The 57,671-nt window shown below is 59.9% G+C and carries 49 protein-coding genes and 1 other RNA gene (1 of these 50 cut by a window edge); 35 read left to right on the top strand and 15 right to left on the bottom strand.

Going from position 1 to position 57,671, the window contains the following annotated elements; all coding sequences use genetic code 11:
* Positions 1-272 precede the first annotated feature (272 nt).
* On the top strand, positions 273-3,011 hold the full coding sequence (locus ACA057_RS26260; protein WP_497343550.1) for a winged helix-turn-helix domain-containing protein: 2,739 nt from the start codon (positions 273-275) through the stop codon (positions 3,009-3,011).
* A gap of 71 nt (positions 3,012-3,082) precedes the next feature.
* Here the strand turns inward: ACA057_RS26260 and ACA057_RS26255 are convergent, their stop codons facing one another.
* Positions 3,083-9,217, bottom strand: coding sequence for a M10 family metallopeptidase C-terminal domain-containing protein (locus ACA057_RS26255; RefSeq protein WP_497343548.1), 6,135 nt, complete (start codon positions 9,215-9,217; stop codon positions 3,083-3,085).
* 218 nt (positions 9,218-9,435) lie between these two features.
* On the opposite strand from ACA057_RS26255, the gene ACA057_RS26250 reads away from it, so the two are divergent.
* The gene (locus tag ACA057_RS26250) at positions 9,436-10,080 is read left to right on the top strand and encodes an MBL fold metallo-hydrolase (protein ID WP_497343546.1); all 645 of its coding nucleotides are present in this window, start codon (positions 9,436-9,438) and stop codon (positions 10,078-10,080) included.
* 101 nt (positions 10,081-10,181) lie between these two features.
* Positions 10,182-10,913 (top strand): YiaD family glycine zipper/OmpA-like lipoprotein, encoded by a 732-nt coding sequence (locus ACA057_RS26245; RefSeq protein ID WP_401360544.1) that lies wholly within the window; start codon positions 10,182-10,184, stop codon positions 10,911-10,913.
* A 122-nt stretch (positions 10,914-11,035) separates the two neighbouring features.
* Here ACA057_RS26245 and ehuA read toward each other — a convergent pair whose 3' ends face one another.
* The 4 genes from ehuA to ehuB form a co-directional block, all read right to left on the bottom strand.
* Entirely contained in the window at positions 11,036-11,830 is a 795-nt protein-coding gene (gene ehuA / locus ACA057_RS26240; protein ID WP_497350024.1) for an ectoine/hydroxyectoine ABC transporter ATP-binding protein EhuA, read from the bottom strand.
* A gap of 80 nt (positions 11,831-11,910) precedes the next feature.
* The gene (gene ehuD / locus ACA057_RS26235; protein WP_497343543.1) at positions 11,911-12,567 is read right to left on the bottom strand and encodes an ectoine/hydroxyectoine ABC transporter permease subunit EhuD; all 657 of its coding nucleotides are present in this window, start codon (positions 12,565-12,567) and stop codon (positions 11,911-11,913) included.
* Complete coding sequence (gene ehuC, locus ACA057_RS26230) at positions 12,564-13,223, bottom strand: ectoine/hydroxyectoine ABC transporter permease subunit EhuC (protein ID WP_401360541.1); 660 nt, start codon at positions 13,221-13,223, stop codon at positions 12,564-12,566. The genes ehuD and ehuC overlap by 4 nt, the downstream gene beginning before the upstream one ends.
* Positions 13,224-13,290: 67 nt before the next feature.
* Complete coding sequence (gene ehuB, locus ACA057_RS26225) at positions 13,291-14,148, bottom strand: ectoine/hydroxyectoine ABC transporter substrate-binding protein EhuB (RefSeq protein WP_497343541.1); 858 nt, start codon at positions 14,146-14,148, stop codon at positions 13,291-13,293.
* A gap of 281 nt (positions 14,149-14,429) precedes the next feature.
* On the opposite strand from ehuB, the gene ehuR reads away from it, so the two are divergent.
* The 8 genes from ehuR (at position 14,430) to ACA057_RS26185 (ending at position 23,808) form a co-directional block, all read left to right on the top strand.
* On the top strand, positions 14,430-15,824 hold the full coding sequence (gene ehuR, locus ACA057_RS26220; RefSeq protein ID WP_497350022.1) for a MocR-like ectoine utilization transcription factor EhuR: 1,395 nt from the start codon (positions 14,430-14,432) through the stop codon (positions 15,822-15,824).
* Positions 15,825-15,931: 107 nt separating this feature from the next.
* On the top strand, positions 15,932-16,903 hold the full coding sequence (gene eutB / locus ACA057_RS26215; RefSeq protein WP_497343539.1) for a hydroxyectoine utilization dehydratase EutB: 972 nt from the start codon (positions 15,932-15,934) through the stop codon (positions 16,901-16,903).
* A gap of 37 nt (positions 16,904-16,940) precedes the next feature.
* Positions 16,941-17,933: an ectoine utilization protein EutC gene (eutC, locus tag ACA057_RS26210; protein ID WP_497343537.1), complete on the top strand. Its 993-nt coding sequence runs from the start codon at positions 16,941-16,943 to the stop codon at positions 17,931-17,933.
* Between the two features lie 42 nt (positions 17,934-17,975).
* The gene (gene doeA, locus ACA057_RS26205; RefSeq protein WP_497343535.1) at positions 17,976-19,166 is read left to right on the top strand and encodes an ectoine hydrolase DoeA; all 1,191 of its coding nucleotides are present in this window, start codon (positions 17,976-17,978) and stop codon (positions 19,164-19,166) included.
* Positions 19,167-19,169: 3 nt separating this feature from the next.
* Entirely contained in the window at positions 19,170-20,171 is a 1,002-nt protein-coding gene (doeB, locus tag ACA057_RS26200) for a N(2)-acetyl-L-2,4-diaminobutanoate deacetylase DoeB (protein WP_497343533.1), read from the top strand.
* 43 nt (positions 20,172-20,214) lie between these two features.
* Positions 20,215-20,694, top strand: a complete 480-nt coding sequence (locus tag ACA057_RS26195) for an Lrp/AsnC family transcriptional regulator (RefSeq protein WP_497343531.1) — start codon at positions 20,215-20,217, stop codon at positions 20,692-20,694.
* Between the two features lie 244 nt (positions 20,695-20,938).
* Complete coding sequence (locus tag ACA057_RS26190) at positions 20,939-22,411, top strand: NAD-dependent succinate-semialdehyde dehydrogenase (RefSeq protein WP_497343529.1); 1,473 nt, start codon at positions 20,939-20,941, stop codon at positions 22,409-22,411.
* Between the two features lie 11 nt (positions 22,412-22,422).
* Positions 22,423-23,808, top strand: coding sequence for an aspartate aminotransferase family protein (locus ACA057_RS26185; protein WP_497343527.1), 1,386 nt, complete (start codon positions 22,423-22,425; stop codon positions 23,806-23,808).
* A 248-nt stretch (positions 23,809-24,056) separates the two neighbouring features.
* Here ACA057_RS26185 and ACA057_RS26180 read toward each other — a convergent pair whose 3' ends face one another.
* Positions 24,057-24,491 carry a Z-ring associated ZapG family protein gene (locus ACA057_RS26180; RefSeq protein ID WP_059406189.1) on the bottom strand — a complete coding sequence of 145 codons (435 nt, stop codon included), beginning with the start codon at positions 24,489-24,491 and terminating at the stop codon, positions 24,057-24,059.
* Positions 24,492-24,635: 144 nt separating this feature from the next.
* Here ACA057_RS26180 and ACA057_RS26175 point away from each other — a divergent pair, with 144 nt between their 5' ends.
* From ACA057_RS26175 to zapE, 3 genes are all read left to right on the top strand, one after another.
* Complete coding sequence (locus tag ACA057_RS26175; RefSeq protein WP_497343525.1) at positions 24,636-25,265, top strand: alpha/beta hydrolase; 630 nt, start codon at positions 24,636-24,638, stop codon at positions 25,263-25,265.
* A 24-nt stretch (positions 25,266-25,289) separates the two neighbouring features.
* Positions 25,290-26,645: a tryptophan--tRNA ligase gene (locus ACA057_RS26170; protein WP_497343523.1), complete on the top strand. Its 1,356-nt coding sequence runs from the start codon at positions 25,290-25,292 to the stop codon at positions 26,643-26,645.
* Positions 26,646-26,736: 91 nt separating this feature from the next.
* The gene (gene zapE, locus ACA057_RS26165; RefSeq protein ID WP_046053405.1) at positions 26,737-27,831 is read left to right on the top strand and encodes a cell division protein ZapE; all 1,095 of its coding nucleotides are present in this window, start codon (positions 26,737-26,739) and stop codon (positions 27,829-27,831) included.
* Between the two features lie 202 nt (positions 27,832-28,033).
* Here the strand turns inward: zapE and ACA057_RS26160 are convergent, their stop codons facing one another.
* The 4 genes from ACA057_RS26160 to ACA057_RS26145 form a co-directional block, all read right to left on the bottom strand.
* Positions 28,034-29,236 carry a hypothetical protein gene (locus ACA057_RS26160; RefSeq protein WP_497343521.1) on the bottom strand — a complete coding sequence of 401 codons (1,203 nt, stop codon included), beginning with the start codon at positions 29,234-29,236 and terminating at the stop codon, positions 28,034-28,036.
* Positions 29,237-29,252: 16 nt separating this feature from the next.
* Positions 29,253-30,140 carry a nitrilase family protein gene (locus ACA057_RS26155; RefSeq protein WP_497343519.1) on the bottom strand — a complete coding sequence of 296 codons (888 nt, stop codon included), beginning with the start codon at positions 30,138-30,140 and terminating at the stop codon, positions 29,253-29,255.
* A 236-nt stretch (positions 30,141-30,376) separates the two neighbouring features.
* On the bottom strand, positions 30,377-32,314 hold the full coding sequence (locus tag ACA057_RS26150; RefSeq protein WP_497343517.1) for a flavin monoamine oxidase family protein: 1,938 nt from the start codon (positions 32,312-32,314) through the stop codon (positions 30,377-30,379).
* A gap of 223 nt (positions 32,315-32,537) precedes the next feature.
* Positions 32,538-33,434, bottom strand: coding sequence for a GlxA family transcriptional regulator (locus ACA057_RS26145; RefSeq protein WP_177333677.1), 897 nt, complete (start codon positions 33,432-33,434; stop codon positions 32,538-32,540).
* Between the two features lie 243 nt (positions 33,435-33,677).
* Between ACA057_RS26145 and ACA057_RS26140 the strand changes: the two genes are divergently transcribed.
* Positions 33,678-34,814: an acyl-CoA dehydrogenase family protein gene (locus ACA057_RS26140; protein ID WP_401360507.1), complete on the top strand. Its 1,137-nt coding sequence runs from the start codon at positions 33,678-33,680 to the stop codon at positions 34,812-34,814.
* Between the two features lie 104 nt (positions 34,815-34,918).
* Here ACA057_RS26140 and ACA057_RS26135 read toward each other — a convergent pair whose 3' ends face one another.
* On the bottom strand, positions 34,919-35,959 hold the full coding sequence (locus ACA057_RS26135; protein ID WP_497343515.1) for an NADP(H)-dependent aldo-keto reductase: 1,041 nt from the start codon (positions 35,957-35,959) through the stop codon (positions 34,919-34,921).
* Positions 35,960-36,204: 245 nt separating this feature from the next.
* Here ACA057_RS26135 and rplM point away from each other — a divergent pair, with 245 nt between their 5' ends.
* From rplM to ACA057_RS26100, 7 genes are all read left to right on the top strand, one after another.
* Positions 36,205-36,633: a 50S ribosomal protein L13 gene (gene rplM, locus ACA057_RS26130; RefSeq protein WP_007905295.1), complete on the top strand. Its 429-nt coding sequence runs from the start codon at positions 36,205-36,207 to the stop codon at positions 36,631-36,633.
* A gap of 14 nt (positions 36,634-36,647) precedes the next feature.
* Complete coding sequence (rpsI, locus tag ACA057_RS26125; RefSeq protein ID WP_002555064.1) at positions 36,648-37,040, top strand: 30S ribosomal protein S9; 393 nt, start codon at positions 36,648-36,650, stop codon at positions 37,038-37,040.
* A gap of 267 nt (positions 37,041-37,307) precedes the next feature.
* Complete coding sequence (gene petA, locus ACA057_RS26120; protein ID WP_033061319.1) at positions 37,308-37,901, top strand: ubiquinol-cytochrome c reductase iron-sulfur subunit; 594 nt, start codon at positions 37,308-37,310, stop codon at positions 37,899-37,901.
* Positions 37,901-39,112 carry a cytochrome b gene (locus tag ACA057_RS26115; RefSeq protein ID WP_489376388.1) on the top strand — a complete coding sequence of 404 codons (1,212 nt, stop codon included), beginning with the start codon at positions 37,901-37,903 and terminating at the stop codon, positions 39,110-39,112. Before petA ends, ACA057_RS26115 begins: the two co-directional genes overlap by 1 nt.
* Positions 39,112-39,894 (top strand): cytochrome c1, encoded by a 783-nt coding sequence (locus ACA057_RS26110; RefSeq protein WP_401365054.1) that lies wholly within the window; start codon positions 39,112-39,114, stop codon positions 39,892-39,894. Before ACA057_RS26115 ends, ACA057_RS26110 begins: the two co-directional genes overlap by 1 nt.
* Positions 39,895-40,044: 150 nt before the next feature.
* Entirely contained in the window at positions 40,045-40,662 is a 618-nt protein-coding gene (locus ACA057_RS26105) for a glutathione S-transferase N-terminal domain-containing protein (protein WP_008155978.1), read from the top strand.
* A gap of 16 nt (positions 40,663-40,678) precedes the next feature.
* Positions 40,679-41,092 carry a ClpXP protease specificity-enhancing factor gene (locus ACA057_RS26100; RefSeq protein WP_059406200.1) on the top strand — a complete coding sequence of 138 codons (414 nt, stop codon included), beginning with the start codon at positions 40,679-40,681 and terminating at the stop codon, positions 41,090-41,092.
* 149 nt (positions 41,093-41,241) lie between these two features.
* Here ACA057_RS26100 and ACA057_RS26095 read toward each other — a convergent pair whose 3' ends face one another.
* From ACA057_RS26095 to ACA057_RS26080, 4 genes are all read right to left on the bottom strand, one after another.
* Positions 41,242-41,823, bottom strand: coding sequence for a BON domain-containing protein (locus ACA057_RS26095; RefSeq protein ID WP_059406201.1), 582 nt, complete (start codon positions 41,821-41,823; stop codon positions 41,242-41,244).
* Positions 41,820-42,413 (bottom strand): phosphoheptose isomerase, encoded by a 594-nt coding sequence (locus ACA057_RS26090; protein ID WP_007972584.1) that lies wholly within the window; start codon positions 42,411-42,413, stop codon positions 41,820-41,822. Before ACA057_RS26090 ends, ACA057_RS26095 begins: the two co-directional genes overlap by 4 nt.
* A 104-nt stretch (positions 42,414-42,517) precedes the next feature.
* Positions 42,518-42,880, bottom strand: a complete 363-nt coding sequence (locus tag ACA057_RS26085; RefSeq protein WP_019582357.1) for a YraN family protein — start codon at positions 42,878-42,880, stop codon at positions 42,518-42,520.
* Positions 42,880-44,691: a penicillin-binding protein activator gene (locus tag ACA057_RS26080; RefSeq protein ID WP_497343510.1), complete on the bottom strand. Its 1,812-nt coding sequence runs from the start codon at positions 44,689-44,691 to the stop codon at positions 42,880-42,882. Before ACA057_RS26080 ends, ACA057_RS26085 begins: the two co-directional genes overlap by 1 nt.
* Positions 44,692-44,867: 176 nt before the next feature.
* Here ACA057_RS26080 and rsmI point away from each other — a divergent pair, with 176 nt between their 5' ends.
* The 13 genes from rsmI to murC all read left to right on the top strand — a co-directional run.
* Positions 44,868-45,773, top strand: coding sequence for a 16S rRNA (cytidine(1402)-2'-O)-methyltransferase (gene rsmI / locus ACA057_RS26075; RefSeq protein WP_497343508.1), 906 nt, complete (start codon positions 44,868-44,870; stop codon positions 45,771-45,773).
* A gap of 75 nt (positions 45,774-45,848) precedes the next feature.
* Positions 45,849-46,202, top strand: an RNA gene (gene rnpB, locus ACA057_RS26070) — RNase P RNA component class A.
* A 446-nt stretch (positions 46,203-46,648) separates the two neighbouring features.
* The gene (mraZ, locus tag ACA057_RS26065) at positions 46,649-47,104 is read left to right on the top strand and encodes a division/cell wall cluster transcriptional repressor MraZ (protein WP_008147486.1); all 456 of its coding nucleotides are present in this window, start codon (positions 46,649-46,651) and stop codon (positions 47,102-47,104) included.
* Complete coding sequence (rsmH, locus tag ACA057_RS26060) at positions 47,101-48,048, top strand: 16S rRNA (cytosine(1402)-N(4))-methyltransferase RsmH (protein ID WP_401365042.1); 948 nt, start codon at positions 47,101-47,103, stop codon at positions 48,046-48,048. Before mraZ ends, rsmH begins: the two co-directional genes overlap by 4 nt.
* A complete protein-coding gene (gene ftsL / locus ACA057_RS26055; RefSeq protein ID WP_401365039.1) occupies positions 48,045-48,338 on the top strand; it encodes a cell division protein FtsL in 294 nt (97 codons plus the stop codon). The genes rsmH and ftsL overlap by 4 nt, the downstream gene beginning before the upstream one ends.
* The gene (locus ACA057_RS26050) at positions 48,338-50,077 is read left to right on the top strand and encodes a peptidoglycan D,D-transpeptidase FtsI family protein (RefSeq protein ID WP_497350020.1); all 1,740 of its coding nucleotides are present in this window, start codon (positions 48,338-48,340) and stop codon (positions 50,075-50,077) included. The genes ftsL and ACA057_RS26050 overlap by 1 nt, the downstream gene beginning before the upstream one ends.
* Positions 50,077-51,540 (top strand): UDP-N-acetylmuramoyl-L-alanyl-D-glutamate--2,6-diaminopimelate ligase, encoded by a 1,464-nt coding sequence (locus ACA057_RS26045; RefSeq protein ID WP_497343505.1) that lies wholly within the window; start codon positions 50,077-50,079, stop codon positions 51,538-51,540. The genes ACA057_RS26050 and ACA057_RS26045 overlap by 1 nt, the downstream gene beginning before the upstream one ends.
* Positions 51,533-52,900 carry a UDP-N-acetylmuramoyl-tripeptide--D-alanyl-D-alanine ligase gene (locus ACA057_RS26040; protein WP_497343503.1) on the top strand — a complete coding sequence of 456 codons (1,368 nt, stop codon included), beginning with the start codon at positions 51,533-51,535 and terminating at the stop codon, positions 52,898-52,900. Before ACA057_RS26045 ends, ACA057_RS26040 begins: the two co-directional genes overlap by 8 nt.
* Positions 52,900-53,982 carry a phospho-N-acetylmuramoyl-pentapeptide-transferase gene (gene mraY, locus ACA057_RS26035; protein ID WP_007904350.1) on the top strand — a complete coding sequence of 361 codons (1,083 nt, stop codon included), beginning with the start codon at positions 52,900-52,902 and terminating at the stop codon, positions 53,980-53,982. The genes ACA057_RS26040 and mraY overlap by 1 nt, the downstream gene beginning before the upstream one ends.
* Positions 53,983-53,987: 5 nt before the next feature.
* On the top strand, positions 53,988-55,334 hold the full coding sequence (murD, locus tag ACA057_RS26030; RefSeq protein WP_497343501.1) for a UDP-N-acetylmuramoyl-L-alanine--D-glutamate ligase: 1,347 nt from the start codon (positions 53,988-53,990) through the stop codon (positions 55,332-55,334).
* Positions 55,331-56,548: a putative lipid II flippase FtsW gene (gene ftsW / locus ACA057_RS26025; RefSeq protein ID WP_401361820.1), complete on the top strand. Its 1,218-nt coding sequence runs from the start codon at positions 55,331-55,333 to the stop codon at positions 56,546-56,548. Before murD ends, ftsW begins: the two co-directional genes overlap by 4 nt.
* Positions 56,538-57,608, top strand: coding sequence for an undecaprenyldiphospho-muramoylpentapeptide beta-N-acetylglucosaminyltransferase (gene murG, locus ACA057_RS26020; RefSeq protein ID WP_497343499.1), 1,071 nt, complete (start codon positions 56,538-56,540; stop codon positions 57,606-57,608). The genes ftsW and murG overlap by 11 nt, the downstream gene beginning before the upstream one ends.
* Positions 57,601-57,671: the 5' portion of a UDP-N-acetylmuramate--L-alanine ligase gene (murC, locus tag ACA057_RS26015; protein WP_497343497.1), read on the top strand. Its footprint extends 1,390 nt past the window's final position; only the first 71 of its 1,461 coding nucleotides appear in the window; its start codon is at positions 57,601-57,603; its stop codon lies off the right edge, out of view. Before murG ends, murC begins: the two co-directional genes overlap by 8 nt.

Here is a 57,671-nt window from a genome sequence, read left to right as displayed (position 1 = left end):
GGCGTTTTTTTGCCCGAAGATCTTCGGCGTCTGCGATGGCCTCTTCGCGAGCAGGCTCGCTCCCACAAGGGGAACGCGATCCACTGTGGGAGCGAGCCTGCTCGCGAAGGGGACGACACGGTCTGTCAGGAAAACTTCATCTGCGGGCCGACGCCTTCTGCTTGTATTCTTTTTGTAGCCATTTGTAGCAATAACCTTCATTCCCTCTTCGTTTACCGCTAGTCTGCGGACATCTGCAACGCCGCCAACAGCATTTCAAACAAGAGCCGGCCATGACTGATCTGTCTCCACTCCCAGGCCCTGCAAGCGTTGCCGTCGCCGCACTGGACGGGCGCTTTTTCCGACCGCCATTGCCCGACGGCCATGTGCTGCGGCCTCGTCTGTGCGAGCGCCTGAGTGCTGGGCTCGGTGGCAGGCTGTTGCTGGTCAGTGCGCCTGCCGGGTTCGGCAAGAGTTCGTTGGCGGTGGAGTTCTGTCAGGGCCTGCCGGCGCACTGGCGAAGTCTTTGGCTGGGGTTGAGTCCGCGAGACAGCGACCCAGGCCGTTTTCTTGAGCGGCTGCTCGAAGGCCTTCAGGATTATTTTCCGCAAATTGGCAGTCAGTCATTGGGCCTGCTGAAAATGCGTCAGCGGCATCAGCCGTTTGCCTTTGAAGAATGGCTGGACGGCTTGCTCGATGAGTTGGCCGTGCACCTGTCGACCAGTACGCCCTTGCTGCTGGTGCTCGATGACTACCATCTGGCCCAGGGCCCGGTGCTTGATCGCTGCCTGCAATTTTTCCTCAATCATCTGCCTGACGGCTTGCTGGTGATGGTCACCAGTCGGCAGCGGCCGGACTGGCATCTGGCGCGTCTGCGGCTGTCGCGGCAACTGCTCGAACTGCATGAGCAGGACTTGCGCCTGACCCACGATGAAGCCTTGACCTTGCTCGATCGGCACAGCAGCTCCTTGCGCGGCGAAGCGCTGGAGAACCTGATCCAGCGTAGCGAAGGCTGGGTTGCCGGCCTGCGCTTCTGGCTGCTGGCAGCTTCCGAAGCGGGCTCCGATGGCGCGTTACCCCAGTCTTTGCACGGTGGGGAAGGGCTGATCCGCGATTACCTGCTTGAAGAAGTCATTGATTGCCTGCCCGCCGAGGTGCAGTCATTTCTGTACGACACGGCGCCCCAGGAGCGCTTTTGCAGCGAGCTGTGCGACGCCGTCCGCGACGCCCATGACAGCGCCGAGATCCTGCGGTTTTTGCTGGCCCATCAAGTGTTCCTGGTGCCGCTGGACGAAAACGGTCACTGGTATCGCTATCACCATTTGTTTTCCGACTTGCTGCGCACCCGGCCGACCACGCCGGCGATGGTGCCGGCCGCCAGCCTGCACTTGCGCGCCTGTCGCTGGTTCAATGCCCAAGGGCTGCTTGACGAGGCGGTGGAGCAGGCGCTGCGTGCCGGGCACCTGGATGTCGCGGCGAACCTGGTGCAGAACCTCTCTGAAGAACAGCTACTCGCCGAACAAAACGTCGGCATGTTGCTGCGCTGGAAAATGGACTTGCCCGACAGCCTGCTGATCAGCACGCCACGGCTGATCGTGCTCTACAGCTGGGCCTTGGGACTCGCCTGTCAGCTCGACGCCGCCGAAGAGCTGGCCAGTCACTTGAGCCGCTTCCTGCCGGCACCGTCGGCCACCGCGCAGAAATCCATGCTGGCGCAATGGCTGGCCTTGAGCGGAATCATCGCCCGCGGGCGCGGCAATCGGGAGTTGACGCTGCTCTATTGCGCCGAAGCGCTGGAGAGCCTTCCGTGCAAGCGTTACGGCCAGCGACTGATGTGCCTCTCGACCCTGTCCAACCTGGCCATTGCCGACGGCGACTTGTGGCGTGCACGTGGCTTGAACCGTGAATCCCTGGAGTTGGCGCAACGGGTCGGCAACCCGTTGTTCGAAGCGCTGGCTCACTACGACCGCGCTCGTGTGTTGCAGGCACGAGGGGAAATTCTTCGTTCGCTGGATGAAGTGCGTCAAGGGCTTCAGCGCCTGCAAGGGCTATCGCCGCAACGGCTGTACGCCGTGCGCGCCCGGCTGACCTTGTACGAGGGCTTTTTGCTGGCCCTGCGTTTGCAGCCACACGCCGCGCGGGTGCGGTTGCAGGCGGGTTTGAGCGAGGCGCGGGCCTGTCGCGATATCAGCGTATTGATCGGCCACTGCGTGATCGCCCGGCTTGAAGGCAGCAGCGGCGAGTTTGCCAAAGCGTTTGCCGAGCTCGCCGAAGCCGAACGGCTGATGCATATCTGGGACGTACCGCCGATCTACTACTTGGCGATGATCACCCTGGTCAAATGCGAACTCTGGCTGACCCAGGGTCGCATCGACCTGGCCGAAGCCTGGCTGGCTCGTCTGGGCCAGACCTACAACGGCGAACACGCGGCAGCGCCTCCGGAATTTCACCCACAACTGCCACTGCATATTGAATTGCAACAAGCCTTGCTGGAGGTTATCCAGGGGCAACCAATGCTGGCGGAAGGACGGCTGAACGTGTTGCTGGAGAACGGACAGCAAACCGGCAGGCAGCTGCTCAGCGTGATGGCGCTGACACAGAAAGTGACGTTGTTGCTGGCTGGCGGACGTGAAGCTGAGGCACGCAAGGCCCTGGGCCAGGCACTGGAAGCGGCGGCCGGGGGCGTGTTGCAGCCGTTTGACGGCTTGTTGACCGAGCATCCGGACTGGCTGCGCGGGCAACTTCAACTCGGTGCGCCAACGCCCGTTTCCCTGAGCCTTGCAGAAAAACTTCCGGCATTGGTTGCTCGCCCGGTGCTGGATTCAAGCCCGGCGGCGGAACAACTCAGCACACGGGAAATGGCGGTCCTGAGATTGATCGCTCAAGGTTGCTCGAACCAGGAAATCAGCGATCAGCTGTTTATCTCCCTGCACACGGTTAAAACCCATGCCAGCCATATCAACAGCAAGCTGGGGGTTGAACGGCGCACGCAGGCAGTGGCGCGAGCCAAGGAATTAGGGGTGCTGGGTTAGTTGATCCTGGCGCACTCACCAAAGTAAAACGCCCCGAACCAGTCGGGGCGTTTTTCATTGTGTTGCCGGTGTTATGCGGTCAAATCGTTGGCACTGAAGGTGTTGACGCCTACCAACTGGATTTCGAAGTCCGCGCCCAGGTCGCCATTGACGTTGCCATAGAGCACATGGTCGACAAAACGCAGTTGGCCTGCACCGGTAAAGTCACCGGCGCCAATGAAGCTGAAGCCATTGAAACCACCGCTCAGCAAGTTGGCGTCGAACTTCGTCAGATCGATTTTATCGCCCTGCAGACTGCTGAAGTCGGTGATGATATCGCGATTGACGCCTGTGCCCATGTCGCTCACAGCACTGAAAACGAACTTGTCGGCACCCGCGCCGCCGGTGAGGATGTCGGCACCAGCGCCACCGTCCAGGGTGTCGGAATTGAAGTTGCCGGTCAGGGTGTTGTTCAGGCTATTGCCCAGGGCCGTGAAAGCCCCGTTGCCGAGCAACATCACGTTTTCGACGTTGTGCAGATTGCTCAGGTTCAGGTCGACGGTGGTCTGTGCCCAAGCGTTGAAGACGACGTTCAGGGTGTCGGTGCCTTCATTTACGTTTTCCTGGACCAGAGCCAGTTCGCCAGCCTGATCAAGGTAATAATTGTCGTGGCCCTTGCCACCAATCAGGGTGTCCACACCGGCGTCGCCATTGAGCCGGTTGTCGCCGTCGTTGCCGGTGATCACGTTGTTTGAGGCGTTGCCAAAGCCCTCGAGGTCGGCTGTGCCGGTCAGCGTGAGGTTCTCCAGATTGGCGCCCAGGACGTAGCTCACCGAAGAGCGCACGGTGTCGATCCCACCGGCCGGGGCACTGGTCTCGACGACCACGTCACCAAAGTTGTCGACGATGTAGGTGTCGTTGCCATCGCCGCCGCTCATGATGTCCTCACCGAGGCCACCGTCCAGGACGTTGTCGCCGATGTAGCCGTTGATTACGTTATTCAGGGCGTTACCGGTGCCGTGGAGGTTGCCACTGCCCCCCAGCATCAGATTCTCGAGGTTAGCGCCCAGGGTGTAATCGACGGTGGAATAAACGGTGTCGATTTCGCTGGCCAAGGTACTGGTTTCGATGACCACATCGCCGACGTTGTCGACGTCGTAACTGTCATTGCCGGCGCCGCCGATCAGGGTGTCCGCACCGCCGCCGCCAACGAGGACGTTGTCAGCACTGTTGCCGGTCAGGGTGTTGTTCAGGTTGTTGCCTATGACGGTAAACTCACCGGCGCCGAGCAACAGCACGTTCTCGATGTTCTGCAGCTTGGTCTGGTTCAGGTCGACCATGCTCGGCGAGCCCGTGGGCTGGATCACGGAGTTGTAGGCGATGATTAGGGTATCGATGCCTTCGTTGGCATTTTCCTGGAGCATGTACAGTTCTTCGGCCTGATCAAGCACGTAGTCGTCGTTGCCCTTGCCACCGATCAGGGTGTCAACACCAGCGCCACCATTGAGCTGGTTATTGCCATCGTTGCCGATGATCACGTTGCCCTGGGAGTTGCCGATGCCATTGAGGTCGGCTGTGCCGGTCAGCGTGAGGTTCTCGACGTTGGCGCTCAGGGTGTAGCTCACCGAAGAGCGCACGGTGTCGATCCCACCGCCCAGGGCGTTGCTCTCGACGATCACATCAGCGGTGTTGTCGACGATATAGGTGTCGTTGCCGAGGTCGCCGCTCATGACGTCGGCACCGATACCGCCGTCCAGGAGGTTGTCGCCAAAACTGCCGGTGATCGTGTTGTTCAGGGCGTTGCCGGTGCCGTTGAGGTGGGTGCTGCCCACCAGTGCCAGGTTCTCGACATTACTGCCCAGGGTGTAGTCGATGTAGGAATAGACGGTGTCGAGTTCTGTGAGCGAAGCGCCGAGTTCGATGACCACATCACCGATGTTGTCGACGATGTAAAGATCATTGCCGGCACCGCCATCCATGGTGTCCGCGCCCGCCATGCCGTTGAGCAGGTTACCCTGAGCGTTGCCGGTGATCACGTTGTCCAGGGCGTTGCCGGTGCCACTGATGCTGGCCCCGCCGGTCAGCGTGAGGTTTTCCACGTTGGCGCTCAGGGTGTACGTCACTGAAGAGCGCACGGTGTCGATTTCGTTGATCAGGGTGCTGGTCTCGCTGACCACATCGCCGATGTTGTCGACGATGTAGGTGTCGTTACCGAGGTCGCCGATCATGATGTCCGTACCGATACCGCCGTCCAGGATGTTGTCGCCGAAGTTGCCGGTGATCACATTGTTCAGGGTATTGCCGGTGCCGTTGAGGTGGGTGCTGCCCACCAGTGCCAGGGCCTCGACATTGTTGGTCAACGTGTAGTCGATGTAGGAGTAGACCGTGTCGATTTCTGCGGGCGAAGTGCCACGCTCGATGACCACATCACCGATGTTATCGACGATGTAAAGGTCATTGCCGGCGCCGCCATCCAAGGTGTCCGCGCCCGCCATGCCGTTGAGCAGGTTACCCTGAGCGTTGCCGGTGATCACGTTGTCCAGGGCGTTGCCGGTGCCACTGATGCTGGCCCCTCCGGTCAGCGTGAGGTTTTCCACGTTGGCGCTCAGGGTGTACGTCACCGAAGAGCGCACGGTGTCGATTTCGTTGATCAGGGTGCTGGTCTCGCTGACCACATCGCCGATGTTGTCGACGATGTAGGTGTCGTTACCGAGGTCGCCGATCATGACGTCCGCACCGACCCCGCCGTCCAGGAGGTTGTTGCCGACGTTGCCGGTGATGATGTTGTTCAGCACGTTGCCGGTGCCGTTGAGGTTGGCTGTGCCGGTCAGCGTGAGGTTTTCCAGGTTGGCGCCCAAGGCGAAGGTCACCGAGGAACGCACGGTGTCGATTTCACCGGCCAGGGTGCTGGTCTCGCTGACCACATCACCGATGTTGTCGACGATGTAGGTGTCGTTGCCGAGGTCGCCGCTCATGACGTCAGCACCGATACCGCCGTCCAGGAGGTTGTTGCCGAAGTTGCCGGTGATGGTGTTGTTCAGGGCGTTGCCAGTGCCGTTGAGGTTGGCGCCACCTACCAGTGCCAGGGCCTCGACATTGTTGGTCAACGTGTAGTCGATGTAGGAGTAGACCGTGTCGATTTCTGCGGGCGATGTGCCGAGTTCGATGACCACATCGCCGATGTTGTCGACAATGTAAAGATCATTGCCGGCACCGCCATCCAGGGTGTCCGCGCCCGCCATGCCGTTGAGCAGGTTACCCTGAGCGTTGCCGGTGATCACGTTGTCCAGGGCGTTGCCGGTGCCACTGATGCTGGCCCCGCCAGTCAGCGTGAGGTTTTCCACGTTGGCGCTCAGGGTGTACGTCACCGAAGAGCGCACGGTGTCGATTTCGTTGATCAGGGTGCTGGTCTCGCTGACCACATCGCCGATGTTGTCGACGATGTAGGTGTCGTTACCGAGGTCGCCGATCATGATGTCCGTACCGATACCACCGTCCAGGATGTTGTCGCCGACGTTGCCGGTGATCACGTTGTTCAGGGTATTGCCGGTGCCGTTGAGGTTGGCACCACCTGCCAGTACCAGGGCCTCGACATTGCTGGTCAATGTGTAGTCGATGTAGGAATAGACGGTGTCGATTTCCGCGAGCGAAGTACCACGTTCGCTGACCACATCACCGATGTTGTCGACGATGTAGGTGTCGTTGCCGAGGTCGCCGCTCATGACGTCAGCACCGATACCGCCGTCCAGGAGGTTGTTGCCGAAGTTGCCGGTGATGGTGTTGTTCAGGGCGTTGCCAGTGCCGTTGAGGTGGGCGCTGCCCACCAGTGCCAGGTTCTCGACATTACTGCCCAGCGTGTAGTCGATGTAGGAATAGACGGTGTCGAGTTCCGTGAGCGATGTGCCGAGTTCGATGACCACATCGCCGATGTTGTCCACGATGTAGGCGTCACTGCCGGCACCGCCATCCAGGGTGTCCGCACCCGCCATGCCGTTGAGCAGGTTACCCTGAGCGTTGCCGGTGATCACGTTGTCCAGGGCGTTGCCGGTGCCACTGATGCTGGCCCCGCCGGTCAGCGTGAGGTTTTCCACGTTGGCGCTCAGGGTGTACGTCACCGAAGAGCGCACGGTGTCGATTTCGCTGATCAGGGTGCTGGTCTCGCTGACCACATCACCGATGTTGTCGACGATGTAGGTGTCGTTACCGAGGTCGCCGATCATGATGTCCGTACCGATACCGCCGTCCAGGATGTTGTCGCCGAAGTTGCCGGTGATCACATTGTTCAGGGTATTGCCGGTGCCGTTGAGGTTGGCGCCACCTACCAGTGCCAGGGCCTCGACATTGTTGGTCAACGTGTAGTCGATGTAGGAGTAGACCGTGTCGATTTCTGCGGGCGAAGTGCCACGCTCGATGACCACATCACCGATGTTGTCGACGATGTAAAGGTCATTGCCGGCGCCGCCATCCAGGGTGTCCGCGCCCGCCATGCCATTGAGCAGGTTGCCCTGAGCATTGCCGGTCAAGTTGTTGTTCAGGTTGTTGCCCAGTGCGGTAAAGGCCCCGCTGCCGAGCAGTAGCACATTTTCGACGTTCTGCAGATTGCTCAGGTTCAGGTCGACAGTGCTGGTCTGTGCCGTGGCGTTATAGAAGATGTAAAGGGTATCGGTGCCTTCGTTGGCATTTTCCTGGACCAGAGCCAACTCGCCTGCCTGATCAATGCCATAATCATCGTTGCCCTTGCCGCCAATCATTGTATCCAGGCCGGCGCCGCCATTGAGCTGGTTGTTGCCATCGTTACCGGTGATCACGTTGTTCAGGGCGTTGCCGATGCCATTGATATTGGCAGCGCCGGTCAGCGTGAGGTTCTCCAGGTTGTTGCTCAGGGTGTAGCTCACCGACGACAGTACGGTGTCGATTTCACCGGCCAGTGTGCTGGCCTCGAAGATCGAGTCGCCGATGTTGTCTACGATGTAGGTGTCGTTACCGACATCGCCGATCATGAGGTCAGCACCGATGCCGCCGTTCAGGATGTTGTTGCCGAAGTTGCCGGTGATCACGTTGTTCAGGGCGTTGCCGGTACCGTTGAGGTTGGCGCCACCTACCAGTGACAGGGCCTCGACATTGCTGGTCAACGTGTAGTCGATGTAGGAGTAGACCGTGTCGATTTCCGCGAGCGAAGTGCCACGTTCGATGACCACATCGCCGATGTTGTCGACGAAGTAAAGGTCATTGCCAGCCCCACCATCCAGGGTATCCGCACCCGCCATGCCATTCAGCAAGTTGCCCATCGCGTTACCTATCAGCGAGTCGTTAAACGCCGAGCCATAGGCGTTTTCAATCTTCGCGCCAAAGGCAATCGCCAGCCCTTCATTGAAAGCATCGCCATTCTGGTCGGTGAACGCTTTGCCGATCTGGCTGAATTGACCTTCGTTAAGGTTGATGCGCACCGAGGCCAACTGATTGCTGCCGTCGATACTATCGTTACCGCCGGCATCCCAGATGGTTTCGAACACCGATTGGGTCGGTGCCCAGGAATAAACGTTGTTGCCCGTCATCCAATTATTATTGGCGCCATAGAGGCTCTGGATCGCCAGAATGTCGAGCAGCATCGGGGTGGTAGGCAAGTAAGAGTAATTGTTGTTGTAGCTCATGACGGTCAGTGCAACGTCATCCAGCGACGGATCGAGCGTGGTCCAGTTTGCCCCGCCCGGCGCGAACGAGTGCTTGAGGCCGATGGCATGACCGGTTTCATGGATGAACGTCATGAAATCATAACTGCCTTTATCAGGCGTCAGGTCGTTGGTATTCGGTCCGATCCAGACGTCGCCACCATTAGGGGTATCGGCCGGGTAATAAGCCCAGGCAGCCGCGTCGTCGTCGAGCTGCGCATAACCACCGAAGCGTATATCGCCCACATTGAACGAAGTTTCGGAGGTTTGCTGGAAGGTGATGTTGGCGACGGCACTCCATGCCGCGAGTGCACCGGTGGCCGCCGTCTGCTGCGCCGCCGTCAATGCGTACATGTCTTTGTACTCATTGTCGGCACTGTAGCTGTAGGCGAACTTGGAGGTGGAGGGTGATATAAAACTATACGTCAGGCTGGTCACAGCCCCAGGCACGTTCCACTTGGTGCTTTCCCATTGGAAACCGGAGATAAGACTGTCAATCGGTCCAAATCCGGTCAGTGAAGAAGTCGTGCTATAGCTGTAACCAGTGGGGCGTGGCATGTGAAATTCCTGAGTTAGGCTGCGGCCCTTCCTGGATGCGGCCGCTACAATCTGCAATTTTGCATGAGAAACAGCGCCATTGACATCATATGGCCACTATTTTTTTGATGAGCGCCGACGTATGGCAGCTCCGGACTTTTATATCGGCCGCGCCCGTATAATCCTTAGGCCTTCAATTGTCTGCGCACACGTCTGCCTTGCCCTTCCCAGGACTCTTTATGGATACCGCAAAACCCACACTCATCCGCGAAACCTTCCCCGTCGGCCCGTTGCAGTGCAACTGCACGATCATCGGCGATCCGATCACCAAAAAGGCGATCGTGGTCGACCCGGGCGGCAATCATGAATTGATCCTGGCGCGGCTCGACGCGCTGGGCCTGAAGGTGGTCAGCATCATTCACACCCACGCACACCTCGATCACTTCCTGGCTTCCGGTCAGTTGAAGGAGAAAACCGGCGCGACCCTGCATTTGCACAAGGAAGATCAATTCCTCTGGGACAATCTGGAGATGCAGTGCCAGATGTTCGGCGTTCCCTACACCCCGGTGCCATCGCCGGATCGCTGGTTGGCCGATGATGAGGAATTGGCCTGCGGCTGTGGCGTGGCGTTGCACACGCCGGGTCATACGCCGGGTTCCATGAGCTTTTGGTTTTCAGAAGCTAAGCTGCTGATTGCCGGTGATACGTTGTTTCGGCGCGGGGTAGGGCGCACAGATTTGTGGGGTGGCGATCAGGCGACCATCGTGCGTTCGATCAAGCAGCGGCTGTATACCCTCGATGAAGAGGCGACCGTGGTGACCGGGCATGGTCCGGACACGCGGCTGGGCGATGAAATGCGTGAGAATCCTTTTGTCCGGGCTTAATTGTTACAGACGGAATTTTTGTTCCTCAAAACGATCCAACGCCCGCAAAGGCTGATGCCTTGTCCGTTGCACCACAGAATGCAAAAACGTAGGAGCTCTACATGTTCACCACGCGTCGTTTGATTATTGTCGCTACCGCTGTGGCCTTGTTGTCTGGCTGCGCCTCGCCTAACCCTTACGACAACCAGGGTCAGGCGGATGGTGGCTCCACGGGCATGAGCAAAACCGCCAAGTACGGTGGCCTCGGCGCTCTCGCCGGCGCACTGGCGGGTGCCGCCATCGACCACAATAACCGTGGCAAGGGCGCGCTGATTGGCGCCGCAGTGGTCGGTGCTTCCGCCGCCGGTTACGGTTACTACGCCGACCAGCAAGAGAAGAAGCTGCGTGCCAGCATGGCCAACACTGGCGTTGAAGTGCAGCGTCAAGGCGATCAGATCAAGCTGATCATGCCGGGCAACATTACGTTCGCCACCGATTCGGCGAACATCGCCTCAAGCTTCTATCAGCCGCTGAACAACCTGGCGGGCTCGCTCAAGGAGTTCAACCAGAACCAGATCGAAATCGTCGGCTACACCGACAGCACCGGCAGCCGCCAGCACAACATGGACCTGTCCCAGCGTCGCGCCCAAAGCGTGGCGACTTACCTGACCTCGCAAGGTGTGAGCGGCACCAACTTGAGCGCCCGTGGCGCAGGCCCGGATAACCCGGTTGCCAGCAACGGCGACGTCAATGGCCGGGCGCAAAACCGTCGCGTCGAAGTCAACCTGAAGGCGATTCCGGGCCAGCAGTATGGTGGTGCCCAGCAACCAGGCACTGTTCAACAATATCCGTAACACCTACGCATAAAAACTGTGGGAGCGGGCTTGCTCGCGAAGAGGGAGTGTCAGCCAACATCATTGTTGGCTGACACGCCGCCTTCGCGAGCAAGCCCGCTCCCACATTGCTATCTGCGTACTTAGTTGGCTTCTTTCACCGCACTGAGAAACGCACACGTACGCTCCTGCTGTGGATGCTCGAAGATCTGCGCCGGCGTGCCCTGTTCATGAATCTGGCCCTTGTAGAAGAAGCACACGCGATCGGCAAACTCCCGGGCGAAGCCCATCTGGTGCGTGACCATCAACATGGTCAGGTTGTGTTCGGCGCCCAGCTTGCGGATGACGTTAAGCACTTCACCGCACAGTTCCGGGTCGAGCGCCGAGGTCACTTCGTCGAACAGCATCACTTTGGGCCGCATCGCCAGCGCCCGGGCAATCGCCACCCGCTGTTGCTGCCCGCCGGACAGTTGCGAAGGGTAATGCCCCAGCTTGCTACCCAACCCGACCAATTCCAGCAAATCCGCCGCACGCTCGCGCGCCTCGGCCGGTTTCATGCCGAGCACCTGCACCGGCGCCTCAATCACATTTTGCAGTGCCGTCATGTGCGGAAACAGGTTGAAACTCTGGAACACCATGCCGATCTTGCCGCGCACGCGGCGGATGTGCCGATCGTTGGCCGGCACCAGCACGCCGTTGCGATTGGGCATGTGGGTCAGCAGGTCGTCCTCGATGCGGATCACGCCGTCATCGATGCCTTCGAGCGTCATCAGCACCCGCAGCAGCGTGGACTTGCCCGAACCGCTGGGGCCGATGATCGCGACTTTTTCACCCGGCGTGACGTCCAGGTTCAAATGATCGAGCACGGTGAAGTTGCCGTAGCTCTTGGTGACGTCCTGGAAGCTGACAATCGGCTTGGCCGGGTTGGGTGTGTGCATGGCCGTGGCCTCCTGCGGATGCAGCGGGGTCGGGTTGCTGCGCCGGGAAAGGTCGCTGGATGTCGAGAGTGGAGAAGTCATTAGCGTAGCTCCAGGCGCACTTCAAGGCGCCGTACCAGATAAGCCAAAGCGATGCTCAGGGCGAGGAAAAACAGGCCGACCATGGTGATCGGTTCCAGGTAGCGGAAGTTCTCGGAGCCGATATTCTTGGCCTGCTGCATGATTTCCACCACGGTAATCGCCGACAGCACCGGCGTGTCCTTGAGCATCGCCACCAGGTAGTTGCCCAATGGCGGCAGGATCGGCCGCAAGGCCTGGGGCAGGATGATGTTGCGATAGGCGCTGTACGGCGCGATGTTCAGCGCCGTGACCGCCTCCCATTGCGCTCGCGGCACGGCGTCGAGGCCGCCGCGATAGACCTCGGCGATGTAGCAGGCGTAATGCAGGCCGATGCCGAGAATCCCCACTTGCATGGCGCTCATGCTGACGCCGTAGTTGGGCAGCACGTAGTAGAGGAAATACACCTGGATCAGCAGCGGCGTGCTGCGAATGAACTCGATCACTGCGGTGGCGGGCCACGCCAGCCAGGCGCGGCGGCTGCGGCGGCCAATGGCCAGGAACAGCCCCAGGACAATGGCGATCAGGAAGCCGATCAGGGTAATGCCGACGGTGTTGAGCGAGGCGCGCAGCAAATCGGGCAGAATCTGCCAGGCATAGGTCCAGTCGAACAGGGTCATGACAGACCTCCACGCATCCGCCCGCGAGCCAGATGCCGTTCAATGCGGCGCATGCCGATGTTGATCGCTTGCGCCAGGACGAAGTACATCACCAGCGCCAGGCTGAAGATTTCCAGGGTCTGGAAAGTCGCCTGATCCAGTTGCCGGGCCCGAAAGCTCAGGTCGGACAAAGTGATCAGCGACACCAGCGAAGTGTTTTTCAGCAATTCGATCAGCAGGTTGGTGCCCGGCGGGATCGCCGCCAGCAATGCCTGCGGAAGAATGATTCGGCGAAAGCGTTTGTAACCGCTGAAGTTCAGCGCCGTGGACGCTTCGTACTGACCCTTGGCGACCGAGCTGATTGCACCGCGCATGACCTCGGCACCGTAAGCACCGATGTGCAGGCCGAGGCCGACGATCGCCACGCTGTAAGGGCTCAGTTCAAGGTTGAACGGCGGCAGCGGCAGCACGAAAAACAGCCAGAACAATTGCACCAGCAGCGACGTGCCGCGGAACACCTCAATGTAGGCAATGGAAAACCAGCGCAGTGGCCGCCAGGGCGACATGCGTCCGAGCGCCGCCAGAATGGCCGCGACAATCGCCAGTATCGAGCCGAAGAATGTCACCTGGAGCGTTACCCAGGCGCCTTGTATCAATAGCGGAAGTAATTCACCCATGATTCAACCTGGCCATCCGGATTAAGCAGGGAATAGGCATCGCACCGAGGCGCCATGCCTGTCTCGACTATTGAGCGCAGAGCTCGGCAGCCGTTTTGCTGGTCACGTTGGATTTGTCGAAGCCGAAAGGGGCGACCGCCTTGAGGTGCTCTTCGGAGCCCAGCCACTTTTTCAGTTCGGCATTGACCGCATCACGCAGGTCCTTGTCTTCCGGGCGGAAGGCGAGGGCGCCGTAGCCGATGTGCGACGGGTCGTCCTTGAATTCGGTGACGGCTTCGACTTTCTCGCCACCCTTGGACGCCAGGCCTTTCATGGTCAGCTGTGTGCCCACAGCCGCATCGGCACGACCGGCGCGCACGGCTTGCAATTGCGCGGTGGTGTCCGGCACCTGGAGGATTTGCGCATCTTTCACACCTGAATCCCGCGCGTACGCCAGGTTCACCGTGCCGGCCATGATCGCCAGTTTCACCTCAGGGTTCTTGGCGATGTCTTCATAGCTGTGCAGGTTCTTCGGGTTGCCTTTGGCGGTAAGCAGCGCATCCGGCAATTGATACTGCGGATCGGTGAACAGCACCTGCTTGCAGCGAGCCGGGGTGATGTACATGCCGGCGGCAATCACGTCGAAGCGCCCGGCGCGCAGACCGGGGATCAACGAACCCCACTCGGTCAACACACCGTCGACTTTCTTGATGCCCATTTTTTCGAAGATGGCCTTGGCGATTTCCGGTGATTCACCGGTGACCCTGCCGTCGGTTTCGGTAAAGGCGAACGGGGTTTCGTTGGCGTAACCGATGCGGATGCTGCTGTTCTGTTTAACGGTTTCCAGCGTATTGGCGGCGTGGGCGCTGGCGGCCAGGCCGAACATCGCACAAGCCACGAACAGGCGACGCAAAACATGGGTGCTGCGGGAAGGGGAATTGCTCATCGATAAAATCTCCTGTTTCTTGTGGACCCGTCGTTGACGGCTCTGTGGTAGGAGGCAGTGTGACAAGAGCAAAGCGTATAAGGACTGATCCCTTGGATCGGGACACAGTTCCGATACAGGTCGATTGGTTTTGTTTTGGGGCTTGAATGACAGCCTGGGCATCGACCCTGGCCCGAGCATACAAAAGCCCTGTGCGTGATTGCATTGCACTAGGACAATTGCTTTGCATGGATTCTCGCGGGATGCTGTCCCGACGAGCACCGACGCGGGTTTTAGCGCTGATGGACAAGTGGAAAGCAGCATTGGAAATGGCCCGCAGTGGCGAGTCGAAATACAAGATCCTGGTGCAGGCGATCGCCGATGACATCGAGCAAGGTGTGTTGGCCAACGATCAGCGCCTGCCACCCCAGCGCCACGTGGCCGACGCCATGGGCATCAGCGTGCAGACGGTCACCAATGCCTATAAGGAACTGGAGCGTCAGGGCCTGGTGCGGTGCGAAGTCGGGCGCGGCAGCTTTGTCTCGCGGCGCATGAGCGATCGGGTGGCCACGTACATTCTCGACAGTCCGGAGCGGGCGCTGGTGGATTTTTCCATTACGCGGATCATGCACACCCGCGAGCATGACCAGATCTGGCGCGAGACCTGTCGCGAACTCAGCACCGAAGAAGACCAGCCGTGGATTCATGCGTTTCGTCCCATCGCCGGTTTCGAATCGCACCGCGAAGCGGCCATGCACTGGATCGCACGCCAGGGCCTGCGGGTCGAGCGCGATGACATTCTGATCACCAACGGCGCGGCCCACGGGATCTTCCTGGCGTTGGCGTCGCTGGCCGGCCCGGATGATGTGGTGCTGTGTGAGGGCGTCACTGACCACGGCGTGATCGGCAATTCCCAGGTGCTGGGGTTTACCCTCAAAGGCCTGGAGATGGACCGCTATGGCATCGACCCGGAACACTTCGAAGACATGTGCAGCAATGAGCGGATCACCGCGCTGGTCTGCACCCCGAACCTGAACAACCCGACCACCAGCCTGATGCCCGACAGCCGCCGACGCGAGATCGCCGACATCGCCCGGCGCTTTGGCGTGCATATCATCGAAGACGATGTGTACGGCCCGCTGCTGGACGAGCGCCGCGCGCCGCCGATCAGCCATTACCTGCCGGAGCTGTCGTTCTATTGCACCAGCATGACCAAGTCAGTGCTGACTGGTTTGCGCATCGGTTATCTGGTGGTGCCCAAGCGCCTGGCGCTGCGCACCGAGAGCATCTTGCGGGTCAACAGCTGGATGGCCACGCCGATGGTGTCCGAGATCGCGGCCCGCTGGATTCGTGACGGTCGCGCCGACACGCTGGTGGGCATCCAGCGCAAACTGCTGAGCGGACGTCAGGCGATGGTCACTGAATACCTCGATGAATACCTGCTCGCCCAGCATCCCCATGCCTTGAACGCCTGGATCGGTATTCCGGCGCATTGGGAGCTCGACAGCCTGGTGCGAGCGTTGCGCCACAAGCACATCGCGGTGACTTCGCCTGACCCGTTTACCGTACGCGGCACCCCCCGGCCACGGGCGGTGCGGGTGTGTGTCGGTGCCGAATGCAGTGATGAAGAGATGCGCGATGCGCTGATCGGCATGCGCGAGATCTTCGGTCAGTACCCGCAAATCCACGACTTTTGATCGGGGAGAAATCCCCGAAAAAGTTTATCGGCTAAATTGCCCTAGTACATTCATCGCGACAATCGAGCCCTCTTAGACTGCGCCCAACACCCACGTGGGAAGCGATCATGTCAGCGCTGCAGCTAAACGATATTTACCTCGCTCGCCAACGAATCGAATCGCTGGTCCGGCGCACGCCCATGGAATATTCGCCGAGCCTCTCGCAGCGCTTGGGCGTAGCGGTCTACCTCAAACTCGAATCCCAGCAACTCACCGGCAGTTTCAAATTGCGCGGCGCGAGCAATGCCGTGGCGCAGCTCAGCGCCGAGCAAAAGGCTCGCGGCGTGGTGGCGGCGTCGACGGGCAATCACGGTCGTGCACTGGCATATGCCGCGTCCCGGCAAGGGGTGAAGGCGACGATTTGCCTGTCGCATCTAGTGCCGGCGAATAAGGTCCAGGCGATTCGTGATCTGGGCGCCGAGGTGTGCATCGTTGGCCAGTCCCAGGACGATGCCCAGCGCGAAGCCGAACGAATGGCCAGCGAGCAGGGCGCGACATTGCTGCCGCCGTTCGATCATCCGGCAATCATCGCCGGGCAGGGCACGCTGGGGCTGGAAATCCTCGAACAGCAACCGGACATGGCGCAGATTCTTGTGCCGTTATCCGGCGGCGGCCTGTTCGCCGGCGTGGCGCTGGCAATCAAAAGCGCCAACCCGAACATCATCACCCACGGCATCAGCATGCAACGCGGCGCGGCCATGCACGCCAGCCTCGCGGCCGGTTATCCGGTGGAAGTCGAAGAGCTGCCGACCCTCGCCGACTCGCTCGGTGGCGGCATCGGCCTGGACAACCGTTACACCTTCAGCATGACCCGCGACCTCTGTGATCACTTGCACCTGCTCAGCGAAACCTCCATCGCCAATGCCCTCCGCCATGCCTACCGCGAAGAGCGACTGGTGCTGGAAGGCGCGGCGGCGGTGGGGATTGCCGCGTTGCTCGATGGCTTGATCGCGCCGCGCGGGCCGATTGTCGTGGTGGTGAGCGGGCGCAACGTCGACATCGATCAGCACCTGCGCGTCCTCGCCGGCGCGGATGCATGAACCCGAACCCTAACCGTCTGACTGGAGCGCAACGTAGATGAGTGCAATCACCTTATTGAGCGAAGCGGACCTGCGCGCCTGCGTGGCGCTGGACCTGCCGAGCATCGAAGCCATCGAACAGGCCTTTGTGCTGCTGGCCACCGCCGCCGTGGCCATGCCGCCGATCCTGCGTCTGGACATTCCGGAACACAACGGCGAAGTGGACGTGAAGACCGCGTACCTGCCAGGTCTGGATCGCTTTGCGATCAAGGTCAGTCCGGGTTTTTTCGACAACCCGAAGCTTGGTCTGCCGAGCCTCAACGGCATGATGATGTTGCTCTCGGCGCGCACCGGTTTGCTCGATGCCTTGTTGCTCGATAACGGTTACCTGACCGCCGTGCGCACAGCGGCGGCCGGCGCGGTGGCGGCGCGTGCGCTTTCGCGGGCCGACAGCCGCAGCGTCGCACTGATCGGTGCCGGTGAGCAGGCGGCATTGCAGCTTCAGGCGTTGCGCCTGGTGCGGCCGATTGAAAGCGTTCGGGTCTGGGCACGTGACAGCACCAAGGCCAAAGACTTCTGCGCTGAACTGGCGCGCAATACCGGTCTGGCGATCCAGCCGTGTGCGACGGTCGATGAAGCGATGGCCGACGTCGACATCGCGATTACCTGCACGCCGAGCCGCGAACCGCTGATCGACGCGCGTCACTTGCACCCCGGCCTGCACATCACCGCCATGGGCTCGGACGCCGAACACAAAAACGAAATTTCTCCCCAGGCCTTGGCCAGGGTCGACCGCTACGTGGCGGATCGCTTGAGCCAGACCCGCCTCCTCGGCGAGTTGCATCACGCCCTGGCGGCCGGCGTCATCAGCGACGAATCGAGCCTGGCGGAACTGGGCCAGGTGCTGGCGGGCCAGCGTCCTGGCCGCACCAATGAAGCGCAAATCACCTTGTGCGACCTCACTGGCACCGGCGCGCAGGACACGGCCATGGCCAACCTGGCGTTCGAGCGTGCGCGTTCGGCCGGCAAGGGGTTTCAGTTCGGCAGCTAATCCGTTTTTTCATCCGTGCGTCATTTATCAGAGGGCCTGTGCATGTCTCAGATAGTCGTCAATCTCCCGTTCCAACGGGAAGAGTACGCCCAGCGTCTGGCCAAGGTTCGAGCGGCCATGCAGGTGCAGGGCATCGAGCTGTTGCTGGTCACCGATCCGTCAAACATGGCCTGGCTGACCGGCTACGACGGCTGGTCGTTCTACGTCCACCAATGCGTGCTGCTGGCGCTCGACGGCGAGCCGGTGTGGTTTGGTCGCGGCCAGGACGCCAACGGCGCCAAGCGCACGGTGTTCATGCAGCACGAGAACATCGTCGGCTACCCGGACATCTACGTGCAGTCCCGCGAGCGGCATCCGATGGATTACCTGTCGCGGGAAGTCATCAGTGCTCGGGGTTGGGACGCGCTGACCATCGGCGTGGAAATGGATAACTATTACTTCAGCGCCGCCGCTTACCTGTCGCTGAAAAAACACCTGCCGAAAGCCAATCTGATCGATGCGGTCGGGCTGGTGAACTGGCAACGGGCGATCAAGTCACCGCAGGAAATCGCCTACATGCGCATCGCCGCGCGCATCGTCGAAAACATGCACGGGCGGATCCTTGAACGGATCGAACCGGGCATGCGCAAAAACGAATTGGTCGCCGACATCTACAGCAGCGGCATCCTTGGTGCCGATGGGCACGGCGGCGATTACCCGGCCATTGTGCCGTTGTTGCCCACTGGTGCCGACGCGAGCGCGCCGCACCTGACCTGGGACGACACACCGTTCGAAAAGGGCGCCGGCACATTCTTCGAAATTGCCGGTTGCTACAAACGCTATCACTGCCCGTTGTCGCGCACGATCTACCTGGGCAAGCCGCCGCAACACTTTCTCGATGGCGAAAAAGCCGTGGTCGAAGGCATCGCCGCCGGGCTCGATGCGGCCAAACCGGGCAACACCACCGGTGACATCGCCGTGGCGTTTTTCAAGGTGCTGGAGAAGTTCGGCATCCACAAGGACAGCCGTTGCGGTTACCCGATCGGGATCAGTTATCCGCCAGACTGGGGCGAGCGCACCATGAGCCTGCGTCCCGGCGACACCAGCGTGTTGCAACCGGGCATGACCTTCCACTTCATGCCAGGCCTGTGGATGGACGATTGGGGGCTGGAAATCACCGAAAGCATTTTGATCACCGATACCGGTGTCGAGACGCTGTGCAATGTGCCACGCCAACTGTTCGTGAAGGATTGAGCCATGAGCGAATTGCCTGATAACCCGATCAGCGCCACGGTGGATTTCGCCCGTGAAGGTGTGCAGCACGGCTTCCTCAAACTGCCGTACTCCCGGGACGATTCGGCCTGGGGCGCGGTGATGATTCCGGTCACGGTGATCGCGCGCGGTCAGGGGCCGACCGCGCTGCTCACCGGCGGTAATCACGGTGACGAATACGAAGGTCCGGTGGCGTTGAGCAAACTGGCGCAGGGCCTGACGGCCGCCGAGGTCACGGGGCGGGTGATTATCGTGCCGTTCATGAACACCCCGGCGTTTCATGCCGGTCGGCGTACGTCGCCGATCGACAAGGGCAATCTGAATCGCAGTTTCCCCGGTAAGCCGGACGGCACGGTGACCGAGAAAATCGCCGATTACTTCACCCGCACCTTGTTGCCGCTGGCGGACATCGTGCTGGACATCCATTCCGGCGGCCGCACTCTGGATTTTCTGCCATTCGCCGCTTGCCATGTGCTGCCGGACAAACAGCAGCAGGCGCAATGCGAGGCGGGTATGCGCGCGTTCAATGCGCCGTACAGCATGCGCATGCTGGAGCTGGATGCCGGGGCGATGTACGACACCGCCGCTGAACGCCAGGGCAAAGTGTTCGTCACCACTGAGTTGGGTGGCGGTGGCTCGTCCAGTGCGCGCAGTGTGGCGATTGCCGAGCGCGGGGTGCGTAATCTGCTGGTGCATGCGGGGATTGTTGAGGGTGAGGTGCAGACCACTCCGTCGATCATGCTCGACATGCCCGATGGCGATTGCTTCATTGCCAGCGAGCACGACGGCTTGCTGGAAATGTGTCGCGATCTGGGGGACAACGTGAGCCAAGGCGAAGTGATCGCCCGGGTTTACGACGCCACCCGCACGGGGGTGGCACCGGTGGAATACCGCGCCGCCCGCAGTGGCTTGTTGGCAGCGCGACACTTCCCGGGTCTGGTGCGCTGCGGCGATACCGTCGCCGTCATCGCCGACGTACTGACCTGACCCGCTCCCACAGGTTCCTTATCGCACTGGAGATCTTCGGCCCATGCACAAACTCGATCGCTACGACCTGAAAATCCTGCGGATCCTCGCCGACGACGGGCGTATCACCAAGTCGAGCCTGGCCGAGGCGATCAACCTGTCGGTGACGCCGGCGTGGGAACGCGTGCGCAAACTCGAAGCCCTGGGCCTGATCAAGGGTTACCGGGCGCAGATCGACTGGAACGCGGTGTTCAAAAGTCAGCAAGTGCTGGTGGAAATCACCCTGGCCCGGCACACCGCCCAGGAAATGCGGCGTTTCGAGATGCGGATGAACGAGGCCGCCGAAGTGGCGTTCTGTTACGCCACCGGTGGCGGCGTCGATTACATGGCCATGATCCAGGCCCCGGACATCGACCATTACCAGCGGTTTATCGACCAGCTGCTGCTCGACGACCTGGGCATCGAACGCTACTTCACCTACATCGTCACCAAAACCATCAAGACCGCCGGTGCACTGCCAACCGAATTAACGCAAGAACCCTAGCCACAACAGTTCCCTGTGGGAGCGGGCTTGCCCGCGATAGCTGACTCACATCCGACATGGATGTCGACTGGCCCACTGCTATCGCGGGCAGCCCGCTCCCACAGGGATATCTCTTCACCGCAAAAATGTTCTGTTTACCGGCAATCAATCAGAAAAAACCGCCTGCCAAACCCCGCCAAACGCCAATTCCCCCAGCCGACGCAGCCCTAACATGGCTTCACGCACACGGATTGGAGTGAACGCCATGACCTACAAACATCCACTGCTGTTCAAAGCACTCTGCTACGTCGATGGCCATTGGGTCCACAGCGACAGCGGCCACAGCATCGCCGTGCACAACCCGGCGGACCAGACGTTGATCGGCCATGTGCCGATGCTCGATCAGCCGCAAATCGTCGCCGCCGTCGACGCCGCGCACCGAGCCTTTACCGATTGGCGCAAGCAAAGCCTTGATGCGCGCGGTGCGATTCTGCGGCGCTGGGCGGCGTTGATGTTTGAGCATCAAGAAGACCTCGCGCGAATTCTCAGCCAGGAACAAGGCAAACCGCTGGCCGAGTCCCGTGGCGAAATCGCCTACGCCGCGAGTTTCATTCCGTGGTTCGCCGAAGAAGCACGACGCCTGTATGGGCAGAACATCCCCAGCCACATTCCCGGCGCACAACTGGGCACGATCAAGGAACCGGTCGGTGTCTGTGCGCTACTGACGCCGTGGAATTTCCCGTCGGCCATGATCACCCGCAAAGCCGCCGCAGCACTGGCCGCCGGTTGCACCGTGGTGATCAAGCCGGCCCATGAAACACCGTTTTCGGCATTGGCCCTGGCGCAACTGGCGGAGGAGGCGGGTTTCCCGGCCGGCGTGTTCAACGTGGTGCTCGGCGAACCGCAAATGGCCATGCAAACCCTGGTGCAGGACAGCCGCGTGCGTTCGGTCAGTTTCACCGGCTCGACCCGCGTCGGTAAGTTGGTCCTGCAAGCGGCGGCTCAGGATGTGAAGAAGGTCGCGCTGGAGCTGGGCGGCAATGCACCGTTCATTGTCTGCGCCGACGCCGATCTGCGGCTGGCGGTGAACGTCGCGGTGCAGGCCAAGTTCCAGACCTCCGGCCAGGATTGCTGTGCGGCCAATCGGATTATGGTCGAGCGTTCGATTTACCCGGCATTTCTCCAGCAGTTTGCTGCGGCAGTGCGCGAGCTGCGGGTCGGCCCGGCGCTGGTGGGCGGTCAGGAGCAAAACGTCGACATCGGCCCGTTGATGCATCAGGCCGCGTTCGATGTCACGGCCGAACGGGTTGCCGATGCCATTGCGCTCGGAGCGCAACGCCTGGTCGGCGGCGAGGCCCATGCGCTCGGCGGGTTGTTCTACCAGCCGACGGTGCTGGCCGATGTCACGCCGCAGATGCGCATTTATCGCGAGGAGAATTTCGCACCGATCGCCGGGGTCATGCCGTTCGACACGATTGAGCAGGCGATCGAAATGGCCAATGACACCGAATACGGTTTGGCCGCCTACATTTGTTCCAATCGCCTGGACCTGATTTACCCACTGATTCGCCGCCTCGACCACGCGATGGTCGCGGTCAACGGCGTCAAATTCACCGGCCACCCGATCCCGTTCGGTGGCATGAAAGCCTCGGGGCTGGGCCGCGAAGGCGGCACCGAGGGCTTCGAAGCTTTTGTCGAAACCAAATACTTTTGCCTGCACCATCAAGGCCAGTTCTAAGGAGACATGCCATGAACCAAGAACTCGATACGCTGTTCGAACAAGACCGTGCGCACTTCATGCACCCCTCGACCCACGCCCATGACCACGCCAGCGGGGCGCTCAAGGGGCGCATCATCAAGAGCGCGTCGGGCATCCGTATTCGCGACCACGAGGGCCGCGATTTCATCGATGCGTTCGCCGGGCTGTACTGCGTGAACATTGGTTACGGCCGCACCGAAGTCGCCGATGCGATCTACAAGCAGGCCAAGGAACTGGCCTATTACCACACCTACGTGGGGCACTCGACCGAAGCGATCATCGAGCTCTCCAGCCGCATCATGGACTGGGCGCCCGAGGGCATGAAAAAGGTCTATTACGGCCTGTCCGGTTCCGACGCCAACGAAACCCAGATCAAACTGGTGCGTTACTACAACAACGTGCTGGGCCGTCCGCAGAAGAAAAAAATCATCTCCCGCGACCGCGGATATCACGGCTCGGGGATCATGACCGGCAGCCTGACCGGCCTGCCAACGTTCCATCAGCATTTCGACCTGCCGTCCGAAGGCGTCAAGCACACCGTATGCCCGCACTGGTACCGCAAGGCCCCGGCCGGCATGGATGAAGCGGCGTTCGTGCGCTATTGCGCCGACGAACTTGAGAAGATGATCCTGGCTGAAGGTCCGGACACTGTTGCGGCGTTCATTGGCGAGCCTTTGATGGGCACCGGCGGCATCATTGTGCCGCCGGCCGGTTACTGGGCGGCGATTCAAGCGGTACTGAATAAATACGATGTGTTGCTGATCGCCGACGAAGTCGTCTGCGCCTTTGGTCGCCTGGGTTCGAAGATGGGCAGCCAGCGTTACGGCATGCGTCCGGACCTGATCACCACGGCCAAAGGGCTGACCAGTGCTTATGCGCCGTTGTCGGCGGTGATCGTCGGCGAAAAGGTCTGGGATGTGATCGAAAAGGCCTCCGAATCCCAAGGCGCGATGGGCCATGGCTGGACCTATTCCGGGCATCCGATTTGTGCGGCGGCGGCGTTGGCCAACCTCGATATCCTTGAAAGGGAAAACCTGACAGCCAACGCCGAGAAGGTCGGCAGCTACCTCAACCGTCGGTTGCGCGAAACCCTGGAAGGCCATCCGCTGGTGGGCGAAGTGCGTGGCGATGGCATGTTGGCTGCCGTCGAATTCATGGCGGATCGTGAGCAGCGCACCCCGTTCGATGCGGCGCTGAAGGTCGGCCCGAAAGTCTCGGCAGCCTGCCTGGAACGCGGCATGATCGCCCGGGCGATGCCGCATGGCGACATTCTTGGTTTTGCACCGCCGTTGATCCTGACCGAGGAAGAAGCCGACTTGATCGTCGACATCACCAAGAGCGCGGTTGATCAGGTGGCTAGTGAGGTGTTGGGCTGAGTCCGTCTGGCTTGCCAGAAGCCCCTCTGATCCTGATTTAGATCAGGCGGGCTTTTTTCTGTGCCTGTCTGGGCCTCATCGCGAGCAGGCTCGCTCCCACATTGGACCGAGTTGCTGGACGGTACGCGGTCACCTGTGGGAGCGAGCCTGCTCGCGATGAGGCCCGTGCAGACAAAGAAGACTTCAGAAACAAAAAAGCCCCCGGACAATCGCTTGTCCGGGGGCTTTTTGTATCGCGCGAAACCTGATTACTTCTTCAGGCCGTAATGCTCATCAAGCATGCCCGGCGCGTTCGGGGCTTTTGGGGCGTAGTCGCGAGGCGGCTCCTGATTGCGCGGTGGCGTCAGGCGTTCCCGTGGGGCCTGCGCCGCATCGGCGTGCAGGGAGGCCAGCAGGCGTTGACGGGTCTGCTCGTCCAGGGCCAGGCGGTTGGCACCCTCGGCGAGATGATCCTGCACTTCCTGATAGCTCTGAGTCAGTTTCTTGACCAGGTTTGCAGTGCTGTTGAAGTGGGTGACCACCTCGTTCTGATAACTGTCAAAACGTTCCTGAACGTCATCCAGCTGACGTTGCGTGCTGCTCGGCGCAGCATTCGGCACCAGGCGAGCGATCAGGAAACCAATGGCGACACCCACAACCAGGGCAAGAGTCGGCAACAACCAAACTAAGAGCGAGTGTTCCACGAGTCCTTCCTCTATAAACGGCTTTGCTTTACGTTAACGGCTCGAACCTGCGCTGTATACCGCGATTCACTCGCAATAGATTGGCACAGACAATTTGCTAGACGAGTCGACCCGATTCGGGGTCACGGAGTTCCTTCCTTGCTTATGCGCGAAACCCCTGTAGTGATTGATGGCCCCGTCGGTCAACTGGAAAGTTTGTACCTGGATAACGAGCAGCCACGTGGCATTGCGCTGATCTGCCATCCGAACCCGGTGCAGGGCGGCACCATGCTCAACAAAGTGGTCTCGACCCTGCAGCGCACCGCGCGCGACGCCGGTTTGATTACGTTGCGTTTCAATTACCGTGGCGTCGGCGCCAGCGAAGGCTCGCACGACATGGGCACTGGCGAAGTCGATGATGCTCAGGCGGTGGCGGACTGGCTGCGGGCCAAACACCCGGACTTGCCGCTGACCCTGTTCGGTTTCTCCTTCGGCGGTTTTGTGGCCGCCAGTCTCGGCGGACGCCTGGAAGCCAAGGGTGAACAACTGAAACATTTGTTCATGGTCGCGCCAGCCGTCATGCGTCTGGGCGATCAGGATCAACTGCCGCAACACGGCGAGTTGACCCTGATCCAGCCGGAAACCGACGAAGTCATCGATCCGCAGCTTGTCTACGACTGGTCTGAAAAACTCCAGCGTCCCCATGAGCTGCTGAAAGTGGCAGAATGCGGACACTTTTTTCATGGCAAGCTGACCGATCTCAAAGATCTTATCCTGCCGCGTCTTTCGAATTGATTGCAGTCTGACAAGCGATTACCCATGACGACTCGTACCCGTATCCTCACCGGCATCACCACCACCGGCACGCCGCACCTGGGCAACTACGCTGGCGCCATCCGTCCGGCGATCCTGGCCAGCCGTGACAGCAATGCCGATTCGTTCTACTTCCTGGCCGACTACCACGCCCTGATCAAATGCGATGACCCGCTGCGCATCCAGCGCTCGCGTCTGGAAATCGCCGCGACCTGGCTGGCCGGTGGCCTCGACGTGGACCGCGTGACCTTCTACCGTCAGTCCGACATCCCGGAAATCCCCGAGCTGACCTGGCTGCTGACCTGCGTTGCCGCCAAGGGCCTGCTCAACCGCGCCCACGCCTACAAGGCCTCGGTGGACAAGAACGTCGAGACCGGCGAAGACCCGGATGCCGGCATCACCATGGGTTTGTACAGCTACCCGGTGCTGATGGCCGCGGACATCCTGATGTTCAACGCGCACAAGGTGCCGGTCGGTCGTGACCAGATCCAGCACGTGGAAATGGCCCGCGACATCGGCCAGCGGTTCAACCACCTGTTCGGCCAGGGCAAAGAATTCTTCACCATGCCCGAGGCGCTGATCGAAGAAAGCGTCGCCACGCTGCCAGGCCTCGACGGTCGCAAGATGTCGAAGAGCTACGACAACACCATTCCGTTGTTCAGCAGCGCCAAAGAGATGAAAGACGCGATTTCGCGGATCGTCACCGACTCCCGCGCGCCGGGCGAAGCCAAAGATCCAGACAATTCGCACCTGTTCACCCTGTTTCAGGCCTTTGCCACCCCGGCGCAGTCGGACGAGTTCCGCAGCGAGCTGTTGCAGGGTCTGGGTTGGGGCGAGGCGAAAAATCGCCTGTTCCAATTGCTCGACAGCGAGCTGGGCGAGTCCCGCGAGCGCTATCACCAGCTGATCGAACGCCCGGCAGACCTGGAAGACATCCTGCAGACCGGCGCCAAAAAGGCTCGCTCGGTGGCCACACCGTTCCTTCACGAATTGCGTGAAGCGGTGGGCCTGCGCTCTTTCGTCGCTCAGACCCAAGTCGCTGCCACCACCAAGAAGAAAGCCGCGAAAGCAGCGCGTTTCGTCAGTTTCCGCGAAGAGGACAGCAGCTTCCGTTTCCGTCTCTTGGCGGCCGATGGCGAGCAGCTACTGTTGTCGCGCAACTTCGCCGACGGCAAAACCGCAGGTCAAGTGACCAAGCAGTTGCAATCGGGTCAGCCGTTGGATGTGCGTAGTGAAGACCGGAGTTTCAGTGTCTGGCTGGAAGGCGAGTGCGTGGCCGACAGCCCGACTTTTACTGACAACGCCGCTCGCGACGTTGCCATCGAGACCCTGCGGGTTGCTCTGACGCCGGTTCAGGAATAAATCAACGGCTCAGTCCGACCAAGGGCTGATTGCCATTCCCACGGGCCGTCGCTACAGTGACGGCCCGTTTTTGTTGCCTTGCTAACGAATTATGACGCCCCTAGAACGATATCAAGCTGATCTGAAACGCCCGGAATTCTTCCATGACGCCGCGCAGGAAACTGCGGTGCGCCATTTGCAGCGCCTGTACGACGATCTGGTCGCGGCCTCGCACAGCAAACCGGGCCTGTTCGGCAAACTGTTTGGCAAGAAAGACGCGGCACCGGTCAAGGGCCTGTACTTCTGGGGCGGCGTCGGCCGTGGCAAAACCTACCTGGTCGACACCTTCTTTGAAGCGCTGCCGTTCAAGGAAAAGGTCCGGACGCACTTCCACCGCTTCATGAAGCGCGTGCACGAAGAGATGAAGACCCTCGGCGGCGAGAAGAACCCGCTGACCATCATCGCCAAGCGCTTCTCCGACGAAGCCCGGGTGATCTGTTTCGATGAATTCTTCGTGTCTGACATCACCGACGCGATGATCCTCGGCACGCTGATGGAAGAGTTGTTCAAGAACGGCGTGACCCTGGTCGCGACCTCGAACATCGTTCCGGACGGTCTGTACAAGGACGGCTTGCAACGTGCGCGCTTCTTGCCCGCTATTGCGCTGATCAAGCAGAACACCGAGATCGTCAACGTCGACAGCGGCGTCGATTATCGTCTGCGTCACCTTGAACAAGCGGAGTTGTTCCACTTCCCGCTCGACGAGGCGTCTCACGAAAGCCTGCGCAAGAGCTTCCGCGCCCTGACCCCGGAATGCACGGCAGCCATCGAAAACGATGTGCTGATGATCGAGAACCGCGAAATCCGTGCCTTGCGCACCTGCGACGACGTGGCCTGGTTCGACTTCCGCGAACTCTGCGACGGCCCGCGCAGCCAGAACGATTACATCGAGCTGGGCAAGATCTTCCACGCCGTGTTGCTCAGCGGTGTCGAGCAGATGAGCGTCACCACCGACGACATCGCCCGACGCTTTATCAACATGGTCGACGAGTTCTACGACCGTAACGTGAAGCTGATCATTTCTGCCGAAGTCGAGCTCAAAGACCTCTACACCGGCGGTCGCTTGAACTTCGAGTTCCAGCGCACCCTTAGCCGCCTGCTGGAAATGCAGTCCCACGAATTCCTGTCCCGGGCACATAAGCCGTAGGGTTTCGGAAATGGAAAAGGCCTGCATTGCAGGCCTTTTTTTATGTGCGCTGTAGATTCCTGCTGGTTGCTGTACCCCTGTGGGAGCGAGCCTGCTCGCGATAGCGCTGGTTCAGGCAACTTCAATGTTGAATGTCAGTTCGCCTTCGCGAGCAGGCTCGCTCCCACAGGTGGCTGTGTCAGTTTGCTAAGTGGCTGCACCCTTAGTTGGCGATCAGGAGTCCGATAACCGGAATGATCAGCAAGGTGCTGATGGCCATGGACAGGACATTACCGATGTAGGCATGCATGTAGGCCGGCACCCGCTGGGCAATGGCGCAGGCCAGGGGTGGCGCAATCAGTGCGCCCAGCAATGCGCTCGCGGTGATCACCTGCCAACTGCCGCCATACGTCAGAACGGCCGCCGGCACCACGGACACCAATGGCACGTAGGTGGGATACCAGCCACGCAACATCCATTGCCGACGCCAGATCACCACCCCCAGCGCTGAGGTCAACGCTTGGGCGCCGATCAGTTGGGGCAACAGGCCCGAGCCGTAAGCCGGGCTCATCGGGTTCCAGGTGTAGGCCAGCAACGCACCGAGTAACAGGCCGAGGCTGGCCAGCTCATTGCCGAAGAACGGCGCTTCGGAAAAGTCGGCCAGCACCCGGCGCAAGCTCCAGACGACGCCATAGTCGGGTGTCTGGGTGATGACGGCGTCGGGCGGCGCTTCGGAGGGCTTTTCGCAGGGCTCGGACTTCACCAGGCTCGGCAGGTAACGGCAAAGCACGAAGGCGAAGACGCTGGCGACCGCCATGCCCGAGACATTGCCGATCACCACGGGTAAGCCCAGTGGATTGCACAGGTAGTTGACGAACAGCAGGCACATTGGCGTGACAAGCACCGCGCCCATGATTGCGCCGTTGATCGTGACCTTCCAGCCTTTGCCGAACATCAGCACCATCGCCGCCGGCAGCGACACAAACGCCGCAAACGTCGGTTGCCAACTGGTAGCCGTGACCGTCCAGCTCCACAGCAGGTTGCTCAGCAACAGCCCAAGCAACGAACTGGTGACCAGCCACGGCCATAATCCCGTCCCGTAGGAAATGGCAAAGCCTTGCCAGAATTTTCCCGTTCTGTTCGCCCAGTAAGCCAGGTAGGCACCGGCCAACAGCCCGATAGAGGCGAACTCGTGTTTGTAGAACGCCACCTCGCTGATGTCGCCCAGTACCCAGCGCAACCAGGCATTCGGGTCGGGAAGGCTCGAGACCATGTCACTGTAGCTTGGCCAATGCGCTTCCCAGGTGGAACGGTAGGTGAATGAAAGCCAGACAATCAGCAATGTCGTGACGAGCATTAGCAGGATGATCACACGATCCATCGGCGATCTGCCGGCAAGCCTGTTTCTTTCGGTTATGGTTTCCATCAGTCATGCCCCCTTATCAGCGCGGCAGACAAGGGTGCTGGGTGTAACCGAGCATTTGATCGTAGAGATCGGAGCGACGATCGCGATGCAGATCGTTCAAGTTGTTCCAGATCGGCGCGCTGCGGGAGCTGGTCAGGTCGATGTCGGCAAACAGGATTTCTTCCTTGTCCGCTGACGCCACTGCGCCAATCGGCCAGCCATGGGTGCCGGCAATCAGTGAACAACCCAGGTAACGAGCCCCTCGCTCTTCGCCGATGCGGCTGGCGGCGGCGATAAACACGTTGTTAACGTGCGCAGCCGTCATGGTCAGGTACGACGCCATGCACTTGCCGGCGTCATCGAACAGCGGCGGAGGCGTCCACACCCAGTTGTTCAGGCTGCAAATGATGTCCGCGCCTTGCTGACTGAGGATTCGCGGCACTTCCGGGAACCAGATATCCCAGCAGATCAACAAACCGATACGGCCAATCGGCGTATCGAACACCGGGAAACCCAGATCGCCCGGCGTGAACCACAGCTTCTCCAGGTTCCACAAATGGGCTTTGCGATACTTGCCGATAAAGCCGTCAGGCCCGACCAGAACGCCGGTGTTGAACAGCCGCATGCCGTCACGCTCAGTCAAGCCGGCCACCAGGTAAACCTTGTGCTTGCGGGCAAAGTCCACCCAGATTTGCACACTCGGCCCGTCGGGAATCACCTCCGAATGGTCAAACGCGTCTTGCCGATTGCTGAAGAAATAACCTGTGCTGCAAAGCTCGGGCAGCACGACGAGATTGGCACCGCCGTTGACCGCCTCCAGAGCCAGCTCCAGACCATGACGCAGATTACCGGCACGTTTCTCTTTGCCGACTTGTGGGTCGAATTGCACGACGGCTACACGCACAGGACTTGTTGGCTCGCTCATTCTCGATGACCTCTTTTTATTGTTATTCACGCTGTTTAGTTGCGTGTTTATAAGAGTGGAAATGGCGTTTTTACGTAAGTCAGCGGCTTCCGTGTGAGCTGTAGTCCATGTCCGAAGATCGCGCAGGGCAGAGCTGCCGACTTTCTCTGTCGGGGCGCGAGATGGCGTAATAGAGCGGTTGCGCAGCGCAGAACCAATGCACAGGGCGCATTGGTTCTGGGCGATGGAGCAGGGCGTCAGTTGCGGAGGCGGTAGTGCGGGTAGTCGCTCATGCAGAATCCGCCGTTGAATACCGCTGCGGTTTTATTGCAGATATGAATCACCGCATCCACGGCGCCACGAAAGCAGGGCTCTGTCCAGCCGGCATCAACTGAAAACGATTCGCCGGAAAAATACAGGCCGGACACGTGCGAGAAATCCCGGTTGTACTTCATCAAGCTCACTGCGTCGTAGTAAGTGCCGGGTCTGTACAACTTTGCGCAGCCCAAGGCGTTTCTGTCCGTCATCCAGCGTTGGACCAAGGCCTGTTCAGTTTGAATGTAGGGCGAAATTCTCTCCTGGATATTGGCGGAGTTCATCAGTATTCGGTCGAGTTCCTCTACGCACTTCGCCACCAGTTCCTGATCGTTAAACAGCGCCAGTTTGGTGGCGTCATCCTCCCACGTGTAACTTAATAAGATGCAGTCGTAGGGATAATGATCGTTGTAGCGATAGCTATAAACGTCATGAATGAAACTGTCGGTGACAATGGCTTGCGGGATCCTGGTGTTACTTGAAAGGAAGGATTTATTTAAGGGCGCGTAGACTTTGCAACTGGTTTCCCAGTGCGCTGTTTTGTAAGCGTTGATCATCGCGAACGGCAACATCTGCTGATTGAAGTTTTCGAGTTGGATACCTGTTTCGATCAGCCATGAAGGCAGGGTCATAATGACAGCGTCAAAGTCGTCGAACAGTTCCTGCGATTGACAGGGCTGGCTGAATTTCCACCTGTAGTAGACACGTATTTTTTGATCGTTCAGCTTCGTTAGTTTGCTGACGGATGAGTCGGTGTAGAAACCGTCGCCTCTTTCCAAGCAATGTTCGTAGAACGATTTATGCGCGCTGTCGGTGTTCATGAACAGCAGGCATTCGTCCAGCGCCGCCAGGCCGATGTAGCGCGGACTGTCGAAAGGCAGGCCCTTCGCGTCGAGAACAGTGTTGCTGTGCAAGTAAGGCGCGGGAAGCGGTTCGCCGCACGCATCGACCCGGCCGTGAATCAGTTGCAGGCGGCTGCTGAACCCGAAAATGGCGGTGCGCAGCGGGTAAAGCGAACACACGTCATAAAAAGCGCCCCAGCTACCGTCGCCAATGCCGATCGAATAGAACAGGGTTGATTCGTGCGAGGTCATGCCGACTCCACCGAAATCCCCAGGTGTATCTTTGTCCCAGGTTTGCAGCACCGACATGCAGACCAGGTCGCGAAACGAAACACGCTCGTACCGTTCGACGATAGCCGCCCAGACAGCTTCCCATTCCTGCGTGGCGTATATCGGCGCAATCTGGCGGGTCATCCTCGCGGCAAAGGCTTTCCACTTGGCATAAACCGTTTGCAGTGCCTCGTCGGGTGGAGGCGTCAAGCCGTCTGCATTCGTCCAGATCAACATGTGCGGATCCGCGCGACCGCCGAGGTTGCCTTCCTGAAGATAAATCCCTGTCGAACTCACCCACCGGCTTCCCGGATTGGGGAAGTCCGATAGCGCCAGGTCAAATGCCTTGGCGTAGTAAGCCATCAGCGATCGACCCTCTTTGGGTGGCTCGTTTTCCCTGTTGAAGAAGGGCAGGCGCATGGCACCCATCTCGAAAGGCGTATGACTTTCTTTAATGGGATGGCGGCCATGGACGGTCAGGTGTCTGCCGCCGATACGGGTCGATTGTTCGATCAGTGTCACGTTGGTAAAACCGCAACGATACAGTTCCCGGGCGGCAGTGAGTCCGGTAACGCCTGCGCCAATGATGCATATCTTATGCGTTGGATTAGTTGCCTTTGCTATACCGTGTTCTTGCTCAATCAATGCCCGGTAGTCAAAGCATAAGTCCGGCGGATTTGGGAATCGGCCTGCCCATTTATTTTTGGCCTGGAGACTTTCGGCTTTGTCGTTGCAGGAGAGAGGCGGGGGATTTATTTCTGTTGTCATTGTTGATCTTCCCTGAAGTACAGTCAGCTGGCGGGAAGAATAGAGTGTGCTTTTCAGTCAGCGGCTCACAATCGTCCAAAGGACTTATTGGGTGCTCTGTGTTCCGTTTTTCATGTAAGGGAAGTAATCACTTTGTCGTTAACTTTAAACACCATTGGCCTGTGCAGTTTAGTTCTGAAGCAGGCACCGCCAGGCCAATGCGGGGCGGCGCCTGTATCAACCGTTATGCGGCTTGTTGAAACTGCTGCCGATACTGGTTCGGCGAGAGCTCGGTGTGTTGGCGGAACAGGCGCGCAAAGAAACTCGCATCGTCATAACCGACTTCATAACTGATGGTTTTGATGCTCTTGCGGCTGCCGGACAGCAAACCCTTGGCGGTCTCGATGCGCAGTCGTTGCAGGTAATGCAGTGGCTTGTCGCCGGTGGCGGTCTGGAAGCGGCGCATGAAGTTGCGGATGCTCATGCCGTGTTCGCGAGCGACGTCTTCGAAGCGGAATTTGTCGGCGAAGTGTTCTTCGAGCCAGTGCTGGATCTGCAGGATGATCACGTCCTGGTGCAGTTTCTGCCCGCCGAAACCGATTCGGCCCGGCGAATAGCTGCGCTGCACTTCATACAGAATGTCGCGGGCCACGGCCTGGGACACGTTGGCGCCACAGAAGCGTTCGATCAGGTAGATATAAAGGTCGCAGGCCGACGTGGTGCCGCCCGCGCAATACAGGTTGTCGGCGTCGGTCAGGTGCTTGTCCTGATTGAGCTGAACCTTCGGGAAGCGCTCGGCAAACGCATTGAAAAAGCGCCAGTAAGTGGTCGCCTCCTTGCCATCGAGCAAGCCCGCCTCGGCGAGCCAGAACACCCCCGTGGCCTCGCCGCAGAGCACCGCGCCGCGCGCATGTTGCTGACGCAGCCACGGCAGGACTTGTGGATAACGTTGGCACAGGGTTTCGAAATCGTCCCAGAAAGCCGGGAGGATGATGATGTCGGCGTTTTCCAGGCCGCCGTCCACCGGCATGATCACATCGCTGAAGCTGTTCACCGGTTTGCCGTCGGGGCTGACCAACCGGGTTTCGAACGCCGGAGTCAGGCCGTGGCCCAGTTGTTTGCCGTAACGCAGGCTGGCCAAGTGGAAAAAATCCTTGGCTTGCATGAGGGTGGAAGCGAAAACCCGGTCGATAGCCAGGATGCTGACGCGCCGCAGGGGCGTGGAGACTTGCTTAGACATAATTCAACTTTATTTTTATAAGGGATAGTGGTCACCAGACGGCTGGATCGTCTTATTTTTTGTCTGATGTGTCCAGTGTCCTGTATCGAATGCGGGGCTTAGTCTCTGAAGGTCAATCCTTCTAACAATAACGACAGGTGCCGCATGATCCCCAGAACCTTGTTCAGTTCCGAGCACGAACTTTTTCGCGACAGCGTGCGAACGTTCCTCGAAAAAGAGGCGGTGCCGTTTCATGGGCAATGGGAAAAACAGGGCTACATCGACCGTAAACTCTGGAACAAGGCAGGGGAGGCGGGGATGTTGTGTTCGCACCTGCCGGAAGCATACGGCGGGCTTGGGGCGGACTTTCTTTACAGCGCGGTGGTGATCGAAGAGGTCGGTCGTCTTGGCCTGACCGGCATCGGTTTTTCCCTGCATTCGGACATTGTTGCGCCTTACATCCTGCATTACGGCAGTGAAGCGCTGAAACACAAATACCTGCCAAAACTGGTCTCCGGCGAAATGGTCACCGCGATTGCCATGACCGAACCAGGCGCCGGGTCCGACCTGCAAGGGGTGAAAACCACTGCGGTGCTGGATGGCGACGAGTACGTGATCAACGGTTCGAAGACCTTCATCACCAATGGTTTTCTGGCTGACCTGGTGATCGTCGTGGCCAAGACTGATCCGAAAGCGGGCGCGAAGGGCACCAGCCTGTTTCTGGTGGAGGCCGACACCCCAGGCTTCGCCAAGGGCAAGCGTCTGGAAAAAGTCGGCATGAAAGCCCAGGACACCTCGGAGCTGTTCTTCCAGGACGTGCGGGTGCCCAAGGAAAACCTGCTGGGCCAGGCCGGGATGGGCTTTGCTTATCTGATGCAGGAACTGCCGCAAGAGCGACTCACCGTGGCCATCGGCGGGCTGGCGTCGGCTGAAGCGGCGCTGCAATGGACGCTGGAATACACCCGTGAGCGCAAGGCGTTCGGCCAGGCCATCGCGGATTTCCAGAACACTCGCTTCAAACTGGCGGAGATGGCGACCGAGATTCAGATTGGCCGGGTCTTCGTCGATCGGTGCCTGGAGCTGCACCTGGAAGGCAAGCTCGACGTGCCGACGGCGGCGATGGCCAAGTACTGGGGCACGGACCTGCAATGCAAGGTGCTCGACGAATGCGTGCAGTTGCATGGCGGCTACGGGTTCATGTGGGAATACCCGGTGGCCCGGGCGTGGGCGGATGCGCGGGTGCAGCGGATCTATGCTGGCACCAATGAGATCATGAAGGAGATTATTGCGCGGTCGCTTTGACGCTGTTGTGAGTTCAGTATCGCCATCGCGGGCAAGCCCGCTCCCACAAGGAATGCGCTGCACCTGTGGGAGCGGGCTTGCCCGCGATTGGATCTAAAGATCAATCAAGGTGCAGGGTTCGGATGATCCTTGTGGATCGCCTCAATCCCTTCCAGCACTTCATCCGACAGCTTCAGGTCGAAGCTGGCAATGTTGCTCTCCAGTTGCTCCATCGTGGTCGCGCCGATGATGTTGCTGGTCACGAATGGCTGCTGTGTGACGAACGCCAATGCCATCTGCGCCGGGTCCAGGCCATGCTCACGAGCCAGTGCCACATAACGGCTGCACGCGGCTTCCGACTGCGGGTTGAAATAGCGACTGAAGCGGCTGTAGAGGCTCAAGCGGCCTTTGGGCGGACGCGCGCCACCTTCGTACTTGCCCGACAGGAAACCGAACGCCAGCGGCGAATAGGCGAGCAAGCCGCACTGTTCGCGGATGGCGATTTCCGCCAGGCCGACTTCGAAGCTGCGGTTGAGCAGGTTGTAAGGGTTCTGGATCGACACCGCGCGCGGCCAGCCACGGGCTTCGGCCAGCGCCAGGAAGCGCATGGTGCCCCACGGTGTTTCGTTGGACAGGCCGATGTGGCGGATCTTGCCGGCCTTGACCTGTTCGTCCAGTGCTTCGAGGGTGTCCTCCAGCGGAGTCAGGTTGGCTTCGGTCTTGTGTTTGTAGCCCAGCTGACCAAAAAAGTTGGTGCTGCGCTCAGGCCAGTGCAATTGATACAGGTCGATGTAGTCGGTCTGCAGGCGCTTGAGGCTCGCATCCACGGCTTCGGTGATGTGCTGGCGGTTATGCCGCAGGTTTTTGTCGCGGATGTAATCGATGGTGTTGCCGGGGCCGGCGATCTTGCTGGCGAGGATCCAGTCGGCGCGATCGCCGCGACTTTTGAAGTAATTGCCGATGTAGCGTTCGGTGGTGGCGTAGGTATCGGCCTTTGGCGGCACCGGGTACATCTCGGCGGTATCGATGAAATTGATCCCGGCGCTTTTGGCCCGTTCAATCTGGGCGAAGGCTTCAGCCTCGCTGTTTTGCTCGCCCCAGGTCATGGTTCCGAGGCAGATTGCACTCACGTTCAGATCGGTTCGGCCTAGCTGGCGATAGTCCATCGGGTGCTCCTTTGGCAAAACAATCATAAAAGCAGGTTGAATTATTTTTCGCAATCTGCATAATTGCGCACCTCTTTCTGCAGTGGAAGTGATGCGCCGCCGCCGAAGAATCTTGCCGTTGAACGGACGCGCCGACCCGAGCCCCCGAAAGCGTCTGTATCCGGCTGCCTTTGACTTGTCAAAGTACGCACTATTCAGTAAGATCCGCCGTCTAATTTACAGGGCGGCCCCTGAGGCTATAAAGAATGAAAACTTTTACTGCTAAACCGGAAACAGTACAGCGCGACTGGTTTGTCGTCGACGCTGCAGGTCAGACCCTGGGTCGTCTGGCCACCGAAATCGCGAGCCGTCTGCGTGGCAAGCATAAAGCTGAGTACACTCCTCACGTTGACACCGGTGATTACATCGTCGTTATCAATGCCGAGCAGATTCGTGTAACCGGTGCTAAAACCACCGACAAAATCTACTACTCCCACTCCGGTTTCCCGGGCGGCATCAAGTCGATCAACTTCGAAAAGCTGATCGCTAAAGCCCCTGAGCGCGTGATCGAGACCGCGGTCAAAGGCATGCTGCCTAAGAACCCGCTGGGTCGCGACATGTATCGTAAGCTGAAAGTCTATGCGGGCGCTGTACACCCTCATACTGCTCAGCAGCCCCAAGAACTGAAGTTTTAACGGAATAGTTCATTATGTCGGCGACTCAAAATTACGGCACTGGCCGTCGCAAGACCGCAACCGCACGCGTTTTCCTGCGTCCGGGTACTGGTAACATCTCCATCAACAACCGTTCGCTGGATAATTTCTTCGGCCGCGAAACTGCCCGCATGGTAGTTCGTCAGCCGCTGGAATTGACTGAGACTGTCGAGAAATTCGACATCTACGTCACCGTGATCGGCGGTGGTGTAAGTGGTCAAGCTGGCGCAATCCGCCACGGTATCACTCGCGCACTGATGCAGTACGACGAAACCCTGCGTGGCGCTCTGCGCAAAGCTGGCTTCGTTACTCGCGATGCTCGTGAAGTTGAACGTAAGAAAGTTGGTCTGCGTAAAGCGCGTAAGCGTCCGCAGTACTCGAAGCGTTAATTCGCTTTCGCGTTCAAAAAGAACGCCCAGTTTCCTCGCGAAGCTGGGCGTTTTTTTATGGGCGCGATTTATCAAAGAATTGCGCTGTGACAACTTGCCACATCCGTAGAGCCCCTATACTGCAAGGCTTGGCAGTGGAGCCCCTCGGTAATTACCTTGTCAGAATTGGGGCTTTTCATTACCATTCGGCAAAATTTTTATAAGTGCATAGATTTACTTAGTAGATGCCTGATTTAACAGGCCACAAAGCTGATGGGAGAGGACTGAATGAGCAATGACGGCGTGAATGCAGGCCGGCGTCGCTTCTTGGTAGCAGCCACATCCGTGGTGGGTGCTGCAGGAGCGGTGGGGGCTGCGGTCCCGTTCGTGGGGTCATGGTTTCCCAGTGCCAAGGCGAAAGCCGCAGGTGCACCGGTGAAAGTAAATGTCAGCAAAATCGAGCCAGGCCAGCAGATGATTGCTGAGTGGCGAGGCCAGCCGGTATTTATCGTCCGCCGTACTGCGGAAATCCTGGGGAATCTGAAAAAGATCGAGGGCCAGCTATCTGACCCAACCTCCAAGAACTCGACACAACCGACCTATGTCGACCCGGAAACGCGTTCGATCAAGCCAGAGGTTCTGCTGCTGATCGGTATCTGTACGCACCTGGGTTGCTCGCCGACCTTCCGTCCAGAAGTGGCGCCTGCGGATCTGGGCAAGGACTGGGTAGGTGGTTATTTCTGCCCTTGCCACGGTTCCCACTACGATCTGGCTGGCCGCGTCTACAAGTCGCAACCTGCGCCTTTGAACCTGCCAGTTCCCCCGCATTCCTATGAGACCGATGACATCATTGTCATTGGCGTCGATACGGAGAAAGCGTGATGAGCAAGTTCATGGATTGGGTTGATGCGCGCTTTCCCGCGACCAAAATGTGGGAAGACCATCTCAGCAAGTACTACGCCCCGAAGAACTTCAACTTCTTCTATTTCTTTGGCTCCCTGGCGCTGCTCGTTCTGGTCAACCAGATCGTTACCGGTGTCTGGCTGACCATGAGTTACACCCCGTCGGCGGAAGAAGCGTTTGCGTCCGTCGAATACATCATGCGCGACGTCGAGTACGGCTCGATCCTGCGTCTGCTGCACTCCACCGGCGCCTCGGCGTTCTTCATCGTGGTCTATCTGCACATGTTCCGTGGCTTGCTCTACGGTTCGTACCAGAAGCCGCGTGAGCTGGTGTGGGTGTTCGGCATGCTGATCTACCTGGCGCTGATGGCTGAAGCCTTCATGGGCTATCTGCTGCCGTGGGGCCAGATGTCCTACTGGGGGGCCCAGGTGATCATCTCGCTGTTCGGTGCGATCCCGGTCATCGGCAACGACCTGACCCAGTGGATCCGTGGTGACTACCTGATTTCCGGTATTACCCTGAACCGCTTCTTCGCCCTGCACGTCGTGGCCTTGCCGATCGTGATCCTCGGTCTGGTGGTGCTGCACGTACTGGCGCTGCACGAAGTCGGTTCGAACAACCCGGACGGCGTGGACATCAAGAAATACAAAGACGAAAACGGCGTACCGCTGGACGGCATTGCCTTCCACCCGTACTACACCGTGAAAGATATCGTCGGCGTAGTGGTGTTCCTGTTCATCTTCTGTTCGATCGTGTTCTTCTTCCCGGAAATGGGCGGTTACTTCCTCGAGAAGCCGAACTTTGAAGTGGCGAATGCCTTCAAGACCCCAGAGCACATCGCTCCGGTCTGGTACTTCACACCGTTCTACGCGATTCTGCGGGCGATTCCGGACAAGCTCCTGGGCGTTATCGCCATGGGCGCGGCCATCGCTGTGCTGTTCGTCCTGCCGTGGCTCGACCGTAGCCCGGTCAAGTCGATGCGCTACAAAGGCTGGTTGAGCAAGATCTGGCTTTGGGTGTTCTGCATCTCGTTCGTGATCCTGGGCGTGTTGGGTGTTCTGGCTCCAACGCCAGGCCGTACGTTGCTGTCGCAGGTATGTACCTTCCTGTACTTCGCCTACTTCATTCTGATGCCGTTCTACACCAGGCTCGAGAAGACCAAACCGGTTCCGGAAAGGGTGACTGGCTGATGAAAAAGCTATTTGCTGTACTGATTCTTGCTGCCATGCCTGTGCTGTCCTTCGCGGCTGAACACGGTGGTCCCGAACTGGAAAAGGTCGACATCGACGTTTCCGACAAAGCGGCCATGCAGGATGGTGCGCGTACGTTCGCCAACTACTGCATGGGTTGCCACAGCGCCAAGTTCCAGCGTTACGAGCGTGTGGCCGATGACCTGGGCATTCCTCATGACCTGATGCTCTCGAAGCTGGTGTTCACGGGCGCCAAGATCGGCGACCACATGAGCATCGGCATGCAACCGGCTGACGCCAAGACCTGGTTCGGTGCGGCGCCGCCCGACCTGACCCTGGTTGCCCGCGTGCGGGGTACTGACTGGCTCTACGGTTACCTGAAATCTTTCTACGAAGACCCGTCGCGTCCTTGGGGCGTGAACAACAAGGTGTTCCCGAACGTGGGCATGCCTAACGTGCTGGTGGGCCTGCAAGGTCGCCAGGTCATCGGTTGCAAACAGGTCCAGGTCGTCGAAGACGGCAAGAAGCAATATGATCCGCTGACCGGTACCGCGCTGACTCATGAAGCGTGCGATCAGATGACCATTGTGCCGAAGAGCGGAACCCTGACCGAAGAGCAGTTCGATGAGAAGGTCAAGAATCTGGTAACCTTCCTCGCTTACTCGGCTAACCCGGTTAAGCTGCAACATCAGCGCATCGGTACTTACGTCTTGCTGTACCTGGCGTTCTTCTTCGTATTCGCCTATTTGCTCAAGCGCGAATACTGGAAAGATGTGCACTGATAGAGCTTCAAGCAATTGCTGTTAATCGCGCGCGCCCAAGGGCGTCTCTGAAGGTGTAACGAGCCTGGTGATCCAGGCGTTACGGGAGGCGCCCTCTGGGCGCGTGCGTTTTTCCGCTTCCGATAATTTCAACAAGCGAGGAGGACCGCCATGGGCGTGACCAATCGGTTGGCCTGTTACTCCGACCCCGCCGACCACTATTCCCACCGAGTGCGCATCGTACTTGCAGAGAAGGGTGTCAGCGCTGAGATCATTTACGTGGAAGCTGGTCGCCAGCCGCCTAAACTGATTGAAGTGAACCCTTACGGCAGCTTGCCCACCCTGGTCGATCGTGACCTGGCGTTGTGGGAGTCGACCGTGGTGATGGAATATCTGGATGAGCGTTACCCGCACCCGCCTTTACTGCCGGTTTATCCCGTGGCGCGTGCCAACAGCCGTCTGCTGATTCATCGTATTCAGCGTGACTGGTGTGGCCTTGTGGATCTGATCCTGGATTCCCGGTCCAAGGAAGCAGCCCGCGTGGTGGCTCGTAAAGAGCTGCGCGAAAGCCTGACCGGTGTGTCGCCGTTGTTCGCCGACAAGCCGTTTTTCCTCAGTGAGGAACAAAGTCTGGTGGATTGCTGCCTATTGCCCATACTCTGGCGATTGCCGATTCTGGGTATAGAACTGCCGCGGCCAGCCAAGCCGCTGCTTGATTATATGGAGCGCTCGTTTGCGCGTGAGGCTTTCCAGGCGAGTCTGTCTGGTGTCGAACGCGATATGCGCTAAGGCTTAAGGAGCCGCTATGAACTCCAGTCGACCTTATCTGGTCCGCGCGCTCTACGAGTGGATTGTGGACAACGATTGCACCCCGCACATGCTGGTCAATTCCGAGTATCCGTCGGTGCAGGTGCCTCAGGGTTTTGCCAGTGACGGACAGATTGTCCTGAACGTATCGCCGGCAGCCGTGCGCCATATGCACATGGACAACGAAGCGGTCAGCTTCGAAGGGCGCTTCGGTGGCGTGCCGCACACGCTGTACGTGCCTATCGCATCGATCCTGGGCATTTACGCCCGGGAGAACGGTCAGGGCATGGTGTTTGATCTGGAATCGCCCATGGAAGACGAGGAAGAGATCGAGCCGGATGACGATATCCCGCCACCCGACAGCGAGCCGCCGCGGCCTAGCGGTCGACCGAGTTTGAAGGTGGTGAAGTAATAAAAAAGGCGATCCGAAAGGATCGCCTTTTTTATTACTGTAGGAGCACGGCTTGCCGGCGAAGGCGATCTCAGGTGCGCCATCGCCAGCAAGCTGTGCTCCTACAGGACGATGGTGATCCCGAGATCGCCATCCACGGCACGGACTTGTCAGTCGATGTACTCGAACAGTTTCACAATCTTCTGCACGCCGGATACACCTTGCACCAGGTTGGTCGCCTGGGCAGCTTCCTGTTTGGTCAGCAGGCCCAGCAGGTAGACGATGCCGTTCTCGGTCACCACCTTGATGCGCGAGCCCGGGATGTTCGGGTCGGTGAGCATCTGGGTCTTGATCTTGGAGGTCAGCCAGGTGTCGTTCTGGCGCGCAAGGAAGCCGGAAGGGGGCAGCACTTGCAGTTCGTTGTGCACCGTCTTCACCCGCTGAACCGCAGCGGCGGCTTGTTCAGCCTTGGCCTTGAGGTCGGCGCGCGGGGTTTGCCCGGCGAGCAGCACAACGCCGTTGAAGCTGGTGACGACGATGTGCGAGTCGTTGTCCAGGGCCGGGTCGGCCTTGGCGATGTTCACACCAACCTTGGTGTCGATCAGGGAGTCGTCGATCTTGCTGCCGAAGGTGCGGGTGCCGCGGTCATCTTCAATCGGCGCTTCACGGCTGGCGTTAACCACCGAGGTGCAGCCGCTGATGCCGACGAGGCACAGGGTCAAGGCCAGTAGGCCTAGGCGATTAGGGGTCATTCTTCACTCCCGAACAGTTGGCTGTCGATCAAGTCGCAAAGGCAGTGGATCGCCAGCAGGTGGACTTCCTGAATACGTGCAGTGACGTTGGCCGGTACGCGAATTTCGACGTCCTCGGGCAAAAGCAGTGACGCCATGCCGCCGCCGTCACGACCCGTCAATGCTACGACAATCATTTCGCGATCATGTGCGGCCTGGATCGCTTGAATTATGTTTGCCGAGTTGCCGCTGGTGGAAATGGCCAGCAGTACGTCACCCGGCTGGCCAAGGGCGCGGATCTGTTTGGAGAAGATTTCGTTGTAGCTGTAGTCGTTGGCGATCGAGGTGATCGTCGAGCTGTCGGTGGTCAGCGCTATGGCTGGCAGGCTCGGGCGTTCGCGTTCGAAGCGGTTAAGCAGCTCGGACGAAAAGTGCTGGGCATCGCCGGCAGAACCGCCGTTGCCGCAGGAGAGCATTTTGCCTTCGTTGAGCAAGGCGTTGACCATGACCTGGCTGGCTTGCTCGATGTGCGGTGCAAGTACTTCCATCGCCTGTTGCTTGGTGTCGATACTGGCCTGAAAAAGCTGGCGAATTCGGGATTGCATGTCCATCTGTGTGACCTTAATTAGCGCGGCTACTCGGCACATGAATGTGCAGCCCGCAAAGCAAAGAGCAAAAGTGTTGGGTGAAAGTGTCCGGTTCGGGACGTGCGCGATCAGCTGTCGAAGGCATTCTGCAACCAGTTCAACTGATCGAGGTTGCTGTCGATGGCAACCACGTCGAAACGGCAAGGGGAATTGGCCCAACGCGACTCGCGCTGAAGAAAATACTGCGCGGCAAAAATCAGTTTCTGCCGTTTGCGCTCATCGATGCTATCGAGCGCGCCACCCCATTGAGTGTTTTTTCTGTAGCGAACTTCAACGAATACTACTGTATCGCCATCAAGCATGACCAGATCAAGCTCGCCGCGTTTACACAACCAGTTCTGCGCCAGCAGGCGCAGACCTTGTTGTTGCAGATGCTCGAGCGCATGCCGCTCGGCATCTTTACCGCTTTGCTGGCGTGACCTGTCGGGCATCAGCGCGCGGTGTCCGGCAGGCGTTGAACCTGGCCGTTGACGAACTGTGCCCACGGCAACTGACGCACGACGCGCTGGTTCGGCGTCATGCCCAGGCTGCCCGATTGACCTTCGATGCGGCTGTCCGGCAAGGCTTTGAGTTGGCCCAGGCGTGGCGCCAGGCGATAGGCATCAACACCCATCGCGTAGAGGCGGCCGAGGCTGCCACCGGCCTGTGGCCATTGTGCGGTGACCTGTTTGCGCAGTGGATCATTGGCATCCAGCAACCATGGGGTTTCGCAGAAGCGAATGCCGTTCATGTCGTTGTACTGGTTCACGTCGCCGCTGGCGCTGAACACGTGGGACGTGGCGTACACCGGCACGTCACCCGCGTATTGGAAGTTCAAGGTCGGCTTGATCTGCTGGGCCTGCTGAGGTGTGGCGGCCAGGAAGATGAACTCGATGTCCTGGCGACGCGAAGGCTGGGCCGCTACCTGCCCACCCACGGTGCTTTGCAGGCTCTTGGCGCGGCCTTCGCTCTGGCGCAGCTGGAACATGTCGGCAATCTGCTGGGCCAGTTGCACGGGTTGGTCGACGCGTTCGGTGGCGACAATGCTGCCACCGTTGGCTTGCCAATCCTGGCTGAACGCCTTGAGAACACGATCGCCCCATTCACCTTTCGGCACCATGATTGCGGCGCGATGCAGGCCATCGGCGCGAGCGCGACGGGACACTTCGCGGGCTTCGTCTTCAGCGGCAAGGCCGAACTGGAACAGTTGGGCCGGACCTTGTTCGCCTTCGCTGTAGTTCAACGCCAGGGTAGTGATCGGCAGTTGCGGGCGAGTGCTGAGCTGTTTGACCAGCGGCTTCTCCAGCGGGCCGACCACCAATTGCACGCCGTCGGCCTGGGCCTTGCGGTAGAACTCGTCCATCGATGTCAGCCTGGAGCTGTCATAGAACTCGATGGCGGGCGGCTTCTGCCCGGCTTGTTGGGCCTGGTAATGAGCGGCCATGAAACCTTCACGCAGGGCTTTACCCACCGAGGCCAGCGGACCGTCTTGCGGCAGCAGCAGGGCGATTTTGCCCAAGGGCTGGCTGGCCAGTTCCTTGAGCTTGGTCAATGGCAGCGGCAATTGAATGGCGGCCGGGTGCTTTGGATTCTGTTCGCGCCAGGTATCGATCGCGGCTTGTTGCTGTTCCACGGTGCCGGCAGATTTCACGGCCAGCGCCAGGCCCATCCAGCCGCCAAGGTCATCGTTGGTGGTCGGTTGCAGTTGATCGGTCGGCAGCGAAGCGATCAGGGTCCAGATCGCTTCGTGGTTTTTGCTGGCGGCTTCGCCTTCGAGCATCGGCGCAATAAAAATCCGCTCGCGTGCGGCGGCCAGGGTCTGGCCGTCAGCTTCAAGGGCGCGGGCGTGTACGGTGCCGGTGCGCACCTGTTGCTCGACGGGCAGTTCGCCCAGGCGTTGCAGGCTCGGATGGCTCAAGGCCGTGAGCGCCGCCTTGGGCTGATTGCGGGTCATGGCCAGTTCAGCTGCCAGGGTGCTGGCGAAGACCTGCGGGCCAGGCTTGAGTGTTTCGACTGGCACTTGTTGCAGGATCTGCGCGGACTGGCCGGCATTCCCCTGACGATAGGCCAGGTCTGCCGCGCTCAGGCGCAACAGGGCCGCGTCTTCCGGCGTTTTGCTTTTGGCGGCCTGGTCGAGCAGTTGCTCGATACTGGCATCCGGGGTGCGTGGAAGTTCGCCAAGGCTGGAAGAGGGCGAGCTGGCGCAAGCCGCCAGCAAGGCAGCGAGGCAGAGGGCAGTGAACAGCCGCAGGCAAGCGATCATGTAGTGTTCCTGATACTCGATCAAATTAGCGTGGAATTGTACCCAAGCACTGGCCGGGGCGCGATGTTACTGGCGTGAATCGATCAATTTAGCTCGTGCAAATGTTGCAGCGCTGCACAATAGGCTGTGAAACCAAGGGTTGCTTGCGCGTATCGCGAACGTCGCTACGCGCTACAATGGCGACTTTTACCGATCATGAGGTGTGCGCTTTGACTGCTCCAGGTGCTTTGAATTCCGCTGCTGGCTCGCTTTATGTGGTGGCGACGCCCATTGGCAACCTGGACGACATCAGTGCGCGTGCCCTGAAAATCCTGCGTGAGGTGGCGTTGATCGCCGCCGAAGACACCCGCCATTCCCAGCGGTTGATGCAGCATTTCGGCATTCCCACGCCGTTGGCGGCCTGTCATGAACACAACGAGCGGGATGAAGGTAGCCGTTTTATCACCCGTTTGCTGGCGGGTGATGATGTGGCGCTGATCTCCGACGCCGGGACACCGCTGATTTCCGATCCGGGTTATCACCTGGTGCGTCAGGCCCGTGCAGCGGGCATCAACGTGGTGCCGGTTCCGGGTGCCTGCGCATTGATCGCGGCGTTGTCGGCGGCGGGTCTGCCGTCGGACCGTTTTATCTTCGAAGGTTTTCTGCCGGCCAAGGCGGTAGGGCGGCGCGCACGTCTGGAGCTGGTCAAGGAAGAGCCGCGCACACTGATTTTCTATGAGGCCCCGCACCGCATCCTTGAATGCCTGCAAGACATGGAACTGGTCTTCGGCGGCGAACGTCCGGCGCTGCTTGCGCGTGAAATCACCAAAACCTTCGAAACCCTCAAGGGATTGCCGTTGGCCGAACTGCGCGCGTTCGTCGAGTCGGACAGCAATCAGCAGCGCGGCGAATGCGTGGTGTTGGTCGCGGGCTGGTCTGCCCCCGAGACCGAGGACGCGGTCAGCAGTGAGGCGATGCGCATTTTGAACCTGTTGCTTGAAGAGATGCCGCTCAAGCGTGCGGCCGCGTTGGCCGCGCAAATTACCGGGGAGCGTAAGAATGTGCTCTATCAGGTCGCGCTGGATCAACAGAAAGGCGACTAAAAACCGACGCACAGGCGCGGCTGAAGGCGTTTAGCGCTTGTTCTTCGGCCGCTCTGCCGTTAACCTTCGCGGCGGAGAGTCGATCGGACAGTCGCTGCCCTCTATGAAAATTAGGGGGGGGAGGAAAGTCCGGGCTCCATAGGGCGAAGTGCCAGGTAATGCCTGGGAGGCGTGAGCCTACGGAAAGTGCCACAGAAAATAACCGCCTAAGCGCTTCGGCGCCGGTAAGGGTGAAAAGGTGCGGTAAGAGCGCACCGCACGTCTGGCAACAGTTCGTGGCTAGGTAAACCCCACTTGGAGCAAGACCAAATAGGGTCCCAAGGCGTGGCCCGCGCTGGGACCGGGTAGGTTGCTAAAGATGTCCAGTGATGGCCATCGTAGACGAATGACTGTTCAAGACAGAACCCGGCTTACAGATCGACTCTCCACCTTTTTCTATCCCTCTGCTTTAATCATGAGCAGGGCGTTGGCAGTAACAAATTCCCTCCTTGTACAATGATTGGCAGAAGGGTTGTGTGATATCGATTGGCCTGCTCTGGGAGCGACAAAACTACAGTCCCGTGGCATCGATTTCCGTCCTTGCACAATCCATCGCAGAACCCCATTTGTAATACCAAAAAAATCTTACTCTTAACAAACTACTTTAACTTCTGAACGCAGCCTTCTGTGCTGATTCAAGTTATCGGGCAAATTCATTCGTCGAATTCTCGTTACCCCTCCTTTTGCACTCCTAAATCTCAGTTCTGTAAGGGTTTTCCTTGAATGCGCGCCTTGACGGTGCGGTAGCCGCATTCCTATAGTGTGCGCAAGTGGCGGAAAGTGGCATGAAGTGGGTTTTTTGAGCTCAAAACGCTAAAATTTGGAGAAACGCAGACGTGTTTCGCGGAGCTAACGCTATCAGTCTCGACGCAAAAGGCCGTCTCGCCATGCCGAGCCGGTACCGTGACGAGCTCGTTTCGCGTAGTTCCGGTCAGCTGATCGTCACAATCGATGCCGTTGATCCGTGTTTGTGTGTTTACCCCCTCGATGAGTGGGAAATTATTGAAACCAAACTGCGCGCACTGCCTTCGCTTCGCGAAGAGAACCGCCGCCTGCAACGTTTATTGATTGGTAATGCCGTCGACCTCGAGCTCGATGGCAGTGGTCGTTTTCTGGTTCCGCCGCGTCTGCGCGAATATGCCAAGTTGGATAAGCGCGCGATGTTGGTAGGCCAACTGAACAAGTTCCAATTGTGGGACGAGGATGCCTGGGATGCGGTTTCTGCTGCTGACCTGGCTGCTATTCAACAACCGGGCGCGATGCCTGATGAACTGCGTGATTTGATCCTGTGACTATTGATAGCGGCTTTAACCACATCACCGTACTGCTCGACGAAGCCGTAGAGGCTCTCGCCGTACGTCCTGATGGCTGCTATCTGGACGGTACGTTCGGGCGTGGCGGCCACAGCCGGTTGATCCTCAGCCAGCTCGGCCCCGAGGGTCGGGTGCTCGGATTTGACAAGGATCCTCAAGCGATTGCCACCGGGCAAGCGCTGGCGGCCGAAGACGGCCGCTTTGTCGTTGTGCAGCGCAGCTTTGCCGAGCTCGGTTCTGAAGTCGCCGAACGCGGCCTGGCCGGCAAGGTCAGCGGTGTTCTGCTCGACCTGGGCGTGTCCTCGCCACAGCTCGACGACCCTGAGCGCGGTTTCAGTTTCCTCAACGATGGCCCGCTGGACATGCGCATGGACCCGTCCCGCGGGATCAGCGCTGCCGAATTCGTCAACACCGCCCCGGTCGAAGAAATTGCCCGGGTGTTCAAGGAATACGGCGAAGAACGTTTCTCCGGTCGCATGGCCCGTGCCGTGGCCGAGCGTCGCGACATCAAGCCTTTTGAACGCACTGGCGACCTGGCTGAAGTCCTGAAAGTCGCCAACCCGGCGTGGGAGAAGGGCAAGAACCCGGCGACCCGCGCGTTCCAGGGCCTGCGTATCCACGTCAACAACGAGCTGGGCGATCTGGAAGCCGGCCTCGAAGCCGCACTGGCCTGCCTGGAAATCGGTGGCCGCCTGGTGGTCATCAGTTTCCATTCGCTGGAAGACCGTATCGTCAAACTGTTCATGCGCAAACTGGTCAAGGGTGAAGCCGACAACTTGCCGCGCAATCTGCCGGTGCGTCACGTCGCCTTCGAACCCATCATCAAAATCCATGGCAAAGCGCAGTCCGCCTCCGAGGCCGAACTCAAAGCCAACCCACGTTCCCGGAGCGCCGTCATGCGCGTCGCGGAGAAGCTGCGGTGAGCAAGCTTTTCGCCAAGCCACTTCCCGGCGGAAGCTTTTTCATGCTGCTGCTGTTTGTGGGCGTGCTCGTGTCGGCCATCGGCGTGTCCTACAGCGCTCACTGGAACCGTCAACTGTTGAACACGCTGTACAACGAGTTGAGCGTGCGCGACAAAGCGCAGGCGGAATGGGGCCGGTTGATTCTCGAACAGAGCACCTGGACCGCCCACAGCCGTATCGAAGTCCTGGCGACCGAGCAACTGAAGATGCGCATTCCTGGCGCCGCTGAAGTGCAGATGGTGGCGCCATGATGAAACTCGAAGGCGCACTCTTTCCATGGCGGTTTCGCCTGGTGCTGGGTTTGCTCGGCGTCATGGTCGCGGCCATCACCTGGCGCATCATTGACCTGCAAGTCGTTGACCGTGCCTTCCTCAAGGGGCAGGGCGATGCGCGCAGCGTTCGTCATATTCCGATTCCGGCGCACCGTGGTCTGATCACCGACCGTAACGGCGAGCCGTTGGCCGTGAGTACCCCGGTCACTACCCTGTGGGCCAACGCCAAGGAAATGCAGCTGGCCAAAGAAAAATGGCCAGCACTGGCGGCGGCGCTGGGTCAAGACCCTAAAGCCCTGGCCGAACGTCTCGAAGCCCAGGCCAATAAAGAATTCATCTATCTGGTGCGCGGGCTGACGCCTGAGCAAGGCCAGTCGGTGCTCGACCTGAAAGTTCCGGGCGTCTACGGCATCGAAGAGTTCCGCCGTTTCTACCCGGCCGGTGAAGTCACCGCGCACATGGTCGGATTTACCGACATCGATGACCACGGTCGTGAAGGGGTCGAGCTGGCCTATGACGAATGGCTCGCCGGCGTGCCCGGCAAGCGACAGGTCATCAAGGATCGGCGTGGCCGACTTATCAAGGATGTCCAGGTCACCAAAAACGCCAAGGCCGGCAAGCCCTTGGCGTTGTCCATTGACCTGCGCCTGCAATACCTGGCCAACCGCGAACTGCGTAACGCGATCATCGAGAACGGCGCCAAGGCCGGCAGCCTGGTGATCATGGACGTCAAGACTGGCGAGATTCTGGCCATGGTCAACCAGCCGACCTACAACCCGAACAACCGTCGCAACCTGCAACCGGCGATGATGCGCAACCGCGCGATGATCGACGTGTTCGAGCCGGGTTCGACCATGAAAGCCATTTCCATGAGCGCCGCGATTGAAACCGGGCGCTGGAAGCCGAGCGATACCGTCGAGGTATACCCGGGCACCTTGCAGATTGGTAAATACACCATCAAGGACGTCTCCAAGTCCGAAGGCCCGGTGCTCGACCTGACCGGCATTCTGATCAACTCCAGTAACGTTGGCATGAGTAAGGTCGCGTTCGATATCGGCGGCGAAACGATTTTCCGCCTGGCGCAGAAAGTCGGCCTCGGCCAGGACACCGGCCTCGGCTTCCCGGGCGAGCGCGTCGGCAACCTGCCAAACTACCGCGAATGGCGCAAGGCTGAAACCGCCACGCTGTCCTACGGCTACGGTATTTCCGTGACCGCGATCCAGCTGGTCCACGCCTTCTCGGCCCTGGCCAACAACGGTCGCCTCGCACCGCTGACCCTGATCAAAACCGACAAGCCGGCGCAAACCACCCAGGTGCTGCCGGAAGCTGTCGCGAAAACCATGCAAGGCATGCTGACCCAAGTGATCGAGGCCCCGCGCGGTGTATTCCGTGCGCAGGTGCCGGCGTATCACGTGGCCGGCAAGTCGGGTACCGCGCGTAAGACGTCGGTGGGCACCAAAGGCTACGCCGAGAATTCCTACCGCTCGCTGTTCGCCGGTTTCGGGCCGATGAGCGATCCGCGATACGCGATCGTGGTGGTGATCGATGAACCGACCAAAGCCGGCTACTTCGGTGGTCTGGTATCGGCGCCGGTGTTCAGCAAAGTGATGTCCGGGACGTTGCGCCTGATGAACATCACCCCGGACAACTTGCCGCCTACCCAACAAGCAAATGCCACACCGGTCGTTCCGCTGAAAGCCAATGGAGGGCGCGGCTGATGTCTCTGAGTCTGAACAAGATTTTCGCCCACGCCGGTCGCGATCTATTGATCCGCGAGCTGGCTCTGGACAGCCGCAACGTGCGGGCTGGCGATCTTTTTCTCGCCGTTCCTGGGGGCAAGTTCGACGGTCGGGCGCACATCGCCGACGCCTTGCAGCGCGGCGCAGCTGCCGTGGCTTATGAAGTCGAAGGCGCCACCGTGCTGCCGATCACCGATGTGCCGTTGATTCCGGTCAAAGGCCTGGCGGCGCAGCTGTCGGACATCGCCGGGCGTTTTTACGGTGACCCGAGCCGCCATCTGAACCTGATCGGCGTGACCGGCACCAATGGCAAAACCAGCGTGACCCAGTTGGTCGCCCAAGCCCTCGATTTGCTCGGCCAGCATTGCGGCATCGTCGGCACCCTGGGCACCGGCTTCTATGGCGCGCTGGAAAGCGGCCTGCACACCACGCCGAACCCGATCGCCGTGCAAGCGACCCTCGCCGACCTGAAAAAGGCCGGCGCCAAAGCCGTGGCCATGGAAGTCTCGTCCCATGGTCTGGATCAGGGGCGCGTCACTGCGCTGGCGTTCAAAGTGGCGGTGATGACCAACCTGTCCCGCGATCACCTGGATTACCACGGCACCATGCAGGCCTACGGCGAAGCCAAGGCCAAGCTGTTTGCCTGGAACGATTTGAAATGCCGGGTGGTTAACCTCGACGACGATTTCGGCCGGCAACTGGCCGCCGAAAAACGCGAATCGCGGTTGATCACCTACAGCCTCGAAGATTCGAGCGCCTACCTGTATTGCCGGGAAGCGCAGTTCGACGACGAAGGCGTGCGCGCCACGTTGGTCACGCCTCAGGGTCAGCACCACTTGCGCAGCACCTTGCTCGGTCGCTTCAACCTGAGCAACGTCCTGGCCGCGGTCGGCGCCTTGCTCGGCCTGGACTACGCGCTGGACGAAATCCTCAAGGTCCTGCCAAAACTCGAAGGCCCGGCCGGGCGCATGCAGCGTCTGGGCGGCGGCACTCAGCCGTTGGTGGTGGTCGATTACGCCCACACCCCGGATGCGCTGGAAAAAGTCTTGATGGCCCTGCGTCCTCACGCCAAAGACCGCTTGCTGTGCCTGTTCGGTTGCGGCGGTGATCGCGATCGCGGCAAGCGTCCGCTGATGGCGGAAGTGGTCGAGCGGTTGGCCGACGGCGTGCTGGTCACCGACGACAATCCGCGCACTGAAGACCCAGCGGTGATTTTCGATGACATCCGCGCCGGTTTCACGGCGGTGGATAAAGTCACCTTCGTCGCGGGTCGTGGCCAGGCGATTGCCCAATTGATCGCCAGCGCTTCGGCGGATGACGTGATCGTCCTGGCCGGTAAAGGTCACGAGGACTATCAGGAAATCAATGGCCAGCGTCACGCGTTTTCCGATCTGGTCGAGGCCGATCACGCCCTGACCGCGTGGGAGGTGGCCCATGCTTAAAGCCTTGAAACTGAGCGAACTGACCGGCGCCCTGAATGCCCGTCTGCTGACCGCCGATGCCACGTTCAACGGCGTCAGTATCGACAGCCGTGCGATCACACCGGGCCAGCTGTTCATTGCCCTGACCGGTCCGCGCTTCGATGGTCATGACTATCTCAATGACGTCGCCGCCAAAGGCGCCGTCGCGGCGTTGGTCGAGCGCGAAGTCGCCGACAGCTCGCTGCCGCAATTGCTGGTAAAAGATACGCGTCACGCGCTCGGTCAACTCGGCGCGCTGAACCGTGCCGCCTACACCCATCCGGTGGCGGCCATCACGGGCTCCAGCGGCAAGACCACGGTCAAGGAAATGCTCGCGAGCATCCTGCGCACCCGCGGTCCGGTGCTGGCCACCCGTGGCAACCTGAACAACGACCTCGGCGTTCCGCTGACCCTGCTTGAGCTGGCACCGGAACATACCGCTGCCGTGATCGAACTCGGTGCCTCGCGGCTTGGCGAAATTGCCTACACCGTCGGCATGACCAAGCCTCACGTGGCCATCCTCAACAATGCCGGGACCGCCCACGTCGGCGAGTTCGGCGGGCCGGAAAAAATCGTTGAAGCCAAGGGCGAGATCATTGAAGGGCTGGCGGCCGATGGCGTCGCCGTGCTCAATCTTGACGACAAGGCCTTTCAAATCTGGAAGACCCGCGCCGGCGAGCGCAAGGTGCTGACGTTTGCCCTGAGCAACCTCAGCGCCGATTTCTACGCCAGTGACCTGGATCGCGATGCGCGCGGTTGCCCGGCATTCAACCTGCACAGTCCTGAAGGTGTGGAACGGGTTCAACTGAACCTGCTCGGCACGCATAACGTTGCCAATGCCTTGGCCGCTGCGGCCGCCGCGCATGCACTGGGCGTGTCGCTGTTCGGCATCGTCACCGGCCTCGGCGCGGTGCAACCGGTCAAGGGGCGCACCGTCGCGCAACTGGCCAGCAATGGCATGCGCGTCATTGATGACACTTACAACGCGAACCCCACCTCTATGTGCGCCGCCGTTGATATACTCGCCGGCTTTTCCGGCCGCACCGTCCTGGTGCTCGGGGATATCGGCGAGTTGGGCGATTGGGCGGAGCAGGGGCACCGCGACGTGGGCGCCTATGCCCGTGGCAAGGTTTGCGCACTGTATGCCGTCGGGCCAAATATGCTTCACGCCGTAAACGCTTTTGGCGAACAGGCTTATCACTTCACCACTCAGGCTGAACTGATCAAGGCCCTTGGCGCCGAGCAAGACACAAACACCACCATTTTGATCAAGGGCTCGCGCAGCGCTGCGATGGAAAACATCGTCGCCGCTTTGTGCGGGACCAGCCTGGAGAAACATTAATGCTGCTGCTGTTAGCGGAGTATCTACAACAGTTCTACAAAGGCTTCGCGGTCTTCCAGTACCTGACCCTGCGCGGGATCCTCGGTGTGCTGACCGCGCTGGTTTTGTCGCTGTGCTATGGCCCGTGGATGATCCGTACTCTGCAAAACCGTCAGATTGGTCAATCGGTTCGCAACGACGGTCCACAATCGCACCTGTCCAAGTCGGGCACGCCAACCATGGGTGGCGCGCTGATTCTTTCGTCCATCGGCGTCAGCACCTTGCTCTGGGCTGACCTGGCCAACCGTTACGTTTGGGTGGTGTTGCTGGTGACGTTGCTGTTTGGCGCCATCGGTTGGGTCGATGACTACCGCAAGGTGATCGAGAAGAATTCCCGTGGCTTGCCGAGCCGCTGGAAGTACTTCTGGCAATCGGTGTTCGGCCTGGGCGCGGCGATCTTCCTTTATATGACTGCCGCCACTCCGGTGGAAACCACGCTGATCCTGCCGATGCTCAAGGACTACAGCATTCCGCTGGGCGCAGGCTTCATTGTCCTGACCTATTTCGTGATTGTCGGCTCGAGCAACGCGGTCAACCTGACCGACGGCCTCGACGGCCTGGCGATCATGCCGACCGTCATGGTGGGCGGCGGGCTGGGGATCTTCTGCTACCTGTCGGGTAACGTGAAATTCGCCGAATACCTGCTGATTCCTTACGTGCCGGGTGCCGGTGAGTTGATCGTGTTCTGTGGCGCGTTGATCGGTGCGGGGCTCGGCTTCCTCTGGTTCAACACGTACCCGGCACAGGTTTTCATGGGTGACGTCGGCGCACTGGCGCTGGGCGCGGCCCTGGGCACCATCGCGGTGATCGTCCGTCAGGAAATCGTCCTGTTCATCATGGGCGGTGTGTTCGTGATGGAGACCCTGTCAGTCGTCATTCAGGTTGCCTCCTTCAAGCTGACCGGTCGCCGCGTGTTCCGCATGGCGCCGATTCACCACCACTTTGAACTCAAGGGCTGGCCCGAGCCACGCGTGATCGTCCGTTTCTGGATCATCACCGTGATTCTGGTATTGGTCGGCCTTGCCACCCTGAAGCTGAGGTAGAACGAGTGTCTCTGATCGCTTCTGACCACTTCCGCATCGTTGTCGGCCTCGGCAAGAGCGGCATGTCCCTGGTTCGCTTCCTGGCGAACCGGGGCACGTCGTTTGCTGTCGCCGATACGCGGGAAAATCCACCGGAACTGGCCACGCTCAAGCGTGACTATCCGCACGTGGAAGTGCGTTGTGGCGAGCTGGACGTCGAATTCCTGTGCCGTGCCGACGAGCTCTACGTGAGCCCCGGCCTGGCACTGGCGACCCCGGCCCTGCAGGCTGCCGCCGCCCGTGGCGTGAAATTGTCCGGCGACATCGAGCTGTTCGCGCGTAACGCGAAGGCGCCGATTGTCGCCATCAGCGGTTCCAACGCAAAAAGCACCGTCACCACCCTGGTTGGCGAGATGGCTGCGGCGGCCGGCAAGCGTGTCGCCGTCGGTGGCAACCTTGGTACCCCGGCGCTGGACCTGCTGAGCGACGACGTCGAGCTGTACGTGATGGAACTGTCGAGCTTCCAGCTCGAAACCACCGATCAACTGAACGCCGAAGTGGCGACCGTGCTCAACGTCAGTGAAGACCACATGGACCGCTACAGCGGTCTGCCGGCCTATCACTTGGCCAAGCACCGGATCTTCCGTGGCGCCAAACAGTTTGTGGTCAACCGTCAGGACGCCTTGAGCCGTCCGCTGATGGGCGAGGGCCAGCCGTGCTGGACCTTCGGTTTGAGCAAACCCGATTTCAAGGCATTCGGTATCCGCGAAGAAGACGGCGAGAAGTATCTGGCCTTCGAATTCCAGAACCTGATGCCGGTGCGCGAGTTGAAGATTCGCGGCGCGCATAACCAGGCCAACGCCCTGGCGGCATTGGCCCTGGGCCACGCTGTCGGCCTGCCGTTTGACGCCATGCTATCGGCCCTGCGCAACTTTGCCGGTCTCGAGCATCGTTGCCAGTGGGTTCGCGACCTGGATGGCGTGGGCTACTACAACGATTCCAAAGCCACCAACGTCGGCGCCGCACTGGCCGCCATCGAAGGCCTGGGCGCGGACATCGACGGCAAGATCGTGCTGATCGCCGGTGGCGACGGCAAAGGTGCCGAGTTCAAGGACCTGCGCGATCCGGTGGCGGTCAACTGCCGCGCCGTGATCCTCATGGGCCGCGATTCCGACAAGATCGGTGAGGCCATCGGCGATGCCGTACCGTTGATCCGCGTCGCTTCGCTGGTCGAAGCCGTGGCGCAATGCCGCGCCGCTGCCGAACCGGGAGACGTGGTGCTGCTGTCACCGGCGTGCGCCAGTTTCGACATGTTCAAGCATTACGAAGACCGTGGTCACCAGTTCGTCCAAGCGGTGGAGGAACTGACATGAGCCTGAGAAACATCATCAAGCCGTATCCATCGCCGTTGATCACCGGGCGCGGTATCGACCTCGATTTCCCGATGCTCGTCGGTTGCCTGGCATTGCTCGGCCTTGGGCTCGTCATGATTGCCTCGGCATCGACCGAAGTCGCGGCGGTGCAGTCGGGCAGTCCTTTGTATTACATGATTCGCCACTTGATCTACGTGGTGCTGGGCCTCGGCGCCTGCATCGTCACCATGATGATTCCGATCGCCACCTGGCAACGCCTGGGCTGGCTGATGCTGCTCGGTGCGTTCGGTTTGCTGGTGATGGTGATCATCCCGGGGATCGGCCGTGAAGTGAACGGTTCGATGCGCTGGATCGGCTTCAGTTTCTTCAACGTTCAGCCTTCCGAGATCGCCAAGGTGTTCGTGGTGATCTACCTCGCCGGCTATCTGGTGCGTCGCCAGAAAGAAGTGCGTGAAAGCTGGATGGGCTTCTTCAAGCCGTTCATCGTGCTGCTGCCGATGGCGGGCCTGTTGCTGATGGAACCGGACTTCGGTGCCACCGTCGTGATGATGGGCGCGGCGGCGGCCATGCTGTTTTTGGGCGGTGTCGGGCTGTTCCGTTTTTCCTTGATGGTGATCCTGGCCGTCGCGGCGGTGGTGTTGCTGATTCAAGTGCAGCCGTATCGAATGGCGCGCCTGACCAACTTTGCCGACCCGTGGGCTGACCAGTTCGGTGCCGGCTATCAGTTGTCGCAAGCCTTGATCGCTTTTGGCCGCGGCGAATGGCTGGGCGTTGGCCTGGGCAACAGCGTGCAGAAACAGTTCTACCTGCCGGAAGCGCACACCGACTTCGTGTTCTCGGTCCTGGCCGAAGAGCTGGGTGCCGTGGGTTCCTTGTGCACGGTCGCGTTGTTCGTCTTTGTCTGTATTCGTGGCATGTACATCGGCTATTGGGCCGAGAAGGCCAAGCAATTCTTCGCCGCTTACATCGCGTACGGCTTGTCGTTCCTGTGGATTGGTCAGTTCCTGATCAACATCGGCGTGAACGTCGGCTTGCTGCCCACCAAAGGCTTGACCCTGCCGTTCCTCAGTTACGGCGGTAGCTCGCTGGTGATCTGCTGCGCCTGTCTGGGCTTGTTGCTGCGCATCGAGTGGGAGAGTCGAACCCACCTGGGCAGTGAAGAGATGGAGTTCCACGAGAGTGACTTCGCCGAGGAGCCACCCCATGGGCGCTAACGTATTGATCATGGCGGGCGGCACCGGTGGCCACGTGTTCCCGGCGCTGGCCTGTGCTCGCGAATTCCAGGCCCGCGGCTACACCGTGCATTGGCTCGGCACGCCGCGTGGCATCGAGAACGATCTGGTCCCGGCGGCCGGTATCGAACTGCACCGGATCAACGCCAGCGGGCTGCGTGGCAAGGGCAAATTGTCGCTGCTCAAGGCACCGTTCATGTTGCTGAAGTCGGTCTGGCAGGCGCGGGCGATCATTCGCCAGTTGCGGCCCGTCTGTGTGGTGGGCTTCGGTGGTTATGTGACCGGTCCTGGCGGCGTTGCAGCCAAACTGGCCGGTGTGCCGGTGATCGTTCACGAACAAAACGCCGTGGCCGGTACCGCCAATCGGTTGCTGGTGCCGTTGGCCGCCCGAGTGTGTGAAGCGTTCCCCGACACCTTTACCCTGTCGGGCAGCCGTCGGACCACCGGTAACCCGGTGCGCACCGAGCTGTTCCTCGACTCACCGCGACCCGCCCTGGCTGGTCGCAAGGCGCGTTTGCTGATCCTGGGTGGAAGCCTGGGCGCAGAACCGTTGAACAAGTTGCTGCCTGAAGCCCTGTCGCAAGTCGCCCCCGACCTGCGCCCGGAAGTGTTTCATCAGGCCGGCAAACAACACGATGAAGTGACTGCAGAGCGCTATCGCGTGGCTGGCGTCGAGGCGCAAGTGCAGCCGTTCATCAAAGACATGGCCCAAGCCTATGGCTGGGCCGACCTGGTGGTGTGTCGCGCAGGCGCGCTGACCATCAGTGAACTGGCCGCTGCCGGTCTGCCCTCGATGCTGGTGCCTTTGCCCCACGCGATCGACGATCACCAGACCCGCAACGCCGATTATTTGGCCCGTGAAGGCGCTGCCTTCCTGATGCCACAAAGAACGACTGGCGCAGCGGATCTTGCCGCACGCCTGACAGAGGTCCTGATGCAACCGCAACGACTCAACGACATGGCCACCGCGGCACGCCGCCTGGCCAAACCCGATGCAACCCGTAACGTGGTCGATACCTGCCTGGAGGTGGCCCATGGTTGAGAATCAGAAAGCCATGCCGCAACCGGAAATGCGCCGCATCCGTCGCATCCACTTCGTCGGGAT

Source organism: Pseudomonas sp. LBUM1661 (genome assembly GCF_059695925.1).
This window is presented reverse-complemented; position numbering and strand designations above follow the sequence as displayed.

Excerpts from the sequence above, each read along its gene's own strand:
- rplM (WP_007905295.1), top strand. The coding sequence starts at position 36,205 with ATGAAAACTTTTACTGCTAAACCGGAAACAGTACAGCGCGACTGGTTT.
- zapE (WP_046053405.1), top strand. The coding sequence starts at position 26,737 with ATGACGCCCCTAGAACGATATCAAGCTGATCTGAAACGCCCGGAATTC.
- ACA057_RS26050 (WP_497350020.1), top strand. The coding sequence starts at position 48,338 with ATGAAACTCGAAGGCGCACTCTTTCCATGGCGGTTTCGCCTGGTGCTG.
- ACA057_RS26095 (WP_059406201.1), bottom strand. The coding sequence starts at position 41,823 with ATGACCCCTAATCGCCTAGGCCTACTGGCCTTGACCCTGTGCCTCGTC.
- ehuD (WP_497343543.1), bottom strand. The coding sequence starts at position 12,567 with ATGACCCTGTTCGACTGGACCTATGCCTGGCAGATTCTGCCCGATTTG.
- ACA057_RS26135 (WP_497343515.1), bottom strand. The coding sequence starts at position 35,959 with ATGGACTATCGCCAGCTAGGCCGAACCGATCTGAACGTGAGTGCAATC.
- ACA057_RS26140 (WP_401360507.1), top strand. The coding sequence starts at position 33,678 with ATGATCCCCAGAACCTTGTTCAGTTCCGAGCACGAACTTTTTCGCGAC.
- ACA057_RS26195 (WP_497343531.1), top strand. The coding sequence starts at position 20,215 with ATGCACAAACTCGATCGCTACGACCTGAAAATCCTGCGGATCCTCGCC.
- ACA057_RS26160 (WP_497343521.1), bottom strand. The coding sequence starts at position 29,236 with ATGGAAACCATAACCGAAAGAAACAGGCTTGCCGGCAGATCGCCGATG.
- ACA057_RS26250 (WP_497343546.1), top strand. The coding sequence starts at position 9,436 with ATGGATACCGCAAAACCCACACTCATCCGCGAAACCTTCCCCGTCGGC.
- rpsI (WP_002555064.1), top strand. The coding sequence starts at position 36,648 with ATGTCGGCGACTCAAAATTACGGCACTGGCCGTCGCAAGACCGCAACC.
- ehuA (WP_497350024.1), bottom strand. The coding sequence starts at position 11,830 with ATGCACACACCCAACCCGGCCAAGCCGATTGTCAGCTTCCAGGACGTC.
- doeA (WP_497343535.1), top strand. The coding sequence starts at position 17,976 with ATGTCTCAGATAGTCGTCAATCTCCCGTTCCAACGGGAAGAGTACGCC.
- ACA057_RS26115 (WP_489376388.1), top strand. The coding sequence starts at position 37,901 with ATGAGCAAGTTCATGGATTGGGTTGATGCGCGCTTTCCCGCGACCAAA.
- ACA057_RS26190 (WP_497343529.1), top strand. The coding sequence starts at position 20,939 with ATGACCTACAAACATCCACTGCTGTTCAAAGCACTCTGCTACGTCGAT.
- doeB (WP_497343533.1), top strand. The coding sequence starts at position 19,170 with ATGAGCGAATTGCCTGATAACCCGATCAGCGCCACGGTGGATTTCGCC.
- ACA057_RS26040 (WP_497343503.1), top strand. The coding sequence starts at position 51,533 with ATGCTTAAAGCCTTGAAACTGAGCGAACTGACCGGCGCCCTGAATGCC.
- ACA057_RS26260 (WP_497343550.1), top strand. The coding sequence starts at position 273 with ATGACTGATCTGTCTCCACTCCCAGGCCCTGCAAGCGTTGCCGTCGCC.
- ACA057_RS26185 (WP_497343527.1), top strand. The coding sequence starts at position 22,423 with ATGAACCAAGAACTCGATACGCTGTTCGAACAAGACCGTGCGCACTTC.
- ACA057_RS26105 (WP_008155978.1), top strand. The coding sequence starts at position 40,045 with ATGGGCGTGACCAATCGGTTGGCCTGTTACTCCGACCCCGCCGACCAC.
- ACA057_RS26045 (WP_497343505.1), top strand. The coding sequence starts at position 50,077 with ATGTCTCTGAGTCTGAACAAGATTTTCGCCCACGCCGGTCGCGATCTA.
- ACA057_RS26100 (WP_059406200.1), top strand. The coding sequence starts at position 40,679 with ATGAACTCCAGTCGACCTTATCTGGTCCGCGCGCTCTACGAGTGGATT.
- eutB (WP_497343539.1), top strand. The coding sequence starts at position 15,932 with ATGTCAGCGCTGCAGCTAAACGATATTTACCTCGCTCGCCAACGAATC.
- ACA057_RS26150 (WP_497343517.1), bottom strand. The coding sequence starts at position 32,314 with ATGACAACAGAAATAAATCCCCCGCCTCTCTCCTGCAACGACAAAGCC.
- ACA057_RS26255 (WP_497343548.1), bottom strand. The coding sequence starts at position 9,217 with ATGCCACGCCCCACTGGTTACAGCTATAGCACGACTTCTTCACTGACC.
- ehuR (WP_497350022.1), top strand. The coding sequence starts at position 14,430 with ATGGACAAGTGGAAAGCAGCATTGGAAATGGCCCGCAGTGGCGAGTCG.
- ACA057_RS26170 (WP_497343523.1), top strand. The coding sequence starts at position 25,290 with ATGACGACTCGTACCCGTATCCTCACCGGCATCACCACCACCGGCACG.
- ehuC (WP_401360541.1), bottom strand. The coding sequence starts at position 13,223 with ATGGGTGAATTACTTCCGCTATTGATACAAGGCGCCTGGGTAACGCTC.
- eutC (WP_497343537.1), top strand. The coding sequence starts at position 16,941 with ATGAGTGCAATCACCTTATTGAGCGAAGCGGACCTGCGCGCCTGCGTG.
- ACA057_RS26175 (WP_497343525.1), top strand. The coding sequence starts at position 24,636 with ATGCGCGAAACCCCTGTAGTGATTGATGGCCCCGTCGGTCAACTGGAA.
- ACA057_RS26080 (WP_497343510.1), bottom strand. The coding sequence starts at position 44,691 with ATGATCGCTTGCCTGCGGCTGTTCACTGCCCTCTGCCTCGCTGCCTTG.
- ehuB (WP_497343541.1), bottom strand. The coding sequence starts at position 14,148 with ATGAGCAATTCCCCTTCCCGCAGCACCCATGTTTTGCGTCGCCTGTTC.
- ftsW (WP_401361820.1), top strand. The coding sequence starts at position 55,331 with ATGAGCCTGAGAAACATCATCAAGCCGTATCCATCGCCGTTGATCACC.
- ACA057_RS26155 (WP_497343519.1), bottom strand. The coding sequence starts at position 30,140 with ATGAGCGAGCCAACAAGTCCTGTGCGTGTAGCCGTCGTGCAATTCGAC.
- ACA057_RS26245 (WP_401360544.1), top strand. The coding sequence starts at position 10,182 with ATGTTCACCACGCGTCGTTTGATTATTGTCGCTACCGCTGTGGCCTTG.
- petA (WP_033061319.1), top strand. The coding sequence starts at position 37,308 with ATGAGCAATGACGGCGTGAATGCAGGCCGGCGTCGCTTCTTGGTAGCA.
- rsmI (WP_497343508.1), top strand. The coding sequence starts at position 44,868 with ATGGCGACTTTTACCGATCATGAGGTGTGCGCTTTGACTGCTCCAGGT.
- mraY (WP_007904350.1), top strand. The coding sequence starts at position 52,900 with ATGCTGCTGCTGTTAGCGGAGTATCTACAACAGTTCTACAAAGGCTTC.
- ACA057_RS26085 (WP_019582357.1), bottom strand. The coding sequence starts at position 42,880 with ATGCCCGACAGGTCACGCCAGCAAAGCGGTAAAGATGCCGAGCGGCAT.
- ACA057_RS26110 (WP_401365054.1), top strand. The coding sequence starts at position 39,112 with ATGAAAAAGCTATTTGCTGTACTGATTCTTGCTGCCATGCCTGTGCTG.
- murG (WP_497343499.1), top strand. The coding sequence starts at position 56,538 with ATGGGCGCTAACGTATTGATCATGGCGGGCGGCACCGGTGGCCACGTG.
- ACA057_RS26090 (WP_007972584.1), bottom strand. The coding sequence starts at position 42,413 with ATGGACATGCAATCCCGAATTCGCCAGCTTTTTCAGGCCAGTATCGAC.